Here is a 57,671-nt window from a genome sequence, read left to right as displayed (position 1 = left end):
ATGGAAAGCCGTATCGCTCTGGAATCCGAACTGTCGGACGAGAAGCAGATCTATATCTCTACCGGTTTGGGAGGAAAAGGGGAGAAGTTGCGTTTTTATGTGCTGATTCTGGCGAATGAACTGAAACCGTTCCTGGAGTATCAGAAGAAAGTGATCGAACGTGAATTTCCCTATTCGCTGGAAAAGGCGGATTGCGAAATCGAGCGGTTGACAATAGGTGAGAAACATATGGAGCTGGTTTTCCTGATCCCGGTCCGGGCAGATATCAAGCAGACGCTGGACAAGGTGATCAACGAATGTAACCAGTATGGGAACTTCCTTTCGCAGATTTTCACGATTACGAACGTGAAGGAGCTGTCGGCCGAGGAAGTGGAAGAGATTATAAATAAGAATGGAGGAAACAGTCAAGCAAGCCATTAAATATGGTATAGTAGGAGTGAGTAACACGGTGATAACCGCCGCCGTCATCTGGATCATGATGAAGTTGTTCGGATGTTCGGATGTCGTTTCGAATGTGGTCGGTTATGTGGCAGGCGTATTGAATAGTTTTATATGGAATAAGCAATGGACATTCCGAAGCTCTGCCGGATGGATCGGCAGTGCCGTCCGTTTCGGGGTCGTGTTCGGAGTGTGTTATCTGTTGCAATTGGGGCTTTTAGTGTATGTCCTGAATCCATGCCTGTCGATCGACCCCTATTATAACCAATTGATAGCAATGGCTTTTTACACGGTGATTAATTTTATCATGAATAAGTTTTATACGTTTAAGGCTTAATGCAGATGAAGAAACTTGCGGTCATAGTCCCTTGTTATAACGAGGAGTTGGTCATTGCCGAATCGTACCGGCGTACACGGGAGGCGTTGCAGAAGCTCCCTGTTTTAACGGAAATTATCTATATCAACGACGGCAGCCGGGATCGGACACGTCTGATGCTGGACGAGATCGCGGCTTCCGACCGGCAGGTGAAGGTGATCCATTTCTCCCGTAACTTCGGGCATCAGCCGGCTGTTACGGCAGGTATCAACAATTGCGATGCCGACCTGGCTGTCATCCTGGATGCAGATATGCAAGACCCTCCCGAACTCATCCCATCCATTCTCGAATTGCAGGAAAAGGAGCAGGCGAACGTGGTTTATTGCGTCCGCAAGTCCCGCGAAGGGGAAGGGCTTTTCAAGAAAGTGACGGCGAAAGCCTTTTACCGTATGCTGAACTATATGAGTGATGTGAATTTCCCGTTAGATACAGGCGATTTCCGTATGATAGACCGCAAGGTGATGGACCAGTTCGACCGTTTTCAGGAGCGGGGAAAATATATTCGCGGACTGATCAGCTGGGTCGGCTTCAAACAAGTTCCTTTCTATTATGAACGGGAGGCACGCATCGCCGGGGAAACGAAATACCCGTTCAGCAAAATGTGGAAGTTTGCCACCACCGCCATGCTTTATTTCTCCAAGAAACCGTTGCGCTTGGCGACAAGCTTGGGCTTTATCGCCGTATTGGTCGGCATCGTGCTGGCCGTCTGGTTTACCTTAGGCAAGATATACGGCTTCAGTAATGCCGAAACAGGCTGGACTTCCATCATGACTTCGGTCATTTTCTTTGGCGGCGTCCAATTGCTGACGGTCGGTGTGTTAGGACAATATGTCGGCATCTTGTTTGACGAGATCAAAGCACGTCCGGAATATATTATCGACGAGAAGAAGAATTTCTAAACGGACGGATTACCGAACAAATCTGAGTCACCAGCCTGCGGATATTTTCTGCGGCAAACTCCGGCTCCATCGCGTCCTTCAGGGAGACCGGGCCGGGTGTGATCGAGAATACCCCCTGGAAGCCGGCCCGGTTCATCCGATCCGTATCTTCTATGCTTCCAGCCAGTACGATGACGGGGACGTTCTGTTTCCGGGACTCTTCCAGGATGCCGAAAGGCACTTTTCCCATCGCTGTCTGCCGGTCGGCTCGTCCCTCACCGGTGAAGATCAGGTCGGCCCCCTTTATTTTCTTACCGAAGTCCAGCATGTCGAGCAGCAGGCGGATGCCCGGTTTTAACTCGGCGTTCAGGAACGCGAGGAAGCCGCCACCCATTCCTCCGGCTGCCCCGGCTCCGGGGACATCCGAAATGTCTTTGCCCGTAGCCGACCGGATAACCCGTGAAAGCGCCTGCATGGCGGTATCCAGCTCTTTGACCATCTCCGCATCGGCTCCCTTTTGCGGGGCGAAGACATAAGCCGCTCCCTCGGGTCCGCAGAAAGGATTATGTACATCGCAGGCGATCGTGAAACGGGCTTCCTTTAAAGCCGGATGCACGGCAGAGGTGTCGATGGAGGCAACCTGCGACAAAATCCTGCCGCCTGTCCCCAACAGATCCCCCCGTTTGTTTAGGAAGCGGAACCCTAAGGCTTGCAGCATCCCTAACCCGGCATCATTGGTGGCGCTGCCTCCGATACCTACTATAAAACGGCGGCAACCCTGTTCGAGGGCATCGAGAATCAGTTCCCCCGTCCCATAAGTTGTCGCCAGCATCGGATTCCTTTTTTCTTCGGGGACCAAAGGCAAGCCGCTGACGGCCGCCATCTCGACCAGAGCCGTTTGCCCGTCGCCCGAAATGCCGTACCGGCCCTGCATGGGTTCCATCAGGGGGCCGTGTGCCGGCAGGGTCCGGTATTTCCCCTTTGTCGCGGAGATAAGTATGTCCAACATACCTTCGCCTCCGTCGGCGATCGGAAACAGCAGGGTTTCGCAATTGGGAAAGATGGCTTTGATGCCTTTCATTACCGCAATCCCTGCCTCTTCTGAGGTCAGGCAGCCTTTAAAAGAGTCGATGGCTATTACAGCTTTATTCATTTATCCGTCTTATGATGCCTTAGATCATTTGTGGGTTCAAATGTATCTAAAGTTTACGAGATATGAATGATAAAAGATGATTTATCGCGGCAAAAGGTGAGGCCGGATCTACATGCGGTTTTGCGGGATCCTCTGTCACTCTATCACACATTGTCTTGTAAGCATTGATAAACATGTTGTGCATGGAGTGATACATGCCGGATTCCTGTATCACTCCTGTATCACACCTCTATCACACCCTATCGATGCTGAGGGGATAGAAATAGTCCTTTTATCCTTGTCAAGGATCTTAATTACAGGTAGTTGGTGTGGGGATACCCTGTACATCCGGGTGTAGCCGTCCCGAACATCCGGATGTACGAAGCGGCAACATCCGGGTGTAGAAAGCCGGAAGATGGGCGTGTTTCTAAACATTTCCTACTGTTGGTACATGATCTGATTTTATTCGTATCTTTGTCTCGTTAAACGTTTATCAGTATGAAAGCAAAAAAGAAAGATTCGTTAATGGATTACATCAAGGCGAACCGAAGAGGAAGTAGGGAAGCGGAGATTGAGAACCACGGTCATCCGGTCAGTTTCAACCGGGTGCATGTATCGAAAAAGGTGTATAACCGTAAAAGAGATAAGGCAGATGCCCAGAGGCATCTGCCTTATTTGTGCTTTGTGGTTGGCTCCAATTAGTGCTGGTGATTGTGTACCGGATATTTTTCCTTAAACCACTCGATCAGTTTTCCGTCTTTGAAACTTAATAAGTAATATCCTTCCGTGTTCTCAGTCATGGAAGCAGTCTTGTAACTGATGGTCTCGACCGACCCTTCGGAGGTCATGCGGGCGCCCGCCGATTCGAAATCTTTTCCCAATATGGAGATCACTTTCTTTTTGGTCATGCCTAATTCGATGTCTTTCATCTTGCTGTCCATTTGGTAGGGCTGCATAAGTGTTCCGCAGCTTGTCAGCAGGAATGTAGCCAGTAGTAGACACATCCATTTCATCTTTTTCATATATCCTTGTTTTTATAGTTAGTAAACACGTAGCTAAGGTAATATTATTTTGTACATGAAAAGAGGGAAGGATATAAAAAAAGAGGAAAACCTTTCGGTTTTCCTCTTCTTGAGAGCGGAAGACGGGGCTCAAACCCGCGACCCTCAGCTTGGAAGGCTAATGCTCTATCAACTGAGCTACTTCCGCAAATTAAAGAAAGTGGGCAGTGATGGATTCGAACCACCGAAGGCGAAAGCCAGCTGAGTTACAGTCAGCCCCATTTGGCCACTCTGGTAACTGCCCCCGTTATTTTCAATTGCAGTGCAAAGGTACGACTATTTTTGAAACCTGCAAGCGTTTAGGCAGAAAAATTTACCATTTTAAGAGCGGTTACTGCCGCTTCATCGCCTTTGTTTCCGTACTTGCCGCCTGCACGGTCTTCGGACTGCTGCATGGTGTCTGTCGTTAACAGACCGAAAATGAACGGAATATCGTACATCAGGTTCAATTCCGTAATCCCCTGCGTAACGCCGGAACATACATAATCGAAATGAGGAGTGTCCCCTCTCACGACGCAACCCAAAACGATGACGGCGTCCACTTCTTTTGTTTCAGCCATCCTTTTTGCACCGAAAGTCAGTTCGAAACTTCCCGGTACTCGTTTTACATATATGTTTTCGGCTTTGACGCCATGCTTTTCCAACGTGTTGCAGGCCCCTTCCAGTAGTTTTTCGGTGATGTGCTTGTTCCATTCCGCTACGACGATCCCGACAGTCACCTCCGATCCGTCAGGAACGCTGTTGAAGTCGTATTCCGATAAATTTTGATAAGCTGTTGCCATATTCTTGTTCTTAAAAGAAGAGGATGCCTTGTTTGACGAGACATCCTCTTATATGAATTATACTATTTATATACGTATTATTTGTTCAAAGCGGAAGCACGCGTGATATATTTGTCGATATCGGAAGCTTCCATCGAATTGAAATATTTTTCTTTGATAGTGGTGTATGCTTTAACTGCGTCGCCATACTGTTTCAGGCTTTCGTAAGCGATACCGGCTTTCTTCAGGTAAGTCGGGCTGATCACTTCGTTGCTTGCCTGCTTGGCTGCTTTTTCGAAATAGCTGATGCCTTCTTTTACATTGCCCATGTTTACATAGCAGTCACCGATCAGGCCTGTGATAGCCGGAGAGATCATATCGTCGCTGCCGCTGAAAGATTTCAACAGGTCCAATGCCTTTTCGTTTTCGCCCATCTTGAAATAGCAGATACCGGCGTAAGCTTTTGCCAGGTTACCGGCCGATGTGCTTCCGTATTGGTCGATGATCGCTTCGAATCCTTCATAGTCCGCACCGTTTCCGTTCAATGCCAGGTTGAAAGAGTCTTTGGCAAAATATTGTTCGCCTTTGAACATAGCTGCTGCGGCTTTCTTCTCCTGCGGAATCAGATATCCGTGCTTGATGCCCAAAACAGCCCCAACAACGAGAGCGAGTGCTATAATACCGTAAATGATTTTCTTTGAATTGTTTTCAATGAACTGTTCCGATTTCGAAACAATTTCTTCGACCTCTAACTCCTTGTTGGTGTCTTTTTCCTTAGTAGCCATAATGTTTTTATAGTTGTTATTATTTTATCACTGTTTTATGCCTGTGGCAATTCAAGTCGCAAAAGTAGTTTTTTTTACTGAGAAAATCTATACTTAGAAGTATATTTTTTAATTTTGTGCGACTAATATAGTGCGGATGATACTTAAAAAGCTTTCTATACTCAATTATAAAAACATTCTCCAGGCAGAAGTTTCTTTCTCTCCCGAGATAAATTGTTTTTTCGGGAATAACGGAATGGGGAAGACCAATCTGCTGGATGCCGTGCATTATCTCTCTTTTTGCAAGAGCCATATCAACACGCCCGATTCCCAGCTGATCAACAACGGCCAGGATATGTGCGTGTTGCAAGGTAACTATGACTATGAGGGACGTGAAGAGGAGATCTTTTGTGCCATCCGCCGCCGGCAGCGGAAACAGTTCAAGCGGAATAAGAAAGAGTATGACAAACTGTCGGAGCATATCGGCCTGTTGCCGTTGGTGATGGTTTCGCCTGCCGATTCTGAACTGATACAGGGCGGGAGCGAAGAACGCCGCCGTTTTCTCGATGTGATTATTTCGCAGCAGGACAAGCCCTACCTGCATGCGCTGATACAATATAATAAGGCCTTGCTCCAGCGGAATTCGTTGCTGAAGGACCAGTGTACCGACGCCTCCCTCTATGAAGTGCTGGAAATGCAATTGGACATGTACGGCCGGATGGTGTACGAGAAGCGGCAGATGCTGGTAAACGATTTCACTCCGATCTTCAACGAGTATTACCAGACGATCTGCCGTTCGACCGAGCAGGTCGGCCTGCGCTATATCTCCCAGCTGGAGAAGGGGAGCCTGGCGGATATGCTGGCTGCCAACCGGGAGCGCGACCGCATACTCGGTTATACCTCGACCGGCATTCACAAGGATGAACTGGAGATGACGCTGAACGACTACCTGATCCGCCGTGTCGGTTCGCAGGGACAGAACAAGACGTATCTGATTGCCCTCAAGCTGGCCCAGTACGTTTTCCTTTCCCGCAGGGGGCAGGCGCGTCCGATCCTTCTGTTGGACGATATTTTCGACAAGCTGGATGCCGACCGGGTGGAGCAGATCGTCAAGCTGGTGAGCGGCGACCAGTTCGGGCAGATCTTCATCACCGATACGAATCGGAAATACCTGGACGCCATCCTGCAATCGATCGATCACGGCTACGCTCTGTTCAGGGTCGAACAGGGCGAAGTCCAACCGATGGAGGAAGCAGGATGATGCACCGGAATGCACAGACGTTGGGCGATGCGATCCGGGAGTTTTTTGAAGACAATGCCGGGTTGCGTGCGAAGATACTGGAAATCCGTGTCCAGCGGGCTTGGGGGGAGATTTTGGGGCCGATGGTCGCACAGTACACGCGCAATATATATGTAAAGGACAAAGTGTTGTATGTTTCCCTCACTTCCTCCGTCCTGAGAAGTGAATTGGTATTGTGCCGGGAGCGGCTGGTGAAGAGCCTGAACGATTATGCCGGTTCGGCAGTTATACAAGATATAGTTATCAGATAAAAGAATTGACTCGTTATGGATACAAGAAAGATAGAAGAAGTTCCTTTTGAAGAGGTGTATGAGGTGGAGAAGTATGGCACGTACTATTCCGAGAATAAATTTTGGCAGAAAGTGCGGCGGATCGCGAAGAAGGTCGGTGCGACCGTGATGCGTCCTGTCTTCCAACTCTATTATCTGCTGCATGATAAGAACGTCCCCTTGCAACACAAGGCTTATATCATAGGTGCTTTAGGCTACTTTATCCTGCCGTTCGACTTGATTCCGGAAAGTATTCTTCCGGTGATCGGGTTTACCGACGATGTCGCCGTCATGGGCCTTGTCTTGAAAATCGTAAAGGATAGCATCACGCCGGAAATAAAAGCCAGGGCGGATGCCAAAGTCATGGAACTGTTGCAGACGGATAAGATCTGAATCAGAGTATTTCTTTTTCAGTTACGATCAGGTCCATTTTCCGGTCGAACGGCTCGACCGGTATCCAGTCTTTCAGCTGGAAATCGTAGCAGATTCCGACCTTGGGAACGTTCAGTGTGGAGAGCAGGCGGTCGTAAAAGCCTTTTCCCCGTCCGAGGCGGTTATGCTCGCGGTCGAAAGCCACGCCCGGAACAATGATCAGGTCTATTTCGCTTTCCGGTACGGCCACGCAATCTTCGGTCGGTTCCGGAATACCGAAAGCACCGGCCTTGAGTGATTCTTTTCCTGCGTACAAGAGCAGCCGGAGGTCGTCTCCTTCCACGAGAGGGAGCAATAATTTCTTTTCCCGATACCATTTTTCGATCAGGCCGGCCGTTTGCACCTCGCCCGCAATGGCGTGGTAAAGCGCTATGCAGGAAGCCTGCCGGAAGAGATCCGTCTCTTCCAACCGTTCCATTATCTTAGCAGAAAGATCCAGCAATGTAGTCTTCGTATATGATCTCTTTAAGGAGGCCATATCCTCTCGAAGCGTTTGTTTGGCTTTGTGCAATTCCATCGGATGTATTGTTTTTGTTCTCAGGTGTCGGGAATGATTTCCCTTCGTTCAGAACTTTGATGGCATGTTTCAGCGTGATGTCATCGTTCTGGAATATGGGATAGAAGCCCGCTTCGTCGAAGAAGTTACGGACGATATAGGCCTGGAGCTGTTTCTCGATCAGTTTGCCTGATATGCCGATCAGGTGCGGACGTTTCTTAATCCCTTTCGTTGCGGCATAGTTGGTGAAATCGGAAAGCAGCGGTTGCTGTTGCAGGTATTTGTACAAATCCTGATAGGTCTTGAAAGAAGACAGCTTGTCGTAATTGCGATCCGAGTATTCGAGTGCATATAGGTTCAGCGTACCGGAATTGACTACGTTGGAGAAGTAAGAAGTCACGCCGCTTGTGTCACGCGGAATGAAGATATCCGGCATGATACCGCCGCCGCCGTAAACGGGTCGTCCCATCACGGTCTCGTATTTATCGCTGTTGTTCAGCTTGATACTGTCGGCCGAGTCGAATTCGCCGTGCATGAAGCGCTGGTAGATGTCCTGCTCGTATTCGTTGTCTTTACCCAGTTCATACTTTTTCTGGATACAACGTCCGGACGGCGTGTAATAGCGTGCGATCGTCAGGCGGATTTCCGAGCCGTCGCTTAACTGGATCGGCGACTGGACCAGGCCTTTGCCGAAAGTACGGCGGCCGATGATCAGCCCGCGGTCGTTGTCCTGGATAGCCCCGGAGAAGATTTCACTGGCGGAGGCCGAGAATTCGTCTGTCAGGACTACTATCGGAGCATCCTGGCAAGTGCCTGTGCCGTTCGTATAGACGTCGTTGCGCGGGAACGCCTTCCCTTCCGTGTACACGATCAGGCGGCCTTCCGGCATGAATTCGTTCACCATATTGATGGCGGCATCCATATAACCGCCCGTGTTGCCGCGAAGGTCGATCACGAAGGAGGTACAGCCTGCCTGTTTCAGTTTGGCGATTGCCGTGATGAACTCGTTGTAAGTGGTACGGCCGAATTTGCTTACCTTGATGTAGCCGATCCCCTTGCTTACCTCGTAAGACACATCCACCGAGCTGACGGGGACATCGCCGCGCGTCACGTCGAAATACAACAGCTCCGGTTCGTTTTTACGTTTTACGCCCAACTTGACCGTACTGTTCTTCGCTCCGCGCAGGGTTTTCATGATGACTTCCTGGTCGCTTTTGTTGCCGGCATACAGGGAGTCGTTGATCGTGATGATGCGGTCGAAGGGCTTCAAGCCGGCCTTTTCGGACGGGCCGCCCGGAATGACGTTGATGACCAAGATGGTGTCGGTCTGCATGTTGAAGGAAACGCCGATTCCGCTGAACGATCCTTCCAGGTCTTCATTTGCCCTTTGGGCGTCTTTTGCCGGTATATACACGGAATGCGGGTCCAGTTCGCTGAAAACTTTAGGAATAGCATCTTCCACCAATTGTTTCATATTGACGGTATCGACATATTGTTCGTCGATAATGTCGAGGATGGCATTGATTTTGTTTCCACTGGAATAAATATGTCTCTTTCCCTGTGTCAGTCTAAGGTAATGATTCCCTACAAAGATCCCGAGAGCAACACTCAAAGCTATAATCACAGGCAACCATACGGCCAACCTTCTGTTCTTGTCCATAAAACGTATCTTTAATCGTTTATTTCTATATAATCTATAATAACACCTGCGCGACGCAATAGGTTGCAACCATCTTCCACCCTGTATTTTTCGGAGTACACCACCCGCTTGATGCCAGACTGGATGATGAGCTTGGCACATTCGATGCAAGGGGCGGAGGTGACGTAGATCGTCGCGTCTTTACTGCTGTTCGACGAAGCGGCCACTTTCGTGATGGCATTGGCTTCCGCATGCAGAACGTAAGGTTTGGTGACATTGTTTTCATCTTCGCAAACATTCTCGAAACCAGATGGCGTACCGTTATATCCGTCAGAGATAATCATATGATCCTTTACTATCAGTGCCCCAACCTGGCGTCTCTTGCAATACGAATTTTCCGCCCATACGGCCGCCATCCTGAGATAGCGCTTATCCAATTCGAGTTGCTTTTCCTTCTTATCGCACATCGTTTTCTGATTTTATATACCTTAATTATATAATAGCAGACAAAGGTACATATATTTGGGATATATGGAATAGGTTCGAAGTTTTTTTGTTCAAGCGTGTTTCACAAAATACCATGTAAGGGAACCTTGGCTCGATGTGCATGTAATTTGTTTTCGAGGTTGTCGTGTATATTCTTGTCGTTGTCGTGTATATTCTCGACATTGTCAAAAATATACACGACAACGGCGAAGACAAATTAGACTTGCATCCGGCTCTGAATGGATGCGGATGATCCGGCAGTTTTTATCCCGTTCCTTTCCAGCAATGCGTCGATTTTGGCATCTTTTCCCCGGAAACGCCTGTACAAGATATCCGGGTCTTCGGTGCCGCCTTTCGACAGGATGTTCTCACGGAAAGAACGGGCTGTCTCGCGGTTGAAGATTCCCGTCTCTTTGAAGACAGAGAAAGCATCGGCATCCAAGACTTCCGCCCATTTGTAGCCGTAATAACCGGCTGAATATCCGCCGGAGAAGATATGTCCGAAACTGCTGCTCATCAGGGTTCCGGTAACTTCCGGGACGATCACGGTCTGTCTCCAGGCCTCTTTCTCGAAAGCGATTACGTCTCCGTCGAATGGCTCCGTCCGGGTATGCCAGGCCATATCCAAGAAGCCGAAACTCAGTTGGCGGCAGCAGGCGTATCCTGCGTTGAAATTGGATGCGTCGATTAACTTTTGTACTAATTCTTGCGGGATTTTCTCTCCGGTTTGGTAGTGGATGGCGATCTGATCCAGGAACTCTTTCTCCGTCAGCCAGTTTTCCATCAGTTGGGAAGGAAGTTCCACAAAGTCGCGATAGACATTTGTACCGGAAAGGCTCGCGTATGATCCTTCGGCAAACATTCCGTGCAGGGCATGCCCGAATTCATGCAACAAAGTGTTGACCTCGTCGAAAGTCAATAAAGAAGGCTTCGTCTCGGTCGGGCGGGTGAAGTTCATCACGATAATGATTTGCGGCCGGCTGTCTTTTCCGTCTCGATCCCGGTATTGTTCCTTTATGCTGTTCATCCAGGCTCCCGACTGTTTCCCGTCGCGCGGATGGAAGTCCGTATATAATATGGAAAGGAATTTGCCGTCGGCATCGTAAACTTCGTATGCCTCTACTTCGGGATGGTAAACCGGTATTTCTTTATTCTCTTTGAAAGTGATGCCATATAATTGTGTAGCCAGACCGAACACGCCTTTCTTTACATGATTCAGTTCGAAATAGGGACGCGTCATTTCATCGTTTACGTTGAAACGGATGTCTTTCAGTTTTTCGGAATAATAACTCCAGTCCCAAGGCATGACAGTTATGTTTTCTTTTTCCGTTCCCGAAGCGAATCCTTGTACGGCCTCGTATTCACTCCGGGCGACCGGCTTGTAGGCATCCAATAGCTCGTTCAGCAGTTTATAGACGCGTACGGGAGTTTTGGCCATCGTATGTTTCAACTTGTAGTCGGCATAATTGGAATATCCCATCAGTTTTGCAATTTCCAGGCGGATATTGACGATTTTCCGTATGATTTCCTTATTGTCGTATTCATCGTCTTTGTTACCCACGCTCATATATTCCCGGTACATCTTTTCACGTAACTCGCGCAAAGCCGAGTAACGCATGAAGGGCACGTAGCTTGGGGCCGAGAGATTGAACAGCCATCCGGTTTTTCCTTTTTCTTTAGCCCTGAGCGCGGCCGCTTCGCGTATGCTTTCCGGTAGTCCTTCCAGTTCGCTCTCTTTTGTCAGCAATAGTTCGTAGCGGTTTTTGTCTTTCAATGCGTTCTGATCGAATGTGAGGGAAAGCAGGCTTAACTCGGAACTGAGTTTGCGGTATTTTTCTTTATCTTCGGGGCCGAGTGCGGCACCACGTATGGAAAAAGATTCGAATGTCTCTTCCAGCAGGCGTGCGTCTTCCGTCGGGAGGTGTAAATGCTCTTTCCGGTCGTAGACACTTTTTACCCGTGCGAATAGTTTTTCATTCAAATAGATATTGTTGGAACTTTCCGACAGTTTGGGTGATACCCGTTGCGAGATGTCCATCATCTCATCGTCCGCTTCCGCATTCAATACGTTGAAGAAGGCCGAACTGACTTTGTCCAGCAGCTTGCCGCTACGTTCGAGCGCTACGATTGTGTTTTCGAATGTAGGAAGTTCCGTATTGCCGGCAATGGCCCGGACTTCTTCGTCCAATTGCCGGATTCCTTCGTCGAAAGCCGGTTCGTAATGTCCTGTTTTGATCCGGTCGAACGGAGGAGTCCCGAACGGAGTCTGATAGATTCCGAAAAAGGGGTTTTCGCTATTTTGTTTCATGTCCTTTAGTGTTGATTTATTATATAACAAAGGTACGGAATAATCGGTAAATAAAAATACATTGATTTTGGGGCGATGCCAAACAACCGGAATTGGAAGTTTTTAACAGCTTGGCATGTGTTTGACAACACATATATGTACTCCTACATAATTGTAACCGGTTATCAATCAAACTGTTTTTAAATCGTAAAAAAAGAAATTTCTAAATAAATATGAAAGCAAATTTGTTTTTTTATTTTTTAAGTGATACTTTTGGTCAGGATACAAAAGCAATTTATTTGTTATCACGTTAAAGCATAAACTTAAAACCAAATATAAAAATATGAGTTATCTTAAATTTGACAAGACTCTTATGACGAACCTGGAAGAAGCGCTACCAAGAGAAATTCTTCGTACAAATCGTTCGGGAGCCTATCATTGTACAACTATCGTTGATTGCAACACAAGAAAATATCACGGATTACTTGTGATTCCGGTTCCGGGACTGGATGATGAGAATCATGTATTGTTGTCGTCATTGGATGAAACCGTCATACAACATGGAGCCGAATTTAATTTGGGGCTTCATAAGTATCAGGGGGATAATTACAGTCCGAGAGGTCATAAGTACATTCGTGAGTTCGAGTGCGAGAAAGTTCCTACGACGATTTATCGTGTAGGCGGTGTTGTTCTGAAAAAAGAGAAGTTGTTTGTCCATCATGAGAACCGAATCCTGATTCGTTATACGTTGTTGGATGCTCACTCAGCGACAACATTGCGTTTGCGTCCGTTTTTGGCGTTTCGCAGTGTCCGCGAATATACGCACGAGAACGCTCAGGCCAGTCGCGAATATCAGGTTGTGACGAATGGTATCAAAACTTGCATGTATCCGGGCTATCCCGAATTGTATATGCAATTGAACAAAAAGAATGAGTTCCATTACCAACCGGACTGGTATCGGGGGATCGAATATCCGAAAGAGCAGGAAAGAGGCTATGATTTTAACGAGGATCTGTATGTTCCCGGATATTTTGAAGTCGAGATAAAGAAAGGTGAAAGCATCGTCTTTTCCGGCGGGGTTTCCGAAATTGGAACTCGTTCGTTGAAAAAGACATTCGAAGATGAGGTTGAAGAACGTACGCCTCGCGATACTTTTCAACATTGTCTGATCAACGCTGCACACCAGTTTCTGAATAAGCAGGAAAACGAATCTTATATTTTGGCCGGTTATCCGTGGTTCAAATGTAGGGCGCGTGATTTGTTTATTTCCTTGCCGGGGCTGACCTTGGCCATCGATGAGGTCTCCAAGTTTGAAATGGTAATGGAAACCGCCCGTAAGGCGATTTATGATTTTATCCATAATGAACCGAGCCGGATCAAAATTTATGAAATGGAGCATCCCGATATCTTGCTTTGGGCCGTTTGGTGTATTCAACAATATGCTAAGATGGTTTCACGTGAGGCATGTCGCGAAAAATATGGTTTATTGTTGGAAGATATCATGACGTTCCTCTGCCAGGATAAACATCCGAATCTGGTTTTGCATGAAAACGGATTGCTTTATACGTATGGCATGAATAAGGCTGTTACATGGATGAACTCGACGGTTAACGGACATCCCGTTATTCCACGTACAGGATATATTGTTGAGATCAATACATTGTGGTATAATGCTTTGCGGTTTGTCGGAGAATTGTCGGGCGAGGCGGGCAATACTGCCTTGGCTGAATCATTGGGTGCCTTGGCCGAAAAAAGCGGGAAGTCGTTTGTCAATGTCTTCTTGAATGAATATGGCTATTTGCTCGATTACGTCGATGGTAACATGATGGAGTGGAGCGTACGTCCGAATATGATATTTGCTGTGGCATTTGATTATTCGCCTTTAAATTCCAGCCAGAAAAAAGGTGTGCTCGATATTGTGACGAAAGAGTTGCTTACTCCTAAGGGACTCCGTTCTTTGAGTCCGAAAAGCGGTGGCTATAATCCTAATTATGTAGGTCCTCAGATCCAGCGTGATTATGCTTATCATCAGGGAACGGTCTGGCCTTGGCTGGCAGGTTTCTATTTTGAGGCGTATCTTCGTATCTATAAGATGAGCGGCATAGGGTTTATCGAACGTTATCTGATCGGGTACGAAGATGAAATGTCGTCTCATTGTATTGGATCCATTCCAGAACTGTTTGATGGTAATCCTCCGTTCAGGGGGCGTGGAGCCGTTTCATTTGCAATGAATGTTGCAGAAATATTGAGAATATTATACTTATTAAGCAAATATAACTATTAAAAGGAGGAGCCTGTATGAAAGTATTAATGTTTGGATGGGAATTTCCTCCCAAAATATACGGTGGTCTTGCGGTGGCATCCTATGGTATTACTAAAGGTTTGAGTCTGCAGAATGATGTGGAGACAACTTTTTGCTTGCCGAAGCCGACCGGTGAAGAAGAAGGTTTCCTGAATATTATAGGTATGAACCAAGTACCTGTCGTATGGAGGGATGTTAATTATGATTATTTGAAGTCCAGGCTTCCCAATTATATGACGCCGGAACAATATTATGCTTTCCGTGACCATATCTATGCCGATTTCTCTTATCTGAATGTAAATGATTTGGGCTGTATGGAGTTTGCCGGAGGGTATCCTGCTAACCTGCATGACGAGATCAATAATTTTTCGATTATTGCGGGAGTTATTGCTCGTCAGCAGCAGTTCGATATTATTCATGCCCACGATTGGCTGACATATCCGGCCGGCGTGCATGCAAAGATGGTGAGTGGAAAGCCTCTTTGTATCCATGTCCATGCAACCGATTTCGACCGTTCACGCGGAAAGGTCAACCCGACCGTGTATGCAATGGAAAAGAACGGTATGGATTATGCGGATTGTATTATGTGCGTATCTGAATTGACGCGGCAGACGGTTATCCGGGAGTATCATCAGGACCCGCGGAAATGCTTTGCCATGCATAATGCGGTTTATCCGTTGTCGCAAGAACTTTTGGACATTCCTCGTCCGGAGCATAAAAAGGAGAAGGTCGTGACTTTCCTGGGACGTATCACGATGCAAAAAGGACCGGAATATTTTGTCGAGGCAGCGGCGCTTGTTTTGAAACGTACGCGTAATATCCGGTTTGTTATGGCAGGTTCGGGCGATATGCTGGATGCCATGATCAATCTGGCTGCCGAGCGTGGAATTGCCGATCGTTTCCATTTCCCCGGATTTCAACGTGGAAGGCAGGTATATGAAGCCTATAAGAACAGTGACGTCTTTGTGATGCCTTCTGTTTCCGAACCGTTCGGGATTGCCCCGTTGGAAGCCATGCAGTGCGGAACGCCTTCCATTATTTCCAAACAGTCCGGTTGCGGAGAAATTCTCGACAAGGTGATTAAGACGGATTATTGGGATATTTATGCAATGGCAGACGCTATCTATTCGATCTGTACGAATCCGTCTTTGTTCGAATATCTTCAGGTGGAAGGGAAGAAAGAGGTCGATGGCATCACATGGGAAAAAGTCGGCTTGCGGATTCGCGCTCTTTATGAGAATGTCTTAAAGAATTACGGTAAATAATAAAACACAATTAGATATGAAAACAATCTGTCTTTATTTTGAAATACATCAAATTATACATTTGAAACGCTATCGTTGCTTCGATATCGGTACGGATCATTACTATTATGATGATTATGAAAATGAACGCAGTATCACGGAGATTGCGGAGCGTTCTTATATTCCGGCATTGACTGCTTTGCTTGAAATGGCAAAGAGCAATGGGGGAGCTTTTAAAGTCGCTTTTTCTATTTCGGGCGTGGCTTTGGAACAGCTGGAGATCTATTCTCCTGCCGTGATTGACTTGTTGCATCAATTGAATGACACCGGCTGTTGTGAATTTTTGTGCGAACCTTATTCTCATGGGCTTTCCTCTTTGGCTAATGAAGAATGTTTCCGTGAAGAGGTTGCCAGGATGAGTGCAAAGATCAAACAGGTTTTTGGGAAAACTCCCAAGGTTTTCCGTAATTCCAGTCTGATTTATTCAAATGAGATCGGATCGGTTGTTGCAAGTATGGGATTTAAAGGGATTTTGACCGAAGGTGCCAAGCATGTGCTGGGATGGAAGAGTCCGCATTATGTGTATCATTGTGCCTATAATCCTAATTTGAAGATTTTGCTCCGTGATTTCAAATTGTCGGACGACATTAGCCTGCGTTTCTCAAATTCGGATTGGAGTGAGTATCCGTTATTTGCTGATAAATATATCGGTTGGATTGCGGGCTTGCCGGAAGAAGAACAGGTTATCAATATTTTTATGGAGCTTTCCGCTTTGGGCATTGCGCAACCGTTGTCTTCGAATATCCTGCAATTTATCAAGGCTTTGCCGGCTTGTGCGAAAGAAAAAGGTATATCATTCTCGACTCCGTCTGAAATCGTGACAAAGTTCAAGTCGGTCGATCAGGTCGATGTCCCTTATCCGATGTCATGGGTAGATGAGGAAAGAGATACAAGTTGTTGGCTGGGTAACGTGATGCAGCGCGAAGCGTTTAATAAATTGTATAGTGTGGCCGGCCGCGTTCATTTGTGTGATGATCGCCGTATCAAGCAGGACTGGGATTATTTGCAGGCAAGCAATAACTTCCGTTTTATGACGACCAAGAAAACCGGGATCTGGCTCAATCGTGGCATTTATGATTCTCCGTATGATGCATTTACCAATTATATGAATATATTAGGTGATTTTATCAGCCGTGTAGATGCCTTGTATCCTGTCGAGATAGAGAACGAAGAATTGAATTCTCTTCTTACGACGATTAAGAACCAGGGGGAAGAGATTGAACAGTTACAGAAAGAACTTGACAAGTATAAGAAAAAAGCAGCGAAGAAAGCGGCTGCCGAATAGAGAGGTAAAGTGATAAATGAAAACCGGGGCTCCCCAAAAGGAAGTCCCGGTTTTTTGTATCAGAGAATATAATAATCAGTCTGTTTATTTATATTCGATTGTTACGATACGCATTTCCATCGCGTCTTTGTCGATGCGCAATTTCACGCCGGAAGGTTTCAAATAGTTCTCGATGGCGACCGTATAATCGCTTGTCTGTCCGTAATAGTTGGTTGTCGTTCCTATTCTGCGTTGTACGGGAATGACGTTGATAACCAGATCTTCATCCGGAGAGTTCTCTATGTGGGTTTTAAGCAGCTTGGCTATGTTTCCGAACGAGTAGGTTCGGGTAGAAGCCACATATTCTCCTCGGAAGGAAGTGATGTTGTTTTCCACACTATTGTTTTTAAAGAACGTATCCATTGAATCTTTCGGAAGTATCAGAACGTTGTCCGGAGCTTCGAATGCAAATTTCCAGTCTTCTTGCGGAAGGGCTTTTAAAGAAAGATCCATGTTGCTGACAATACGTCCTTTGATGATCGGGGCAATGTCTTGTGCCGGAATTGTCAACTGAGTGTATACGCCTGCCGGACTTTTCAGATAAGCGATGCTGTCATTGGGTTCCAGCAGATGGCTGATGTCTGTATTCTTGAATCTGTTCAACTGGATGACTTCGGATGTCGCACTGAAAGTCTCCAGAGTCTGTACGATTGAATCCTGATCGGCGGAGCCTTTTACCGTGTACTTATAGTAAATGTTCATTCGGGTGCCTTCGATATTCAGGATGTTTCCTGTACCGTATGTATTTGTGACATAAATTCCGGGAAAGAACTGATTGAACGTATTCTGGTCGTTAAAAACTTCCGGAGTTTCGATTGTCGCGTCATAGAAACGTTGCCCTAATTCTTTAGGCATACGAATTGTGATATTAGGATCGTATGAATATACAGTTCGGCCATTGCTTGTTGTTGTCGCATTCCAGAGAGAATCCGAAACACTTAAATTACGTGCCGTATACGTCTGCATACCTAATGATTTCTGCATATTGCAGTATTGTTCCGGATCGATGTTCGTATAAAAATCCCTCGTTAGCGGAGTCGTTATTTCGTATAGTTGTACACGCATCGGAGTTAACGAATCACCTGTCCAGCTTCGGCTGTAATATATTTTAAATTCGACCGAATCTATTACGCCGTTGTAGGGCGTATTTCTGAACCGGTAATTATCCGGGCAGTAGAACTGGCACATAAAATCTGACTTCAGGTTTCCATATAGAGGATCGTATATTTCCCCTAATGAACCGTAAATTGTCCGGGCATAGACGGAATCCGTCTGTACTGTTTTTGCTTTCATGTAGAATGTGTCCGCATATACCAACGGCCTGTCATTCTCCGGTTGAATACCTGTTCCTACCTGCGTCAAATCATCATTACACCCGCTCAGAATCGAGATTCCGAGACTCAGGCCAAGTATAAAAAGCTTGATTTTCATTTCTCTAAATTTATTTTGTGCCTAATACGACATCGTAGAATTCGTTGAATTTATCCATATAAACGTCCGGCGACTGGTAAGGCAGGAACGGAGTGTGCTTTTTAGTGGCAATATAATCCAGCACATCCTGATTGATCGTTTCGCTGCCCTGTATCACACCGTCTGCGAAATCGATGGCGAGTTTGGTCAGTCCGGTGAAACTTGTATCGGCTTTGAGACCTTTCAAGTCGCTGTCCTTGGCTCCGTCCATCTTTAACTTACTTGCAAATTCTTTCCTGAACGGTGTTTTGAAGTCATCGTCATAAATAGAGTAAACGATCTTTGCATCTTTGAGGCAAGGATCGTCGGCATACATACGTTTGATGTACAGGGCGGTCAGCGCTGACATCCATCCATGACAGTGAATGACGTCCGGTATCCAACGGAGCTTTTTCACTGTTTCCAATACACCACGAACGTAGAAGATCGAACGGTCGTCGTTATCCTCGTATTCGTTTCCATCATCATCGCTAATAGTATGCTTTCTTTGGAAGAAATCTTCATTGTCAATGAAGTACACCTGCATGCGGGCTGCCTGAATGGATGCTACCTTAATGATCAGCGGGTGATCGGTATCATCAATGATGAGATTCATACCCGAAAGCCGGATTACTTCGTGCAATTGATTACGGCGCTCGTTAATGCTACCGAACTTGGGCATGAAAGTCCTAATTTCACGACCGCGCTCCTGTATGCCTTGCGGCAGGTTTCTGCATATCGTTGCAATCTCTGATTCGGGAAGGTAGGGTGTTATTTCTTGAGCTATAAACAAGATTTTTTTTGCATCCATTCTGTAAACTAGTTTTATAAAGACGCTACAAAGATACAAAATTTCTTTCATTTACCGCAATTATTTATTTGCTTTGCACCGTCAATAAGCATCTAAAGGATGAAAATAGTAAACAGTATTAAGGAATTGAAGAGTTATCTCGCTGAAGAAAAGCGTAATAACAAACAGATTGGCTTTGTTCCCACGATGGGCGCATTGCACAATGGGCACTTGAGCCTGGTTAAGCGTTGTGTGGAAGAAAACGACGTGTGTGTAGTCAGTGTTTTTGTCAACCCGACCCAGTTTAACGACAAGCACGACCTTGAAACGTATCCTCGTACGTTGGATAAAGATTGCGCTTTGTTGGAGCCGGCCGGTTGTGATTATGTATTCGCTCCGTCGGCAGAAGAAATGTATCCGGAGCCTGATACCCGCACATTCGATTTCGGCACTGTTTCGGCGGTAATGGAGGGGGCACGCCGTCCCGGACATTTCAACGGGGTCGCTCAGATCGTGAGTAAGCTTTTTTATGTGGTCGAACCGGATAACGCCTATTTCGGTGAAAAAGATTTCCAGCAGATAGCTGTGATCCGGGCTATGGTTGAACAGCTAAACATACCGGTGAAGATCAATGCCTGCCCGATTTTGCGCGAGGCGGACGGTCTGGCATTGAGCAGCCGTAATGTGCGTCTGACGCCCGAGCAACGTCAAAAAGCTCCGTTAATAGCTCGTACGTTAAAAGAAAGTACTAACTTTGCGCCCGGAAAAAGTGTGCAGGAGGTGATTGACTATGTAATCAATACGATAAACGCCGATCCTGTCATGCGTGTGGAATACTATGAGATCGTGGATGGAAATACGATGGAATCCATCAAGAACTGGTCCGATACGACTTATCCGGTTGGATGTATTACCGTCTATTGCGGGGAGGTTCGTCTGATAGATAATATCAAGTATAAGTAAAGGATAGATGATTTGTTTTGTTCCATAGGCATGAAACATAATTTCCATAGGCATGAAACTATGGTTTCATTATATTGAAACAAAAGAAATTTAAATATCTAATTCATATCGTATGCTAATAGAAGTAGTTAAATCAAAGATTCACCGGGTGACGGTAACGGAGGCCAACCTGAATTATATCGGGAGCATCACTGTCGACGAGGATTTGCTGGACGCCGCCAATCTGATTGCCAACGAAAAGGTCGCTATTGTGAATAATAATAACGGCGAACGTTTTGAGACGTATATCATTAAAGGCGAACGTGGATCGGGAGTGGTTTGCCTGAACGGGGCGGCTGCCCGCAAGGCGCAACCTGGCGATATCATCATTATTATGTCGTATGCCTTGATGGATTTTGAGGAAGCGAAAACATTTAAGCCGTCGGTCGTGTTTCCTGATACGGCAACCAATAAACTGATATGAAGCATCGGTAGCTGAAATAAATGCAATAGCATATAAAGAAGAAGCTCGCCTGATGTGGCGGGCTTTTTTTATGAGTATGGATTTCCTTCGTAAATAATAGTATATGTACACAAACAAGCAAATTTGGAATGTCAGTTATCCTATTTTTCTGAGCCTTCTGGCACAGAATGTCATTAATGTGACGGACACCGCGTTTTTGGGCCGGGTCGGCGAGGTTGAGCTGGGAGCTTCGGCAATGGGCGGCTTGTATTACATCTGTGCCTTTACGATCGCTTTCGGTTTTAGCACCGGATCGCAGATCATCATGGCCCGCCGTAACGGGGAGCGGAATTATAAGGAGGTCGGGCCGGTGATGATACAGGGCGTCTTCTTCCTGCTTATGCTGGCTGCCGTCATGTTCACTTTCTCCCGCTTGTTTGCCGGAGACATTATGCGGGTGCTGATTTCTTCCGATACGATTCTGAACGCCACGGAGGAGTTCTTGGACTGGCGTGTGTTCGGATTCTTTTTCTCTTTCGTGAATGTGATGTTCCGTGCTCTGTTTATCGGCATTACGCGGACGAAGGTGCTGACGCTGAATGCGATTGTGATGGCATTGACGAATGTGTTGCTGGACTACCTGCTGATCTTCGGCAATTGCGGTTTCCCGGAATTGGGAATAAAAGGGGCGGCTATCGCTTCGGTGATGGCGGAGGCGGTGTCTATCGTGTTTTATATGCTTTATACCCGGATGACGGTAGATATCAAGAAGTACGCGCTGAACCAGTTCCGGTCGTTCGACGTCAAACTGTTGAGGCGCGTGTTGGGCATCTCTATATTTACGATGTTGCAATATTTTATTTCGCTCAGCACTTACTTTATGTTGTTTGTCGCCGTGGAGCATTTAGGGCAGCGGGAACTGGCGGTTGCGAATATCGTCCGGAGCGTTTACATCGTTCTATTGATTCCCGTCAACTCTTTATCGACGGCAACGAACACGTTTGTCAGCAACAGCATCGGGGCGGGGCATAAGGACCAGGTCATTCCGATCATCCGTCATATCACGTGGATATCGTTGGGGATCATGGCTGTTTTTGTGTCTGTCACTTGTCTGATTCCTTCTGCGATATTGTCGGTTTATACCAATGACGTGACTTTGATACAAGCCTCGATCCCTTCCCTTTATGTGATTTCGGGCGCCCTGCTGATCGGAGCGGTTGCCAATATCGTGTTCAACGGGGTGACGGGCACGGGAAATACCCGTTCGGCTTTTGTGATGGAGTTGGTCACCCTCGTTTTCTATACCTTATTTATATATGTGGTCGGTATGCGCCTGCACATGCCGGTTGCGATCTGTTTCATGACCGAGGTGGTGTATTACACCGGTTTATTGGTCGCAAGTGTTATCTATTTGAGGAAAGCGTCTTGGCAGAACAAGAAAATCTGACTTTGTTTTGGCGGGATAGTAGTTTGTTTTGACCTGATAGGCTTGCGGAATGACCGGATAGTCCTGTTCGTGGTTGTTGCTGTTTTTGCGTAATGCCTTGAATTTGTTTTTTTGTATATACAAAAAAGGCGAATTATGAGGTGTACTAATTGCGGTTGGGAGAATTCCGGCGACAGGTCAAATTGTGAGAAGTGTAATTCTCCGTTATCAAATTATGCCATGCGTGAACATGCTGTAACGGATGTTTATGCTCGGCGTACAGTGAATGAAAATATAGGGGTAAATGTCGGTAGGCCTACAGTCTGCGAGCAAGGGGAAAGCGAAAATTGTCCGCAATGCGGTTATCCTCTTTTGCCGGATATGTCGGAATGCCCGAATTGTAGTTATTCCCGCCGGTCTCCGGCAGGAGCAGCATCCGATCCTTTGATTTGTCCCAAGTGTAATCATGAAAATCGAAAAGATGCATTCTATTGTTCGCATTGCGGGTATGAGCTACAGAAGAAAGAACCGGTAAGGCCACCCCGCTCCGGTTACGGGAGGAAAACGATCACGCCGTGGGAAATGCAGGCCCCGGCGTGCACATGCCGTCTTTCCATGATACCTAACGCGAATGAGGAAGTTGTTTCCTCTCCGCTTGTATTCTCCGGTGAAGAAATCATCCTTAACCGTGAAAATACGGATGAAGGCAATATGACGATAACTTCCAAAGAACAGGCAATCCTGACCTATGAGAATAAGAAGTGGTACCTTCAGGACAGGAGCGAACAAAAAACAACATTCGTATATACAACCGAAAAAATAGAGCTGAAGCCCGGAGATATTATCGTGTTGGGCAATAGGAGATTTGAGTTTGACGAATAACCTCAAATGAATAGCCATGTCCGGAGTTGTCGTTAACAGATGTGATTTTACGGTTGGCCAATATATCGGCGGGATCTATCGGGTGGACCTTGTTCTGGGGGAAGGTTCTTTCGGGAAAGTGTTCAAGGTGACGGGACCCGGTTCGCAGGTGTATGCTTTGAAGCTGCTGAAACTATGGGAAATAGTCCCCGAACTTCGTAAACCTTTGATGGATCGCTTTGTCATGGAATTTGAAACCGGATTGATAAAAAGCCGGTTCCTGGTTCATTCCGTGGCTCATGGGCTGGAGTGCGGCAATCCTTTTATCGTCATGGACTATTGCCCGAAAGGGAATCTTACCCAGTACATGGACCGTTCCCCCGTCGACCTGGTCAAGATCGGGCGGGAGATCCTTTGCGGGTTAAACGATTTGCACAAAAGCGGGAAGGTGCATCGGGACCTGAAGCCGGAAAACGTATTGATCAAAGAGGATGGAACAGCCGTCTTAACCGATTTCGGGATCAGTGGCGACCGGAACAAGCGAATGACGGAACGGAATATATTGGGGCGTCCCCAACAAATTTTCGGCACCTATGCTTATATGCCTCCGGAGCAGGTCAACCGCTTGCGGGGAGACGCAACGGTGCTCCCGACAACCGATGTTTTTTCTTTCGGCGTGATGATGTACCAATTGCTGACCGGTAAACTGCCTTTCGGCGAACTGAACGATCATAACGATTTGGTCGTCTATCAGCGGAACGGGAAAAACGGCAACTGGGACAAGCGGTTACTGGAACAGATCGAAAATGGCGTGGTCTGGCAGAGGGTGATCGAAGGTTGCCTGGTCCCGGATTTCAAACAACGTTTGCAATCGGCTGCCGCCGTGCTTGAGCGGTTGCCTCGGGGACAATTCGTGTCACATATCCCGCTGCCGGTCGAACGGAAACCGGGAGCCGGGAAGAAAGGATTGTCCATGCGCGTCATGCAAGGATCGGAACATGGTAAGGTCTACGATTTGAGCCGTTTGTTCAGGAATCGGAAAAGGCTGGTCACGATAGGAAGGGAGGAGTCGAATGTCGTATGCATCCCGGAGAACGAAAGTCCTTACATTTCGCGCCGGCATTGTACGATCGAAACGGACGGCAATACAGGACGCTGGTTTATCCGTGACGGGCAATGGATCGCCGAAAAGGGACGAACGGGCTATTGGAAAGAGTCGGTGAATGGAACCTATATAAACTCTACTCCGGTAACGTCGGAAGGAAGCGAACTTCACCCCGGAGATATCATAACGATCGGTGATGTCACCTTTCGGATTGAAGATTATTAATTCTAATTTATTAATGAAAAAAGTATAGACTTATGGTACAAAGACAAACAGAGCCATACAGACGGTCCTTTTCCGGATCGGTTGGCGCAGGAATGGGTGCACTGATGGGAGGTGCGCATAAGCAATATTACGTATTGGAGCATCGCATGTCTTCTAAATATCACCGTGCCGGTGAAACACAAAAGATCATTGTCGATCAGATAGAGATGGGGCGTGATCCGCGTTGCCAGGTTCGTTTCGACGATTCGTTTACCTCGGTGAGCCGTCGTCATGCGGCTATCGTCCGCGATGGAGCAGGCTGGAAACTGGTTCATTTGTCTAAAGTCAATACCACGCTTTTGAACGGCCGTCCGGTCACGGATGAATGGTATCTGCAGAACGGAGACGAGATACAGCTCTCTTCCAATGGACCCCGCATGGGATTTATCGTACCCCAGGGCGACAGAAGCATGATCAAGAATATAAACTTTACGGAACGGTTCAGCCTCTTCCGCCAACAGGCATTGAAACCTTATAAGCAGATGATGGTTTGGATGTCTGTCGTTTTCCTGCTGGTGATCGGAGGCTTTATCGGTTGGAGTATCCTGAACCAGCAGCAAAACCAGAAAGCGAATGAAATGTTGGCGGGAAGTATCGCGTCTGTAAGCGCTCGCCAGGATAGTGCCGGAGTGGAGGCGCAAAAACAACTCGCAGCCGTTTCCAACCAAGCCCAGACTGCCGCTCAGGCGGCGATACAGGCCAGCCAGGCCAGTCAAGCCAGCACTTCGCAGGGCATAAACCAGCTTCGTAGCGAATTGGTGGGCCTGAAAAGCGACTTGAAAACAGCCCGTGAAGAAAAAGCGGAAAACGAATCAGCCAAACAATCGGCTGTCGCCAGTGAACCGGTCGCTTCTCCCGCTTCTGCTTCCGTGGCTCCGGCTGCAAGCGGTATGACTTCATACGAGAGTTGTTTCCCCTACATCTATTATATCCAACTCGACAAGGTAGAACATACGAATAAAAAAGGCAAGACGGAAGTAATCGATATCATACATCGCTGGGCGGGAACCGGATTCCTGTTGAGTGACGGACGCTTTGTCACGTCCCGCCGCATCATTGAAAGATGGTATTTCCAGGTAAACGGCAACCTGATGGACGAAGACATGCGCCCGTTGAACAAGGCCGTCTGTAATCTGGAAAAGGTGGTGGCTTATTTTACAGCCTATTCTTCCACCGGTGATGCGTTGACTTTTACGAGCGACCAGTTCACTTGTGACCGCAGCGCCGATACCTATACGGTTCTCCGGGGGCCGTTAGGAGGCCTTGTCAAGGGAGCCCGTTTGCGTATAGCCCCGTCGAACGGTGGAAAAGACTGGGCTTATTTCCAGACAGCCAAGAAAGGCGGTCTGAAATTCGATCCCTCGAAATCGACCTCGCTGGGCCGGGGCATTCCTTTGACCATTTTAGGATTCCCGGCGGAAGTCGGCATCAACTCGGCTTCGGGACCGGTTTACGGCAGTGGCGTAACGGCTAACAGCGGATTGGATCGTGGCGATATCATGACAACGAATACAAGTTTTGAAATAGGCGGTTCGGGTGCACCTGTTTTCGCCGTTTCGGAAACCGGAGAGTATGAAGTGATCGGTCTGATTTCTTCTATGGCCGAAGGATTGCGGGGAGTGGTCGTGCCGATAGCAGCTGTCCGGTAATGAAAAATGAAAGAATATATGGGAGAAACGAATAATAATCCTTTTAAGTTCAAGCTCGGAGCACAAACGAATGTGGGATGTGTCCGTACGAATAACGAGGATAATTTTGTCGTGAGTGCGGATCTTGCTGCGGGGGAGTGGTTGCTTCCCCGCGATTGCCATACCCTTTTTACGTTAGGCGATAAAGGGGCGATGCTCGTCGTCGCAGACGGCATGGGAGGATTGGATGCCGGCGAAATAGCCTCCCGGATAGCCGTCGATACGATGAAAGAATTCTTTTCGGCAGATAAGATAACGGACGAGATCGTGAAAGACGATTCGACCATCCATAAATATATGCACGAGGCGGTGGTAGCGGCCGACAATGCCATAAAAAGAAGGAGCAAGGAGGAAAAAGGAGTCAAGTCGATGGGCACTACCCTTGTAGCGGCCTGGTTGTTCGACGGTTATGCCAACATCGTCTGGTGTGGCGATAGCCGGGGGTATCTGTTCAATCCCGTATCCGGGCTTACGCAGGTGACAAAAGACCATTCCTATGTGCAGGAATTGGTCGACAGCGGCCGTCTTCTTCCGGAATACGCCTTCGACCATCCCGACAGCAACATCATCACCCGTAGCTTGGGGAACCCCCAGAAAGCGGCGAATCCCGATTTTATCCGTTTGCCTTTGCTGGAGGGAGAGGTGCTTTTGCTTTGTTCGGACGGGCTCAATTCGATGCTTCGGGACGAGGAGATCGAGTCTGTCATGCAAGGAACTTCGGACGATATCGATGCGTGTGCGAAAGCGTTGATTCAAGGCGCATTGGACTTGGGAGGCCATGACAACGTCACGGTCGTCCTTTGTCAGGTGGTCCCGGAAGAGAACAAGGAGCCGATACCGGAAATGCAGCAAACCATCTCGACCTTTACGGAGAAAGACCGTAAAAGGCCGGTCCGGAAAGTCGCATACTGGACGACCGGCATCTTGTTCATCCTTCTTTTGGCGTGCCTGGCCTGGCTGTTTTGGGCAGAAAGGAACGGGCATCCCTGGAAAAACAAGATTATTCAATGGTATGAACAAACAGTAAAATAAACTATGCAGTTAGAAGAAAATATACTATTTGCAAACCGGTATAGATTGGAACGGCTCTTGGGACGGGGCGGCTTTTCAGAAGTGTGGTTGGCCGACGATACCCTGACTTCCCTGAAAGTCGCATTAAAAGTCTATGCTCCGGGAGGCGGTATGGATGAACACGGCGTACAACTCTTCTCGACCGAGTTCTCCCTTGTTTTCAATTTGAACCATAGCAATTTGCTTAAGCCGACTTATTACGACACGTTCGAGCGGATGCCTTATCTGGTTTTGCCTTATTGCCGGCAAGGTTCGGCAGCCAGGCTGATCGGACAGATGAGCGAAAGGGAGGCGTGGTCTTTTCTGCGGGACATTGCGAGCGGCCTGGAATATTTGCATGGACAGGAACCGCCGGTCATCCACCAGGACATTAAGCCGGACAATATCCTGATCGACACGTCGGGACGTTATCTGTTGACCGATTTCGGTATCAGCATAAAGGCGCGGAATACGTTGCGGAAGAGTATCATGAAGACGGAAGGCTCCGTCGGGACGTTGGCTTATATGGGACCGGAGCGGTTCAGCAAATATCCTTTGCCGATCAAAGCAAGCGATGTGTTTTCTCTGGGGGCGACGCTCTACGAACTGCTTACGGGCATGGTCCCTTTCGGCGAACATGGCGGATTGTTGTTGCAGCATGGCGCCGAGATTCCGGTGCTGGAAGGGGAGTGGTCCGGCGAATTGAAGGCCATAATCGATTTGTGTCTGCGAAAGGACACATGGGAACGCCCTTCCGCAACGGAAATACGGGTTTATAGCGAGCAATACCTGAACGGTGAAGTCCCGGTTCTGCCCGGCAAGCAGGCTGAAAAGTCTTCTCCCCAAAAAGAAGAAAAAGTTCCGGAAACTCCTTTGGAAGTAGCCGTAGAGAAGGTAATCCCCGAAAGCCGGGAACCGATGCCGGAGGACCCCCAGGTGCCGGGAGAGAAGAAAAGGCCGGAAGAGACGAAGGAGACGGAAGATGCGGAAGAATCCGAATCTTCGGAAGAGTTAGTTTGGGAGGCGAACCGTAATTATCGTGAAGAGCCGGAGATAGAAAAGATAGAAACACATGACCCTGAATCAGATAATATAGCAAACAAAGCTCTTCTGAATGGTTTGCTCCCCCGCATCCTGAAGTGGGGCCTCCCTGTGATCGCCCTTGCCGGAATCTTGTTTTTTGTTTTTCGTAGCTTGGAACAGAAACAAAAAGAAGAGGAGGCAGAGGCGAAAGCAATGGAAATCGAAGCCCGCTATAACGAATACCTCCAGTACGTCCATGCCGGTGACAGCCTGACCGACCTTGGCAATAAAAGCCAGGGAGGAGATTACGAGCTGTTCTACCTGGGGGCGATCGGGCGTTATGACGCTGCCTTGAGGCTGGAGGATGAATACCGGACCGAGTTTCCCGGTGTGGCAGGCGTTTCGGCCCGGAAAGACAGTGTGCAGAAGAAAATTGAAGAGATTTATGATTTATTCGTATCTATGGCGGCAGAGGCGGAACAAACCCAGGATTTCGATATGGCGGAAATCTTTTACCAACGGGCGTCCGGCGTTAAACCGGAATCGGCCATCCTGAAAGATTTCCGTGCCCGCAGGGAAGCCGTTCAGGACTCTATCGCCAGTCAAACTAATAATTGAAAAAGATGAAAACAACGATAAGCAAATTATATGTGAAAGGCATGTTCGGCCTTTTGTCCCTGTTCCTTTTTGCCGCATCCGCCTTTTCGCAGGATTGCAACGGGACGTACGAGAGCGGTTTGGCCCTGTTGAAGAAGCGGACGGAGGCATCCGTCAAAGAGGCAGCCCGCAAATTCGAATCGGCAAAGAGATGCTACAAGGTGAACCGCGACCAGCAAGGCGTGCAGAATTGCGACGAACAGATCGCCGCCTGCAACCAGGTCTTGAACTATTTCACGCAACAGACCGCCAAAGCGACTGCCGAAGAGAGCTACGAGTTCCCCGCAACGGGAGGCGAACAAACCATCCCGGTGAAAACGAAACGAAGCTGGAGCTTCTCCGATGTCCATGACTGGTGTACGGCCGCTAAGGAGAAAGAAGGACTGAAAGTCGTCGTCAATCCGAATCGGACGACTGTGCGCCGCTCACAAACCATCACCTTGAAATGGGCGGGCAGGAAACAACTCGTCAAAATCGTGCAGGAAGGAGCGGAGGAGAAATTGACGCTGAGTGAATCCGATCTCTTTTTCCGGGCCGACGATACGGAGAAAGCGATCGAAATAACTTCGAACTGCGACTGGGCGATTGAAAGCAACGATGCCCCCTGGTGTTCTTGGCGTAAAGACAGCCTGCACCTGTACATCGAACCTTCCATCAACGAAGGGGCGGCAAGGCGTACAGGGACGATCCGTATCAGTGCCGGTTCGCGTCATGCCGAAATCCATTTGATGCAAGAAATGGATAATTTCAAGATTTTCACTCCGAATGAAAACGATACGCTCGTCTTTATTCCGAAAGGCGGAACGGTGGACTTGCCCGTCGAATATACGGTCAGCCAAAATGAGACGCCTTGGGAAATTTACTCCTATCCGAACTGGTGCACGGCAACCCGCGAAGGAAACGCCTCTTTGTCCCTGAAATGCCTGTCCAATAAAATGAAAGAAGACCGTGACGGCACGATCTTCGTGAAAAAAGGGCGCAGGCTTATTCCGATAACGGTTATCCAACTGGCGAAAGGATCGAAATACACGACCTTTCAACCGATTCTCGGCAAAAAGAAAAACGTGAAGTCTCTCTACCAGCGGGCGGTTTTGTTCACTCCCAAAGAAGATTGACGTTTTCCTACAGCATCAGAAACTTCTCCTGCAGCTTCTTCAGATACAGTTTGGAGATCTGCAGGTCGCGGACATTGTCGAACGGCGGATAGAACACGCATTTCTTATCCTTGATCATGATCAGGTAATTGATGTTGATGATATAGGATTGATGAATCTGTATGAACGAGGGAGAACTTGCCAGTATCTGATCCGCCGCTATGTTTTTACGGATGGAGATGGGAGCGGCCGCATTGTTCAGGTACGCCTCCCATTGCTTCCTGTCCGAATTATATTTGAAGAAACCCACGTTTTCGGGCCTGAGAAACTGCAGGTCGTTTGTCGGCGACGGGATGATGATCGTCTGCTCCAACGGGGAGAGGCTCCTCAGCAGGATATGGAAAGGGACCGTCTGCAACTGTTGTTCCTCCACCTTCTCGATGAAACGTTTCATCATATTGGACAATTCGCTTTTGTCGATCGGCTTTAAAAGGTAGTCGAAAGCCGATTCGCGGATCGCGTCGAGCATATATTTATTATAAGCCGTGTAAAAGACGACTTGCATGTTCCAGGTGATCTCGTTGCGGATCAGGTTCAGCAGTTCGGGACCCTGCATGTCGGGCAGCTCGACATCGAGGAATACCAGATCCGGCATCGTTTTGAAAATCATCTTTTTCCCCATTGCCCCGTTTTTGGCGATTCCTTCCACATTAAATTGCTGGTAGGACTTCAATTCGAAGGTCAGGTTGTCTACGGCCAGTTCGTCGTCATCGATGATTACTATCTTGTAGTTATTTTTCATGTGTCCTCTCTTTTTTTACAAATTTAATAGTTGTCATCAAAGTGCTCCGGCTCTTTCTATGCGAAATTGTGGATATTCTCTCTTTTTGACCGGTTATCCGGTTGCAAAAAGGGGCTAAACGGATTACTTTCCTTCCGGCAGGGCGTACGAGTAGTCCTCCGGCAGGGTGAATTGCACGAGGCACCCCGGGTTTTCATCTGTCCCCCGGCTGCTTTTACTGATCCGGATCGTGATGGGGACAGGGTTTCCGGCATTCAGCAGTTCAATGGTCTGGTTCAGCACCTTCAACCCCGTTCCCGTGCTTTGCATGTCCGGCCGGCCGGTTTGCAGGCGGAAGCCGGCGCCATTGTCTTCTATGCCGATTATGATAGAACCGTTTTGCCGGCAGACGGTGACGGACAGCCATTTTTCACCTTCTTTCTCCCGGAGGCCATGCTTGATGGCGTTTTCGACCGGAATCTGGATCATCATGGAGGGAAGTTCGAACCGGTCGATGTCGATTTGCGGGTCGATCCGTATCTCGGTTTGAAGAGACGGGCCGAAACCTTCCTGTTCGAGGGCGAGGTAGGTACGGACGAAATCGATCTCCTCGGCAAGCGTGATGCACAGTTTTTCCGTCAGGCGCAGGTTGAGGCGCATGATTTTGATCAGGTTGTACAGCTCTTTGTAACTGCTGTCGCTCTGGTTGTAATGGCTGATCACCCGGTTGAGCGTGTTGAAGATGAAATGGGGCGACACGCGGTTGCGGATGTTTTCCATCCGGAGGCTGATGATCTTGTTGCGCGTTTCGGCCAGTAGGAGGGCCCGTTGTTTTTTCTGGTAGAAATAGATGAAGGCCGCGGCGGTCAGCAGTATCACGCAAATGAGGATCCAGATATAGACGCTCAGTTCCAGCGACCGCATGTCACTCTGTTGTCTTTGAATGAAAAGCCTTTGTTTCATCAACGTCGTATCCTGTTTATAGCGGAGGTCCGTTTCGGCCACCCGCATTCGAATGCGGTCGTTGCGGATGGAGTCGTCCATTCGCATGTTTTCCTTGAGATATTGGTAGGCTTTGCGGTAATCGCCTGTCTCCTCGTAATAATGCTGTAGGTATTTTTTCCGGATGTCGACCAGGGTCGGCTCCGCTTGCATGTTATCGGTCATGCCGTGGAGCAGCCTTGTCGCTTCGGCGATCTCCCCTTTCTTGAGTGCCAGTTCGAGTACCTGCGTCTGGGCATGGTAGAGCGCCGACGAGTTGCCGGTCTTTTCGAAATAGGAGTAGCAGCGATCCAGGTAGTATTGGGCCGAATCGAGTTGTCCCGTCAGCAGGTAGATCGCGCCGATATTCAACATGCAGACATTCTGGGCGTAGGCATATTCGGGCGACGGCTTGACCAGTTCGTATCCTTTTTTGAAGAGGTCGAGGGCTTCGGGATATTTCTTTTCAAAGAAGTAGACGTTCCCGTGGTTCGTGCAATAGACGAATTTCCGGTTGAGGTCCATTTGGTCGAAAAGGCGGTAAGCAAGGCCGAAGTAATAATGCGAAAGGTCGAAATCGCGCAACTCCGAATAGGTTTGTCCCAGCCCCATGTAGATATTGATAAGCTCCTGTTCGGGCAGGTCGAGCGAGTCGGCGATGTAGAGTATCTGCCGGTAGTACCAGGCCCCTTGGTCGTAGCGGCCGCTGCGGACGTAGACGTCTGCCAGGTTCGTGTAGCCCGTCAGCAGCACTTCGCTGTTGTGCGTCTGCCGGCTGTAGGCGAGCATTTGTTTGAAATATTTTAGGGCCGAATCGTTCATGCTGGCGATTGCATACCGGTTCCCGATGTTGTTGCTCGCATCTGCCAACAAGTAATAATGAGAAGGAGTCAGCGTCTTTTGGCGTGCACAAAACTGTTCGACTTTCCGGCAGAGCGGCAGGATCGAGTCGAACTCGGAAGTCGTCAGGAAGGTCTTGACATATAGGTTGTAGAGCATGTACCAGTCTACGCTGTCCTGCACCGGGCGCGTCTGCATCGCGTCTTTCAGTATCCGGCGTGCGAAGAGGGCATCCGAATAGATCGCTTTTTGGGCTTGTGCGAAAACCGTGTCTCCCTCAGGCGCGAAGTTGATCTCCTGTACCGCCGGCACCTGCTTTTTGCAGGAAAGGCTAAAGGAAAATAAAAAGATAGCAATGATGTAGAGGATGTGTTCTTTTTTCATATTAGCGATGTTCTTAGATGACAGATTGTATTGAATTCGTTCTAAAGTTTGTTCTGCGGCAAATGTAGCGGATATAATGACATGATCGAATAAAAAGCGGATTATTTTTCGGATTTTCTATTATTTGAAAGCGGTCGGCAACCGTTTTATCAGGTTCCTGTTTCATAAAGTATCGTTTTAAGGCTAAAAATTCCCTTATTAATAGCCATAATTTAGGAAGGTGTGTCAAAATATAAAATAGAGCGCAGATGACACAGATTCAACAGATAACCGCAGATTTTTATTTTATTGATTTGCAATAATCAATCTGTGTGAATCAGTCTCATCTGTGTCATCTGTGCTCTAATATACAGATTAATGACACACCCCCCTAAAAGATCGTGATAAGGGGGAGTGACACTCAAAGGATATCATCTTGGGTATCGTCGAGGAAAGTGACCTGGTGCAGGTGCCGTATATGGTCAAAATGATGCAAGACCCTGTTATGGCAAATGATGTAGAAGGCATCTCTTGTCTTTAATGTTCCATAGATCGTAGTCAGCGGTATGACAAGATCAGGGACTTCGTCCATCGGAAACGAGAGGCAACCATCAGAAAAAATAATGGTCCATTCGTCAAGGAGGGAGCGAAGGGATGTTTCAATCTCACATAAACTTTGTTTCGGAATGCGATTGGCGATGTCGCGAAGGGATTCCCGGCTTTTCTTTTTCATATCTTTATAAGTTTAAAATTAGATATGTTCCGCAACCGCATAAAAAAGGGGTACGTAACATATACACAAACCCCACTTGTAGGTACTGGAATACCTGAAAACCGAGAATATATAATATGCCCGTACCCCCGCTTATCGTAACTAAAAGTACATAAGCAGAGTACGAACATTTAAATATCGATTTTCTAAAATTTCCAGTTTTACAAGTGGATAATTAAATGTCCTATAACGACGTACCGGATTTCTCCCCGGTAACAGAAGCAAAGATAGTCTATTTGATGGAGTTTGCAAAAAAATGTTGCCTCAAGATTAATTATTTTCGGAGTTTAGTAAGGATTTTTATTTGTATTAATAAGTAGATGTTTGTGGTTAAATGCAGATTTATGATTCAAATTTGAGAAGAAGTGAACCTATTCCCAACGGATTTATATATGATAAAAAATACAAGAACCCCTTCAAAAACGGCGGATATCTGTATGTCGTTAATATTCAGCCTATAGGCAAATTTCTTGTTTGTTAAAAAAAGTTACCCGTGCGGGTAATTTGGAATATATGGGGTATAAAATCAAATTTCATGCGCTATTGTTTCAATCCAGACCAACGGGTATTTGGATAAATCGTACAATAAGTAAGAAATAACACTAAGTTCGCAATAGATAATCCGAAACATTTTTCCCGTTTCATCCTCCTGTTCATAAATAATGCATATATTTGTGGATTACATAACAAATAAAAAACAGTAACTATGAAAAAGGAAGAGTCGGATCTGAAAATCATGGAAGAGATGGAAAGAAAAGAGTTGCAGGACAGGTATATCCGTTTTGATTGGGCCATCAAGCGTCTGCTGCGCCAGAAGGCCAATTTCGATGTGCTCGACGGTTTCCTGACCGTCATGCTGAACGAAGAGATCAAGATCGTCGAGATCCTCGAAAGCGAGGGCAACCAGGAACGCGCCGACGACAAGTTCAACCGCGTCGACATCAAGGCGCTCAACAGCAAAGGCGAGATCATCATCGTCGAGATCCAGAACACCCGCGAGATAAACTACCTCGAACGCATCCTCTACGGCGTGGCCAAAGCCATCACCGAACACATCTCTTTGGGTGAAGACTACGACAAGATCAAGAAAGTCTACTCCATCAGCGTCCTCTATTTCGACATCGGTATCGGGACGGATTATATCTATCACGGCCAGAACCATTTCGTCGGCGTGCATACGGGCGACCAGTTGCGGGTCAACGAGCGCGAACGCAATGTCCTCGTCTCGCGCCTCCCCGCCGAAATCTTCCCCGAATATATCCTGATCCGCGTGAACGAGTTCGACAAAGTGGCCCTCACGCCATTGGACGAATGGATGGAATACCTGAAAGACGGCACGATCCGTCCGGATACGACCGTTCCCGGCCTGAAGGAAGCCCGCGAGAAATTGAAATTCTATTCCATGTCGCCCGCCGAACGCCTCGTCTACATCCGCCACCTCGAAGACATCAACATCCAGAACAACGCGATCTACACCTCCAGGCTGGAAGGAATCGCAGAAGGTGAGGCGAAAGGAAAAGCGGAAGGTCTTGCCGAAGGTGAGGCAAAAGGTTTTGCCGAAGGCATGCGCCAAGTCGCTGTCAGGATGAAAGAGACGGGGGTAGATATGGCTACCATCGCAAAGTGTACCGGCTTGAGCGAGGAAACGATCCGGTTTTTATAAGGAAGGCTATTTCCTTGTAAGGAAAAGGATCATTATAGTCACATCCGCTAATATTTGTATCGTAAATGCAGATTGATCCGTTTTGTTTTTCTTGTTTATTAGTGGTAAAACAGAGGACTTATTGTATAATACCGGTTTCTTGACAATAAAATACATTCTTTAATGATGGGCGTGAAATCCGGCTTTTTAAGGATAAGGAAGGGCTTCATCACTTGAGATGCGCAGTTTTTTGCCACAAAGACGGTCGCGATTGCCATGAAGTGTGCAGTATATATGGCATGACGACCGTCTTGATGGCGACGAAGACGGTCGTAAAGGTAACGAGGACGGTCGTCGTGGCAGGAAAGTCCCGGAATCGGTTTGAGATATACGGGAAATGTCCCGACTTTTTTTATTATAGGCGATTCTCCATGAGTTCAGGTTTTCCACAATATCCGTTCTTTCTCCCATCTGATTACAAAAAGACATCGTTTTCTTGTTTTCCGCCAACAACGTTTTTTTAATCGTTACCAATTCCGGCTAAAAGCCGGCAAAAAGTCAAATCAAATCGTTCCGGAATTTTACCCGAGATAGAATATAGGCTAATCTGGGGTTATTGTAATCTATAGTCGTTGTGTCGGCCAGTTATAGCTTCGTTTTCTTACCACTCAAATCTTTGCTACGTGATCCCGCTTTTTTAACGGGCATATCTTTACTTTTTCTTTGATAGCATACGCCGACGAGATAAAGAGTGCTGTGCTTATCGTGTATGGAGACAAGGCATATTCGCTTGATGATACCCCGTGTCTTTAATATCTGAACAATCTGTTTCGGGGAAGAATACGGTTTGGTGAAATGAGGACTAAAGACTTAACGGAGTATTTGAAAAATAGCGGTAACAATTTGGCAACCGTGCGATTTTCAGCTGTTTGCGGTATTATGCTATCAAATAACTCTTTCACAAATCTTTGAGAAAATAGCGAATACCAAACAAAATTGTGTACCTTTGCAATAAGTAATAAAGGTGACTGTTATGAACAAGATAAAAGAGATATTAGAAGTAAGAGGCATCAGCCAAACAGAATTGGCAGAGAGACTTGGTAAAAGCTTCAATATGGTAAATCTCTATGCGACTAATAAAATTCAACCTCCAATACCTGTTCTATATCAAATTGCAGAAATTCTGAATATTGATGTGAGAGAGTTACTTGTGCCTAATCAAATAAATACTAAGTGCTAGCATGGCGAGAAAAGTTAAAACAGTAATGGAAAATGGGATAGACAAACGTGAAGTTGGGTATTACTCAACACCCTCTTTTGTCGCTAAGTATTTAACACAAGAAATGCTATCTATTAATCCAAATGGCAATTTAGTATTAGATCCAGCTGTTGGCAGGGAAGAACTATTGGAAGAATTCTACAAATCTGGTAAAACCATCGATTCTTACGACATTATAAAGCATTGCGAATATAATATGTCGAAATTTTGTCAGAGAAACTTCATCGAGGTTTATGCGGACTTTGTGAATAATAATTTCTTTTCAGCGAATGCAACCCAATATGATTATATGATTGCCAATCCTCCATACAATTGCCATGAAATAAACTATATAAAGGAGAATAAAAAATGGCTGAACAGTTTATTCCCTGTTGGCGCATATAATATGTATTCCATTTTTTTGTCAGCGATGATTAGTATGGCAAAGGAAGGATGCTTGATTGGTGTTATTATATCTGATTCTTTTCTGACTTCTAATTACCATTCAAAGTTAAGAGAGCAAATATTGTCCACTTGTTCTATTCATCAGATAATTCTCTGCCCTACGGACTTATTTTGGAGTCAACATGCTGATGTTAGGACTTGTATCGTGATACTTCAAAAAGGGAAAAAATATCAGTCGAATGTACAAATATCAAATAGGTCTAATAGCATTTCGGAGTTTAAGAATGTATTGCTCAATCATTCCTTGAAGGAAGTATCTATCGATTCTTTGCTATTGAAATGTAACAAATTGTCCAATCAAATTCTAATTGGTGTCAACCAAGAAATTGTGGGACTATTTCATAAGTATCCGTCCTTAGGTGATTTGTATAAATGTGTTACGTGTATATCAACGGGTAACGATTCTCATTATTTATCCGTTAAAAAGAAAGATGGATATGGTATCCCTTTTTATAAGAATCCTGCAAGCCGCAAATTTGTAGCCAAAGAAGATGCCTTTCTTATCAATAACTATTTAGAAGTCCATGGTAGTGATAAAAATTTTATTGTACGCAATCGTAGTTTGTTGCTCAATGAAGGAATTGCTTGTTCATCAATGGGTTTGCCTTTTAGTGCTGTATATCTTCCTGCAGATGCCGTTACGGGTGTAAACCCTACCATATATCCTCCTAAAGAAGATATTAATTGGTTACTATCTTATTTGAATAGTTCATTGGTAACTTATCTTATCCGTGGAGTCTTGATTCGCTCTAATATGGTAACATCTGGATATGTAAGTTGTTTGCCTATACTAGATTTTGACGAAAATGAAAAGAACGTTCTTGCAAGAATTGCCCAACTTGTGAGAGATAATAAAATTGCTTCCGAACAAGCAATAGAAGGTATTGATAAATTAGTATTTCAGAAGACTCAATTAAATGATATAGTTATTGATAATGTGACTTATTTTAGTAAAAATTTAGGGAAGTGTGTTTGACTTCCCTAAATCATTTCTTCTTTTCTTGTTTCTTCTTTTCTGCTATTTGAATAGCATTATATAACAACGGAACGAATTGATTATTAGTCCTCTTTACTGCATCTCCTAAATCTTTATAATAGGCAGATTGCAAATTACCATTGTTGCTTGGATTTACATATATATCAGGAATCCACGCTATTGGAAACACAATTGCTTTCGTTATTTCTATACTCATATTGGCATTAAACTGAATAAAGAAAGTTGCAACAAAAAATTGTTTGTCTATATCGTCTGCATAAAAGGCTTTCAATCCATCAGCTTTAGATATATCATCTTTTTGCCGTTTACCACCCACTACCGCGGATTTAATGTTGATATAGGCATCCCAATTCCCATATACGCATTTCATATCATACACAGTCACTTCAGAATCAGAAGGGTGTATGTTGTCTAAATTAAAATCATTGTGATATTTTTCAAGATTTTGAGTTATTACCTCTTCCACGATTCTCCAAACGGTTCTTCCTTTAGCTGCTTTTCTCCAGCCATATGGGAATAAGTCTGGTGAGCCAATTTGAATTTGCCCTATTCTTCGAATTAATAAGTCGCAACTATTTTGCAATCTTTCCCGAAGTGTTTCTGTGTCTTTTAACGTCATATTTTTATTCCATTCGAATTATAATGATTTATCTTGATATTTGATTATCGCATTTATAACATCTCTTGTTGAAAACATCCTACTTCTGTCGTCATTTGCAAAAAAGACTTCTTCTACAGTTATCTCTAAAAAATCGCAAATTCTCAAGATTTGTTTAAGTGTATATTTGTGAGGTTGTTTACAACTATCAATATTGCCCATTTGTCCAGGACTAATATCTAACAACTTTGAAAATGTAAGCTGTGAAAATCCTTTGCTCTCTCGAATCAACTTGATTCTATTGATTACTTGCTGTTGATAATCAGTTTTCATTATTTATAATTTTGCAGCAAAGGTATGCCAGCACTCTCAAAATGAGTTTCTCATATTGAGAGTGTTGGCGTGTTAACGGCTGCTTTGAGAGGTCTTATAATTTTATATCACTATTCTATTTTAAGTATCTTTTAAATTAATTGTTCCATGATAACCTTTTTGTTTTACCGGATAACTGTTGAAAGTGACCGGATAACTTTGTAAGCCCCAGACGTAAGAATTGATATTCCTTCGGATGTTCTACTTTAGCCGATGTAAACATTAAATATATCTGTTATGGAATATAAGGGTAAAACACGGATGTATAGGGGAATCACTCCGTATCTGATTTTATTGTTTTTTATTTTAACTATTCCTGAGATCTCGAAGGCGCAAACCGATCAGGAATACTTACAGGGGTTAATTGATAATGCAAAAGTAAATCAAGAATTGGTTATTGACTTAAGAGGTAAAACATATACCGTATCTTCTTTAACTGTTTCGAATGAAAATGGTGATAGGTCTCACCACAAGTCTATTTTGTTGACAAATGGGCGTATCGTTCAGTCTAAGGGTAAAAATAATGGGTCTTTAATTATGATTAAAGATAACTCCACATTGTTACTGCGCAATATTACGATTTCAGGATCTGGAGATGAGGCTAAAAATTCATTGATTTATATAAATGAAGGGAACGGTAGTGCTGGTTTGTGCATATATGAAGGGACCATAATAGAGAAAGGTTTTGTCAGTAATGATGTGTATGCCAGTTGTATCCGGGTTGGGACTGGGTCATTGTTTATAGGGGGAGGTGAAATTCATGGTAATAAAGGAATTTATGGTGAAGTCTGTATTGATAGTGGTAGCCGTGTTCATCTTTGGGGAGGAAGTGTCGGAACAGTATATGATTTTAATGAATCTGATAAACTTTTCAATAATATATATATTGGAGATGATGCTCTTATAAGAGAATGTCTTTATTTATGTGGATCCAAATCCAAATTAATACTGTCTTCTGCATTAAAAAACGATTTAACAGTATCCAAATTCGGTGAAGCCGGGACAATCATAGCCACTTTGGATAGTTCTTTTTCTGATTATATCCCGACGTGGGGCGATGTCGCAAAATTTCATGATTATTCGGGGAAACACAGTTTTGCCCTAAGAGATGGGAATATTGTTTTTGCCGGTGAAGGCGAATCCGAACCTCCCATCGAAACCGAAGACGACCTCTCCGGAAAAATAGATGAACTGCCTGCCGGAACGGAAGAAACACCTTCTGAAGTCGTTGTTGAGCAGGAAGTCCCTTTGACAAAACCTGTCGATGTGGACGGCAAATACATCGGTTTGGGGGGAGGCGGGACATTGGTCTCGCAAAACAGCGATGCCGGTATTATCGTAAATAAGGGTGGCCTGGCTCTGAGCGATATCGTGATCAGAGGAGAATGGACAAACGCTTCTATCCTGTTGAGTGTGAAAAACGGTGGATATCTGAAAATCGGTTTGGCTACACAGATCGTGTCCATATCCGACTATCTTCGTACGATTCTTATAGATAAGTTGAGTTCGGTCGTAAGCGAAGGTGCGATAACTGGACATATCTCCAATTCCGGTTCACTTTTTGTGAAAGATGGAGCAATAACCGGACAGATCAGTTCTTTCTCGCCCTTCAAACTTTCAGGGAAAGTGCCGGTCAAAAACGGGATTTATCTGGGAGAGGGACAGACGGTGAAAGGTTTGATTAATCTTGTCGATCCGCTTCAGCACACTTTGAATGTCCTGGTCGACGAGAATATGGTTGCTGGCGCGGCTTCGTCTGTCCTGGTCGCACAGGGTACGGACGGTTATATGCCGACCGAATCCGATTTGGATAAACTGGTTTGTTTTACGGACGATTGCGAATTCTTTCTGCATGGTTACCAGATCTTGATGCGTAAAATCGACCATACCGCCAATGAGAAAATCGATCGCGCAAGTTTGCAATTGAGAACAAACGGTCGAGAAATCCATGTAGAAGGTAACCATACGGATTATATGACCTGGCAGGCGTTTTGCTTTCCGGTGGAGTCTCGAATGGAGGGACGATTTCTTTGTCTGTCAATTGCCCCGGAATCTATATTTTCCACATCTCAGGTATCGGAAAGAAGATACAAATATCCAAATAGCATCTTTTTTTAGCCGGATAACAATCGATAACGGCTTTTTATCTGATTGTGATGTTTTATCTGATTTTTTTGTTCATAAGCGAAATTTATCTTTGCCGGCGCAGAATTAAAGGAAATAAACATATTACTAATTTAAAAACAAACAGCGTATGAAAACAAAGTTTACTTATTTATTGATGATCGTCATGACAATGGCGATGTCGTTGGCGTTTACTTCTTGCGGGGATGACGATGATGACAAGGTTATAGATGAAAGTACAATCACCGGTCTGTGGTATGATACTACCGATGATACTGTATCATTCGATTTTAAGACCGACGGAACAGGTGTATTTACAACTAATTCAGGGACACAAAACTTTAAATATACTTATTCTTCGTCCGAAAAAACATTGAAACTCTGGTATGTGGATTCTACAAAAGTACAAAACTTCACTGTTCAGCGGACGGGTAATACGTTGATGTTGACACAGGGCTCAAGTGTTTATGTTTTGGAGAAAAAATAGACTTTTCCCTTATTATAATCGATAAATAGCTGTTACCGAAGGACGATCCGTTCTGAAGGAAACAGCTATTTTTAATTCGTATGAATATGAAAAAGCGAAAGTTTCCGGCTCATAAAAGTTTGTTGTCCTTGATCTTTGTTTGGACCTGTATTGCAACTTATGCCGTTTCGGCTTATCCGGGATTGGTCAGGAGCCGTTGTGCTGATGGCACTTATGTGTATTTGCGGCTAAAAGGCGATGAACGTGGCAAGTGGGCGATGACCGAAGACGGCTATACCCTTTTGCGCGACAGCCTGGGGGAATGGTGCTATGCCGCTGTGAATCCGCAGGGAGAAACTTGCGTTTCCCGGTGGAGGCTTTCGGCGGCACGTTCAGGAGAACTGACAGATTTTTTACGGAGGACACCTAAGCGGCTGCAGGTTCAAAAGAAATCCAACTTGTTGAAGTTGGCTCGGAATAGACCGGTGGAACCGCTTTCTCCTGTTGCCGGAGAATTGAAGGCGTTGGTCATATTGATGCAGTTTGAAGACTTGAAGTTCGAGAAATCTCAGGGGGATTTTAATGCGTTGTTCAACCAGGCGAACTACGGGGAAGATGGAGCGCGAGGAAGTGTAAAAGATTTTTATAGAGAGAATTCGTATGGAAAGTTAAATCTGACCTGTGATGTTTTTGGCCCCTACACTGCTTCCCGGAGTATGGGCTATTATGGTGGAAATGACAGATCCGATCAAGATGAACATCCTGAACAGCTGTTTATGGAAGCATTGGATTTAGTTTCTTCTCAAATAAATTTTGCCGACTACGATACGGATCATGACGGATATATTAATAATATCCATATCATCTTTGCCGGCTATGGGGAGGAGGCCGGCGGACCGGCAGATGCGGTCTGGTCTCATGAAGCCCTTTTTGCGGAACCGCTGAAAGTCGGCGACGTTAAGATTACGGGTTATTCTTGTGCTCCCGAATTGCGCGGAAACGAGGGGCATGGTATATCCCGGATCGGTGTCCATTGTCACGAAATGGGACATTCTTTCGGGGCTATGGATTTTTATGATACGGATTATGAGACGAACGGTGAATATTCCGGGACGGGACAATGGGATCTGATGGCGTCAGGAAGTTGGAATGCCGACGGGATATCTCCTGCACATTTTAATCCCTATGTGAAAACGGGGTTCGGCTGGACCAACTGTGTAATTTTGGAAGGGAGGGAAGAAGAGATCGTGTTACCACCTTCTCTTGAGAGTGATAAAATATATCGAATAGAGACCGATACGGAAAACGATTATTTTTTGTTGGAGAATCGTCGGAAAATAGGATTCGATGAAGCTCTGCCTGGTGAAGGTCTCGTTATTTATCATGTTCTGCCTCAGATAACACAGCGTTCTGTCAATAATACCATAAATGCTGCATTTCCTCAGACTTGCTATCCTGTCTGTGCAGGTTCTGATTATGCTGTTCCGGAAATAAATCCGCTTTCTTACGGTGATGTGAACAGTCGTAGATGCCCTTTCCCAGGCGGGTCTGTTTCGAAAGAATTTACTGCGTGGACAGTACCGGCTGCCCTTTCGTCTGGAGGTGGTTTTGCCGATGTCGGTTTGAAAAATATCGAGCAGGACGAGGAAGGCAATATTGTTTTTCGTGTTGTCGAGGAGAAATCTCCCGATGAGCAGACGATCGTTTTTTCGGAGGGTTTTGAAGGGAAAGAATTGGCATGGTCTGATGAACAGTTGCAAGGAGATTCTTTTTGGGAAATTCATAAACCGAGTTTGTTGACTCCTACAATGCCCGATGCAGCCGAGGGAATACAATATCTGATGATGAAAATGGAACGGAAGTTTATGCCTTTGGCTGTTGCACGTGTTGTATCTCCTGCCATTAAAAGTGGGGGAGGAGGGATGGCATTCCTGTTTTTTATGTATCAGAATCAATCCGTGTTTTCAAAGCAAGGAACTTTAAAAGTGTTGTATAAGCAGTTCGGGCAAGCTGATTGGCAATGCCTGGCTACGCTTTCCGATGTCAATAACAGTTGGAAACAGCATCGAATCGACCTGCCTGCTACCGGTACCGATTTCCAGATTGCCTTCGAAGGTGAAATGGAGGCCGGCTTGCTCCTGATCGATGACGTGAAAGTTTATTCGGATGCGGCTACTTCGATTACCTCTGTACCGGTGAAGTCGAATGCGCTGGTCTGCTATGGAATGAAAGGGAAGGTCTGTGTGGAAAGTGATGAATCCGTCCGTTTCAGAATTTATGATCTGACAGGAAAAGTCGTTTATTCCGGTACTTTGTGGGAAGGTCTGAATACGATAGAGATGGCCCCCAGAGTGTATATTGGTGTCAGTGAAAAGGCTGTGTCTAAGTTTTCTGTCTATTAGCTCTGCTTTATTCATCCCTTTTTCTTACCTTTGCCCCTCATTCAAAGAATAGGAAATAAAATAAATATACATACGAATTATGTTTGAGAATTTAAGCGAAAGGTTAGACAGATCGTTTAAACTGTTGAAAGGTGAAGGCAAGATCACGGAAATCAATGTGGCGGAAACATTGAAAGACGTGCGTAAAGCGTTGCTCGATGCCGACGTAAACTATAAAGTAGCCAAGAGTTTTACCGATACGGTAAAGACGAAAGCATTAGGACAGAACGTGCTTACTTCCGTTAAGCCCAGCCAGTTGATGGTCAAGATCGTGCATGACGAGTTGGCTGAACTGATGGGAGGAACGGCAACCGATCTGGATCTGCAAGGCAATCCGGCGATCATCCTGATGTCCGGTTTGCAAGGTTCCGGTAAAACGACTTTTTCGGGCAAGCTGGCGAATCTGCTGAAGACGAAGAAAAATAAAAAGCCGCTGTTGGCAGCCTGCGACGTGTATCGTCCGGCCGCTATCGAGCAGTTGCGCGTGGTCGGCGAACAGGTAGGAGTGCCTGTCTACATGGAGCTGGAAAACAAGAATCCGGTGGAGATCGCGATGAACGCGATCCGCGAAGCACGGGCGAAAGGCAACGATGTGGTGATTGTCGATACCGCCGGCCGTCTGGCTATCGACGAGCAGATGATGAAAGAGATCGCTGCAATCAAGAGTGCTATCCAACCGGATGAAACCTTGTTTGTGGTCGACTCCATGACCGGACAGGATGCCGTGAATACCGCTAAGGAATTTAACGAACGTCTGAACTTCGACGGCGTGGTGCTGACCAAGCTGGATGGTGATACCCGTGGCGGTGCCGCCCTTTCTATCCGTACGGTGGTAGACAAACCGATCAAATTCGTCGGAACGGGCGAAAAGATGGATGCTTTGGATATCTTCCATCCCGAACGTATGGCAGACCGTATCCTCGGTATGGGTGATATCGTTTCGCTGGTGGAACGTGCGCAGGAGCAGTATGACGAAGAAGAGGCCAAACGCCTGCAGAAGAAGATCGCCAAAAACCAGTTCGACTTCAACGACTTCATCTCGCAGATCCAGCAGATCAAGAAGATGGGTAACCTGAAAGAACTGGCCTCCATGATTCCGGGCGTAGGCAAGGCGTTGAAGGATGTCGATATCGACGACAATGCTTTCAAGAGCATCGAAGCGATCATCTATTCCATGACTCCCGAAGAACGCGTCAACCCGGCTATCCTGAACGGTTCGCGCCGCCAGCGCATCGCCAAAGGCAGCGGTACGTCGATTCAGGAAGTGAACAAGCTGATCAAGCAGTTCGATGAAACACGCAAGATGATGCGTATGCTGACAGCAGCCAAACCGGGAAGCAAGAAATTCCCTTCATTCAAAAGATAAACCCGAAAAGAGTATAAAGCATGGAAGAACAGCAGTATAAGCTATTGGACGGAAAAGCCGTTTCTGCCCGGATGAAGCAGGAAATGGCGGAAGAAGTGGCCCGCATCAAGGCTGCCGGTGGTAAGATCCCTCATTTGGCTGCCATATTGGTCGGCCATGACGGGGGAAGTGAAACGTATGTCGCCAGCAAGGTGAAGACCTGTAACGAGATCGGTTTCAAATCGTCTCTGATCCGTTATGAAGCCGATGTTACCGAAGAAGAACTTCTTCGCAAAGTGGACGAACTGAACAACGATCCGGATGTGGACGGCTTCATCGTACAGCTCCCGCTGCCGAAACACATCTCGGAACAGAAGATTATCGAGGCGATCGACTACCGCAAGGATGTGGACGGTTTCCATCCGATCAATGTCGGCCGTATGTCTATCGGCCTTCCTTGTTTCGTTTCGGCGACTCCGGCCGGTATCTTGGAACTGTTGAGACGTTACGAGATCCCGACTCGCGGTAAACATTGCGTAGTGTTGGGACGCAGCAATATCGTGGGCAAGCCGATGGCTACCCTGATGATGCAGAAAGCCTATCCGGGCGATTGCACGGTCACTGTTTGCCACAGCCGTTCTGAAAACCTGAAGGAAATGTGCCTGAGTGCCGATATTATCATTGTGGCGTTGGGCGTTCCCGAATTCCTGAAAGGCGATATGGTGAAAGAAGGGGCTGTGATCGTGGATGTGGGTACGACACGCGTGCCGGATGCAACTCGCAAAAGCGGCTTTAAGCTGACGGGCGATGTCAAGTTTGACGAGGTCGCTCCTAAGTGTTCTTATATCACGCCGGTTCCGGGTGGTGTAGGGCCGATGACCATCATCTCTTTGATGCGCAATACGCTTTTAGCCGGAAAGAAAGAGATTTATAAATGAAAATCCTCCTCTCCGGGTTTTGTCTTTTGAGCTTTCTGTCTTTATCCGCTCAGGACTCGCTGACAATCTTGTTTGCCGGTGATGCCATGATGCACCAGAGACAACTCGACAATACCCGGAGGGGAGATTCTTTTGATTTGGGCGGTTATTTTGCAAATATCGAGAAAGAAGTGAAAGCCGCCGATATTGCCGTTGTGAACTTCGAAGTCCCGTTGGGAGGGGAGCCGTATAGCGGTTATCCGGCTTTCAGCGCTCCGGAAGACTTCGCTTTGGCCTTGCAAAAAGCAGGCTTCGACTTTTTCCTGTTAGCCAACAACCATTGTTTGGACAGGCGTACCCGCGGACTTGTCCGTACCATGCAGACGCTGGACTCTCTCGGAATACGTCATACCGGAACCTTTCTCGACCGCGATCACCGCCACCGCACCTACCCGATGTTGCTCCGTAAGAAGGATTTCCGTATCATCATGCTCAATTATACCTATGACACCAACGGTCTGAAAGTCGATACGCCCCGGATTGTCAATCATATCGATAGGGCGATAATGGAGGCCGATATTGCCGAAGCCAAGCTCTTTAATCCGGATTTTATCATTGCCAATATGCATTGGGGGCTGGAATACGACCGGATGCCTTCCCGTAAACAGCGCGAACTGGCCGATTGGCTGATGCGGCAGGGGGTCGATCTGGTCATAGGCAGTCATCCGCATGTTGTCCAGCCGATGGAACTCCGCAGAGGGAAGGAGGGTACTCCCGACCGGCTGGTCGTTTATTCATTGGGCAATTTTATATCGAACATGAGCCGGGAGCATACCGATGGAGGCGTCATGGTGAAAGTCGTTTTAGGCCGGAAAGGCTTGCGCCGGTACATTGCTTCCGCACAATATTCGTTGATTTATTCCTCCCGGTATAAGAATAAACGGGGAAAAGAAGATATTCGGGTCGTCCCGGCGGCCTCTTGGTCGGAAAAGAAACAAAATTCCTCTTTTTCAGTCGATTCTGCATTAATTAGGTATGTTGATAAGACGCGTTTGTTTCTAAAAGGTAATAATAAGGAGGTCGGAGAGTATATTTTTGAATAAAAAAGTTTCCGAATTATTTGCAGTTTAAAATAAAACCTCTATCTTTGCACCGTCTTAAAGAAATAAACACTCGATAAGATAAACATGGTGAGAATAGCTCAGTTGGTTAGAGCATCGGATTGTGGTTCCGAGGGTCGTGGGTTCGAGTCCCATTTTTCACCCGTAAGGCTGTCTGTAAAGGCAGCCTTTTTTTGTTTGTCTTCCTTTGGAGTTGAGGCTGATCCTGGGCCGGGATCTTCCTGATCCGGTATGGATATTGAAACAACAAAGGCTGCCAACCTTTCGATCGACAGCCTTTGGAGCGGAAGCGGGGGGATTCGAACCCCCGGTACCCTAACGAGTACGTCAGTTTAGCAAACTGGTGGTTTCAGCCACTCACCCACACTTCCATGAGTTTCGCGCTTCATTTCCTTGAATTGCGCTGCAAAGATATGCTTAAGTTTTTAAATATACAAAGCATTTGGTGCATTATTTTTAAAGAAAAAAGGTTCCTTCTTGCACATAGTTGGCAATCAGAGGATTTCAACTTTGCAAAAGTGAGCGTTTTTTTCTCTTCCGGTTGTTGTGGCCGGAATAAGTCGGAAAGAGGTAGGGCATTCGGGAAAAAGATATTATTTTTGTGGCCGGTTCTGATATACAGCAGACTATATATAATATGGAGAAAAAGAAGATGCGAAAGCGTACTCTCATAGTTGGAATCCTCTCGTTAATAGTCCTCTTGCTGGCAGGTGCGGGATTCTGGGCATACCGTTTGATACTTGCTCCTGATTTCGAGCCGCGCAAGACCGTATATGTCTATATTGACGAGAAGAAAGATTTTGGCGATCTCTGCCGTCAGTTGGTCGACTCTGCCGGTTGCCGGCGTATCGGGAGTTTCAAGCTGCTTGCCGGAGTGCTGAAATATCCTGACAATATGCGTTCCGGACGTTATGCCGTGGAGCCGGGGATGAATAACCTGGCATTGCTCAACAACTTGCGTCGGGGACATCAGGAAGCCACTCGGATCACCTTTAATAATATACGTTTCAAGCAGGATCTGGCCCAAAGGCTTGCCGGGCAGTTGATGATCGGGGAGGATGATCTGCTCTCTTTGCTTGATGATTCCGTTTACTGCGCATCATTGGGCTTTACGACGGAGACGATCCTTACGCTGTTTATTCCCAATACCTATGAAGTATATTGGAATATTTCCGTCGGAAAACTGATGCAGCGTATGCAGCGCGAATATAAGAATTTCTGGAATGACACCCGTCTGGCGAAAGCGAAAGAAATCGGAATGACACCGGTCGAAGTCGCCATTCTTGCTTCTATCGTGGAAGAAGAAACGGCTGCAGCAGACGAATATCCCATTGTGGCAGGTTTGTATCTTAACCGTTTGCAGCGTGGCATTCCTCTTCAGGCGGATCCTACAGTGAAGTTTGCCGTGGGCGATTTCTCCCTTCAGCGCATCCTGTTCGAGCATCTGGAGATCGATTCTCCCTACAATACCTACAAACATGCCGGACTTCCTCCCGGACCGCTCCGCATCCCGACTATCAAGGGATTGGATGCCGTGCTGAACCACATGAAGCATAACTACCTTTATATGTGTGCGAAGGAGGATTTCTCAGGACGGCATAACTTTGCCGCCACTCTTGCCGAGCATAATCGTAATGCCAACCGTTACCGGGCGGAACTGAACAGGCGGAAGATCCGGTAAGCAATGCGGAAACAGTTTCTCGGCAAGAAACTTGGGTTCCATGCCAGTGAAACTTTAGTTCCATGCCTATGAAACTAAAATCCCATGCAGGGCGGTTGTTGCGTGTATGGGTAAAAGTCTTATCTTTGTGGAGAAATAATACGAAAATCAGTTAAAACAAAAATAAACATTACATGGAAAAACATCTATTTTTAGGGGATGAAGCCGTGGCACAAGCTGCTATCGATGCAGGTCTGTCCGGTGTGTATGCCTATCCGGGAACCCCTTCGACCGAGATAACCGAATTCGTACAGGGTTCGGCCGTCGCAAAGGAAAGGGGCATTCACTGCCGTTGGAGCGCGAATGAAAAAACTGCTATGGAAGCGGCGTTGGGGATGAGCTACGCAGGCAAGCGGGCTCTTTGCTGTATGAAGCATGTGGGGCTGAACGTTGCCGCCGACTGTTTCATGAATGCTGCCATGAGCGGCATCAATGGCGGTATGATCATCATTACGGCTGATGATCCTTCGATGCACTCTTCCCAGAATGAACAAGACAACCGTATGTATGGCAACTTCGCCATGATCCCGATGCTTGAGCCGTCCAGCCAGCAGGAGGCATACGACATGGTATATGACGGGTTCGAATTATCCGAAAAACTGGGTTATCCTGTCCTGGTACGCATCACCACCCGTATGGCTCACTCCCGTGCAGGTGTGGTCAGACGCGAACAGAAGATGGAAAACGAAATGCATACGCCCGAAGACGGACGTCAGCGTTTCATCCTTCTCCCGGCACTTGCCCGCAAACGCTTCAAGACGTTGATCGCGGCGCAGGATGCATTTACCGCTTCTTCCGAAGCCTCGTCTTATAATACTTATTTCGACGGACCGGACAAGGATCTCGGCATCATCACGACCGGTATTGCGTTCAACTATCTTTCCGAGAACTATCCCGACGGTTTCGAACATCCGGTATTGAAGATCAGCCAGTACCCGTTACCCCGCAAGATGGTCGAAAAGATCGTCAGCGAATGCAAGGAAATTCTCGTTCTCGAAGAAGGCTATCCGGTGGTCGAGGAACAACTGAAAGGTTTTCTCAGTATCGGTATCCGGGTGCACGGCCGTCTTGACGGCACATTGCAACGCGACGGCGAGCTGACTCCCGATGCTGTCGGTAAGGCGCTGGGCAAGCGGATCGAGAGCTATTATGCCACTCCGGAAGTGGTCGAACAACGTCCGCCTGCATTGTGTCAGGGTTGCGGACATCGCGATATGTATGAAGCGCTGAATGAAGTCCTGGCCGAGTACAAAGGCGCCAAAGTGTTCGGTGATATCGGTTGTTATACGCTGGGCGCTTTGCCTCCTTTCCGGGCAATCGACACTTGTATCGACATGGGAGCCTCTATCACAATGGCCAAAGGAGCTTCCGACGCGGGCGTTTACCCGGCTGTGTCGGTGATCGGCGACTCGACATTCACACACTCCGGTATGACCGGCTTGCTCGATTGCGTCAATGAGAACACGAATATTACGATCGTCATTTCCGATAACGAGACGACGGCCATGACCGGTGGACAAGACTCTGCCGGAACAGGCCGTCTCGAATCGATCTGTGCCGGTATCGGTGTCGATCCGGCCCATATCCGTGTCATGGTTCCTTTGAAGAAGAACTACGACGAGATGAAAGCGATCATCCGCGAAGAGATCGAATATAAAGGCGTATCCGTCCTGATCCCCCGCCGCGAATGTATCCAGACATTAACAAGAAAGAAAAAAGCAAGCAAGAAATGAAAGCAGACATCATATTATCCGGTGTGGGAGGACAGGGCATCCTCTCCATCGCTGCCGTTATCGGAGAAGCCGCATTAAAAGAAGGTTTGTACATGAAACAAGCCGAAGTTCACGGAATGAGCCAGCGTGGGGGCGACGTGCAGTCCAACCTCCGCCTGTCCGACCAACCGATTGCGTCCGACCTGATCCCGTTAGGACAGGCCGACCTTATCATCTCGCTCGAACCGATGGAAGCGCTCCGCTACCTGCCTTATCTGAAGAAGGACGGGTGGCTGGTGACCAATTCGCAGCCGTTCATCAATATCCCCAACTATCCGGAGGTGGAGAAAGTGAACAAAGAACTGGAGAAATTGCCGCACAAGGTCGTGCTGGATGTGGAAGCGATCGCCAAAGAGGTGGGGTCCGTACGTGCGGCCAACATCGTGATGTTGGGGGCCGCCGCACCCTTTATAGGGATCGAATATGACAAGATAGCCGATGGTATCCGACGCATCTTCGGGCGGAAAGGCGAGGAAATCGTTGAAATGAACCTCAAAGCGTTGAAAGCCGGCTATGATGTGGCCAATAATTTGAGATAAAGTATCAAAATGTCAGTGAGAGGGGCGATAGCCGAAACGCCTCTCCTGACAATATTGAACGAATCCGGTAGCCGGAACGCCTTTCTGAAAAAATATAAATAAGAAAAACATGAAGAAGTACTTATTCCTTACCTTTTTCGCGCTCGTAGCCTTCGCCTTGAAAGCGCAGGATGAGAGTGGTGATATCGTCAAAGTAGGCCAGCAGATGCCGGCTTTTACGATTGTGAACGACAATGGCACGGAGACGCCTTCCGCTTCGTTGAAGGGGAAAGTGATCCTGGTGAATTTCTTTGCGACCTGGTGTCCTCCCTGCCAGAAGGAACTTGCCGAGGTGCAGAAGACGCTTTGGCCGAAGTATAAGGACAACAAAGATTTCGCCTTGTTGGTGATCGGGCGCGAGCATACGGACGCCGAGTTGCAGAAGTATAACGAAAAGAAAGGTTTCACCTTCCCGCTCTATCCGGACAAGAACCGGGCGGTCTATGGCGCTTTTGCCAAGAACCTGATCCCTCGGAGCTATCTGGTGGATAAGACTGGTAAAGTGGTATATGCCACCAAAGGCTATAGCGACGAGGAATTTGCGGAACTGATGGATAAGATTGAAGCTGCTTTAAAATAAGGAAAATGGAATATAAAAACGTACATATCATTTATTTTTCCCCGACGCATACGTCAGCCAAGACTGCCTATGCGATTGCGGAGGGATTGGGGGGAAGCGTCCTGTTGGAGTCGGACATTACTTACGATGCCCCGACGGAAGAGCTTGAAATCCATGATGATGAACTGACCATTGTGGCCGCTCCCGTCTATGGCGGGCGTGTGGCGGAGACGGCGATGGAGCGACTTCGTGTTTTCCATGCCCATCAGGCTCCGGTAGTTCCGGTCGTGGTTTACGGTAACCGTGATTACGAGGATGCATTGAAGGAATTGTCCGACACGTTAGTCGATGCCGGCTTTGTCCTTGTTTCGGCAGCTGCTTTCATCGGGGAGCATTCTTTCAGCCGTAAGGATATGCCCATTGCTGCCGGGCGTCCCGATGATGCCGACCATGAAGCTGCGGTCAGCTTCGGACGGGCCATCAAGGAGAAACTCGAAAAGGTGGACGAACTTTCCTGTTTGAAGCCATTGGAGGTGAAAGGGAATTTACCCTACAAGGTGAAGGGGCCTTCCACGCCGCAGGCTCCTGTGACGGATGAGGATTTGTGTACGCAATGCGAATATTGCATCGACGTGTGCCCCGTATCGGCTATTTCGATTGTCGATGATCGCATGTTCAGTGATCCGGCGACTTGTATCAAGTGCTGTGCTTGTGTGAAGGAATGTCCCGAAGGCGCTCGCACGTTCGATACGCCTTATACGGCGATGTTGCATAAGAATTTTAGTGCCCGCCGCGAACCGGAGTTATTTGTATGAAGACACGTGTACTGATTTTCCTCTCTCTGCTTTGCAGCCTGTCGCTTGGCGCCCAGATCCGCTTGGAAGGTTACCGGCAAGCAGACATCAATCCCGAACTCCTTGCCGGACGCTGGAAAGCGCACTGGATTTCCATGCCTGGAGAGCCTGCCAATGTGTATGGCGTCTACCACATGCGCAAGACGTTCGAACTGGGTGAAGTCCCATCCCGCTTTATCGTCCATGTGACGGCTGACAACCGTTACAAGCTCTACCTGAACGGCCGTTTTGTTTCGCTCGGACCGGCACGTGGGGATATCTATAACTGGAATTTTGAAACGGTCGATCTGGCTCCTTTCCTGAAAAAGGGACAAAACGTGCTGGCGGCTATGGTCTGGAATTACGCCGAACAGAAGCCGGTTGCGCAGATCAGCTTTAATCAGACCGGATTTCTCCTGCAAGGGAATACGGAGGTAGAGGCTGTGGTCAATACGGATGCTTCCTGGCTGTGCATGAAGAACGAGGCCTATGCTCCCTGGCATAAGCCTGTCTTAGGCTACTATGTGGCGGGGCCAGGTGAATTACTCTCTGCATCGGAGTATCCTTGGGGATGGGAACAGCCTGCTTATGATGACAGCAAGTGGCTGCCTGCCCGTGCAGGTATCGAGGGGGGAGCGAAGGGATCGCGTGACTATCCCGGACGCCTGCTTGTGCCTCGTCCGATTCCTCCGATGGACTTGCTGCCCGAACGTTTTGAGGCTGTGCGTATCTCCGAAGGGGTGAAGGCGCCTGCCGGATTCTTGAAAACAAAAACTTCACTGACGGTTCCTGCGAATAGCAAGGTGCATCTCCTGCTTGACAACGGCAAGTTGACAACGGGCTATCTTTCTCTTTTGTTCAGCCGCGGCAAGGATGCTGAAATTGCGATTGCCTATGCCGAAGCTCTTTATGAAGGCAAAGAGCAGGGTACGACTAAATCTTATTCGCTTCCGGCAAAAGGAAACCGTGATGAGGTGGAGGGCAAAAGATTCATAGGATATGAAGACAAAGTAATTGCTGACGGGGGCGAGGGGCGCGATTTTACCACTCTTTGGTGGCGTACGTGGCGGTATGTGGATCTGACGATCTCGACCGCCGACGAACCGCTTGTGCTGGAAGATGTCTATGGTACGTTCTCCGCTTATCCTTTTCGGAGCGAGATTGCTTTTTCTGCACCCGGACACGACGAGTTGAACAAGATGCTTGAGATAGGCTGGCATACGGCACGCCTCTGTGCGAACGAGACTTATATGGATTGCCCTTATTACGAGCAGTTGCAGTATTTCGGTGATACCCGCATCCAGGCGATGATTACCTTATATAATACGCATGATGCTTATATGGTGAAGAATGCAATCGAGCAGGGACGGCAGTCGGTCGTGGCAGACGGGATTACGATGAGTCGTTATCCGTCGAGCCTGCACCAGTTCATTTCTTCCTTCTCGCTTTGGTGGATCTGTATGGGGCATGACTATTGGATGTACCGTGGGGATGAGGCATATATGAAGACTTTGCTGCCTGCTTATCGCGGGATACTTTCTTGGTACGAGCAGTGGTTGAAGCCGGATCATAGCCTGGGGTATGTGCCGCATTGGTTCTTTGCCGACTGGGCTGCCGGTTTTCAGTCGGGCGAACCTGTGCGTGAAAAGGAGGGCAATTCTGCTTTTCAGGACTTGATGTATATCCTGACGCTCGAATCGGCTGCCGGCATGGAACGGGCTTTCGGCATCCCGTCGATGGCGGATCATTATACGCAGATCGCTTCTGCGATCCGGGGAACGATCCGGGCGAAATACTGGGATGCTGCCCGCGGATTGTTTGCCGATACTTACGATCACCGTAGTTTTTCGCAGCATGTCAATTCGTTGGCTATACTGGCAGGTATCGTGACGGGCGGGGAGGCCATGGGGGTGATGGAGCGTACGTTGAACGATCCGTCGCTGATACAGGCGACAATCTATTTTCGTTATTATGTGCATCAGGCGTTGAAGGCTGCCGGTATGGGAGACCGCCTGCTTGACAATCTGCAGATTTGGCGGGACCAGATGGCATTGGGGCTGACGACTTGGGCGGAAATGCCCGAACCGACCCGTTCCGATTGTCATGCCTGGGGAGCCAGTCCGAACATTGAGTTTTTCCGTATCTTGTTAGGTATAGACAGCAATGCGCCGGGCTTCAAGTCTGTCCGCATCGCTCCGTCCTTGGGTGACCTGAAAGAGGTGTCAGGTACGATGCCGCACCCGGCGGGTAGCGTGACTGCTTCCTACAAACTCGATAAGAAGGGCAAGCTGACGGCACGTCTGGCATTGCCCGCGGGAACGGATGGTGTATTCGTTTGGAAAGGAAAAGAATATCAACTTAAGTCCGGTGAACAGGTCTTGACGGTAGAATAGCTTGCCGGGGTAAAGATGCTATTATGGAAAAGGAGGATGAATATGTAAAATGCCGAACAACTCTTCCGTCCGCTCGTTGTCGAAAATACGGAAGAGTTGCTCTTTGTCCGCGAATTGCAGGCTTTGATTGATCTGAAAGTGGAACAAATGCCTCCGCAGCGCCGGCTGATCTTTCGTATGAGCCGCGTCGATGGCCTTGATAACGAGAAGATTGCTGCAAGTCTGAACATTAGTAAACGGACGGTGGAAAACCACTCAAATGTCGGTGTATGAAGCGACGTTGGAGTGCCTCTCCGATTTTGTTTATGGACGTGGAAGTTGGACACAAATCGGCGAGTATAAGAAGTTAAATGATACGAATATAACGAGAGTCTCCGGCATATGGAAGAGCTTTTTTATCAGTATACGTTGTGCAAACCTTGTGATTCAGAATTCCCCGAAAGGAAATCCGGATATTGATGTTTTTGTTGCAGAGGCAAAATTTATGTGGGCATTCGTCTATTTTCATCTGGTTCGTAATTGGGGAGGAGTTCCTGAGACGGGTGGTTTTCCGTTTGGAGGAGCTTATGCAATATATGGCGATTTGACGAATCCTGTTTATAAGGAATGGGATGACAGGGATTTGAGGAAGCAGCTCTGGAGTCCCGTAGAGTTTGGTTTAGGTACAAACACTTTGGTCTGCACGAAGTTCATTGATAAAAATGCAATTAGCAAGGCTGGGGGAGCTAATGACGATCCTGTTTACGGATATTCGGATTTATTATTGATCTATGCAGAAGCCTTAGTGATGGAAAACGGGAAAGTTACGGCTGAGGCTTTGGAGGCAGTCAATCAAATTCGGCGTCGGGCCTATGGGCGGAATACGATGGTTGCCTCTGAATTTGATTACAAGCAGTCGGATTGTCCGTCTGTGAATGCCTTATTAGATTTGATTATGAAGGAGCGTGGATATGAATTCCAAGTGGAAGGTAAACGCTGGTTGGAGCTTAAAAGAACGGGCAAAGCTGCAGAAATCATAAAGGTAACGAAGGGGCTGGATATAGACGTTTAAAGGAAGAGGAAGTACAACCGGGTTCTTTAATCTTTGAGTTGGAAGGGTATGATTTATCATCTTTGGATTTTTCAGATCTTTCAAATAAATTTGATGATGCTTTAAAAGGAGGGGTGTTGCTAAAGACAGATGCATATGCAGGAGTAAAAGGACTTCTGACGGTCAAAGGAGGTTTGGCTACACAACATGTATTGAACGCGGATTCATCAACCTCGGAGTTACATACACGGGCCAATATTGAGGGGCGTACTTCCTTATTGAGAGCCCTTCGTTTTGTACGTACTTTGCCGGGATGTGAGAATGCACGAATAAAAAAAATGCAAGCTGAAACTGCGATTCGCGAAACTTACCGGATTGATGGCCTATACCAAATTTCTCACCGGGATTACATAGAAGGAAAGATTTTTGACGATTCTCTTTCCTATTCTTATTATCCTATAGATTTACATGTTACACATGGTGTCTCACCAAAGCATTTGGCTGAAGGAGTAGTTGCTACAGTTCCCTTGCGTGCACTAATACCAAAAGGTAGTCGTAATTTTTTGGTTGCAGGCCGCTGTGTTAGTAGTGATCGGTTAGCCAATTCTGCTTTGCGGGTACAGGCTTTTTGCATGGGAATGGGGCAGTCGGCAGGAGCAGCAGCGGTTTTGGCTTGTTCGAAGGGAAAATCTCCGGCGGATTTATCTGTTGAGGAACTAAAAGTATTGATTCGGAAATATGGAGGTATTGTCCCTTAAACTTACAGGGTATTTTTTTCAAAGGGATGGAGACGGTCGTTGTGGAAATGAAGTGCCTGATCTTCCCAAAAACAGCCCCTATTTTCTTGTCTGTTTCCGTACGGATCCCCTGTCTGGATTCAAATATTCGATTCTCCGGGGGTAAGGTTTATCGGAATGTGCAGGATAGAGGATGTCTACTTGACAAAATGTGTGTTTTTGGAGGCGGGGTCGCAGGTCCTTTACGCGTATGCTACAAAAAGAAGGATTTTAGCGGAGAAAAGTCAACTCAAAATCATCCGTTTTTGAGGATCAAAATAGAAAAACAGTGGGTTATTTTAAAAAATGTCGTTTTACTTCTCATACATGCGTACCATATAATACCTTTTCTTGTCCGTCAAAAAAGGCGAAAAAAAGAGTCTAAAATATTTGGATCGTATATTGTAAATCTCTACTTTTGCACCCGCATTCGAGCGAGAGTGGTTTAAGTCGACATGATGAAGAA

50 protein-coding genes, 4 tRNA genes and 2 pseudogenes (1 of these 56 running past the window's edge) are annotated in these 57,671 nt (G+C 46.9%); 38 read left to right on the top strand and 18 right to left on the bottom strand.

Features of this window, described 5'->3' with window-relative positions:
* The 3 genes in view from RDN79_RS02965 to RDN79_RS02955 are tightly spaced (at most 5 nt apart) and all read left to right on the top strand, a layout consistent with a single transcriptional unit that may run on beyond the window.
* Window positions 1–420, top strand: the 3' portion of a protein-coding gene (locus tag RDN79_RS02965; RefSeq protein WP_298551484.1) for a hypothetical protein. It extends 339 nt beyond the left edge of the window; the window shows 420 of its 759 coding nt (coding positions 340–759); its start codon lies beyond the left edge, outside the window; the stop codon is at window positions 418–420.
* Window positions 392–775: a GtrA family protein gene (locus RDN79_RS02960; RefSeq protein WP_298551483.1), complete on the top strand. Its 384-nt coding sequence runs from the start codon at window positions 392–394 to the stop codon at window positions 773–775. Before RDN79_RS02965 ends, RDN79_RS02960 begins: the two co-directional genes overlap by 29 nt.
* 5 nt (window positions 776–780) lie before the next feature.
* Complete coding sequence (locus RDN79_RS02955) at window positions 781–1,713, top strand: glycosyltransferase family 2 protein (protein WP_298551481.1); 933 nt, start codon at window positions 781–783, stop codon at window positions 1,711–1,713.
* Here RDN79_RS02955 and RDN79_RS02950 read toward each other — a convergent pair.
* A complete protein-coding gene (locus RDN79_RS02950) occupies window positions 1,688–2,845 on the bottom strand; it encodes a glycerate kinase (RefSeq protein WP_298551479.1) in 1,158 nt (385 codons plus the stop codon). The genes RDN79_RS02955 and RDN79_RS02950 overlap by 26 nt on opposite strands.
* Window positions 2,846–3,322: 477 nt before the next feature.
* Here RDN79_RS02950 and RDN79_RS02945 point away from each other — a divergent pair, with 477 nt between their 5' ends.
* Window positions 3,323–3,526, top strand: coding sequence for a hypothetical protein (locus RDN79_RS02945; RefSeq protein WP_298551477.1), 204 nt, complete (start codon window positions 3,323–3,325; stop codon window positions 3,524–3,526).
* On the opposite strand, the gene RDN79_RS02940 is transcribed toward RDN79_RS02945, so the two are convergent.
* From RDN79_RS02940 to RDN79_RS02920, 5 genes are all read right to left on the bottom strand, one after another.
* Entirely contained in the window at window positions 3,523–3,846 is a 324-nt protein-coding gene (locus RDN79_RS02940) for a hypothetical protein (RefSeq protein WP_298551475.1), read from the bottom strand. The genes RDN79_RS02945 and RDN79_RS02940 overlap by 4 nt on opposite strands.
* 114 nt (window positions 3,847–3,960) lie before the next feature.
* Window positions 3,961–4,033: transfer RNA gene (locus RDN79_RS02935), tRNA-Gly, on the bottom strand.
* A gap of 13 nt (window positions 4,034–4,046) precedes the next feature.
* Window positions 4,047–4,129 (bottom strand) — tRNA-Tyr (locus RDN79_RS02930).
* Window positions 4,130–4,184: 55 nt separating this feature from the next.
* Window positions 4,185–4,667, bottom strand: a complete 483-nt coding sequence (gene ribH, locus RDN79_RS02925; protein WP_008148823.1) for a 6,7-dimethyl-8-ribityllumazine synthase — start codon at window positions 4,665–4,667, stop codon at window positions 4,185–4,187.
* A 77-nt stretch (window positions 4,668–4,744) separates the two neighbouring features.
* Window positions 4,745–5,431: a hypothetical protein gene (locus RDN79_RS02920; protein ID WP_148478805.1), complete on the bottom strand. Its 687-nt coding sequence runs from the start codon at window positions 5,429–5,431 to the stop codon at window positions 4,745–4,747.
* 136 nt (window positions 5,432–5,567) lie between these two features.
* Here RDN79_RS02920 and recF point away from each other — a divergent pair, with 136 nt between their 5' ends.
* From recF to RDN79_RS02905, 3 genes are read left to right on the top strand one after another with little or no spacing between them, the layout of a single operon-like run.
* Window positions 5,568–6,671, top strand: a complete 1,104-nt coding sequence (recF, locus tag RDN79_RS02915) for a DNA replication/repair protein RecF (protein WP_298551470.1) — start codon at window positions 5,568–5,570, stop codon at window positions 6,669–6,671.
* Complete coding sequence (locus RDN79_RS02910) at window positions 6,668–6,961, top strand: DUF721 domain-containing protein (protein ID WP_298551468.1); 294 nt, start codon at window positions 6,668–6,670, stop codon at window positions 6,959–6,961. Before recF ends, RDN79_RS02910 begins: the two co-directional genes overlap by 4 nt.
* A 15-nt stretch (window positions 6,962–6,976) precedes the next feature.
* The gene (locus RDN79_RS02905; RefSeq protein WP_298551467.1) at window positions 6,977–7,372 is read left to right on the top strand and encodes a YkvA family protein; all 396 of its coding nucleotides are present in this window, start codon (window positions 6,977–6,979) and stop codon (window positions 7,370–7,372) included.
* A gap of 1 nt (window position 7,373) precedes the next feature.
* On the opposite strand, the gene RDN79_RS02900 is transcribed toward RDN79_RS02905, so the two are convergent.
* The 4 genes from RDN79_RS02900 to RDN79_RS02885 all read right to left on the bottom strand — a co-directional run bounded on the left by RDN79_RS02900 (window position 7,374) and on the right by RDN79_RS02885 (window position 12,340).
* On the bottom strand, window positions 7,374–7,889 hold the full coding sequence (locus tag RDN79_RS02900) for a 5-formyltetrahydrofolate cyclo-ligase (RefSeq protein ID WP_298551465.1): 516 nt from the start codon (window positions 7,887–7,889) through the stop codon (window positions 7,374–7,376).
* Window positions 7,834–9,567: a S41 family peptidase gene (locus RDN79_RS02895; protein ID WP_298551463.1), complete on the bottom strand. Its 1,734-nt coding sequence runs from the start codon at window positions 9,565–9,567 to the stop codon at window positions 7,834–7,836. The genes RDN79_RS02900 and RDN79_RS02895 overlap by 56 nt, the downstream gene beginning before the upstream one ends.
* Window positions 9,568–9,578: 11 nt before the next feature.
* Entirely contained in the window at window positions 9,579–10,013 is a 435-nt protein-coding gene (locus RDN79_RS02890) for a dCMP deaminase family protein (protein WP_298551461.1), read from the bottom strand.
* Between the two features lie 236 nt (window positions 10,014–10,249).
* Window positions 10,250–12,340 (bottom strand): M3 family metallopeptidase, encoded by a 2,091-nt coding sequence (locus RDN79_RS02885; RefSeq protein WP_298551459.1) that lies wholly within the window; start codon window positions 12,338–12,340, stop codon window positions 10,250–10,252.
* Between the two features lie 322 nt (window positions 12,341–12,662).
* Between RDN79_RS02885 and RDN79_RS02880 the strand changes: the two genes are divergently transcribed.
* The 3 genes from RDN79_RS02880 to RDN79_RS02870 are packed head-to-tail and all read left to right on the top strand — an operon-like array spanning window position 12,663 to window position 17,210.
* Window positions 12,663–14,603 carry a glycogen debranching enzyme N-terminal domain-containing protein gene (locus RDN79_RS02880; RefSeq protein ID WP_298551457.1) on the top strand — a complete coding sequence of 647 codons (1,941 nt, stop codon included), beginning with the start codon at window positions 12,663–12,665 and terminating at the stop codon, window positions 14,601–14,603.
* Between the two features lie 14 nt (window positions 14,604–14,617).
* The gene (locus RDN79_RS02875; RefSeq protein WP_298551455.1) at window positions 14,618–15,886 is read left to right on the top strand and encodes a glycosyltransferase; all 1,269 of its coding nucleotides are present in this window, start codon (window positions 14,618–14,620) and stop codon (window positions 15,884–15,886) included.
* A 16-nt stretch (window positions 15,887–15,902) separates the two neighbouring features.
* Window positions 15,903–17,210, top strand: a complete 1,308-nt coding sequence (locus RDN79_RS02870) for a glycoside hydrolase family 57 protein (RefSeq protein ID WP_298551453.1) — start codon at window positions 15,903–15,905, stop codon at window positions 17,208–17,210.
* 84 nt (window positions 17,211–17,294) lie between these two features.
* Here the strand turns inward: RDN79_RS02870 and RDN79_RS02865 are convergent, their stop codons facing one another.
* Window positions 17,295–18,680 (bottom strand): DUF4270 domain-containing protein, encoded by a 1,386-nt coding sequence (locus tag RDN79_RS02865; RefSeq protein WP_298551451.1) that lies wholly within the window; start codon window positions 18,678–18,680, stop codon window positions 17,295–17,297.
* A gap of 10 nt (window positions 18,681–18,690) precedes the next feature.
* The gene (locus RDN79_RS02860; protein WP_298551449.1) at window positions 18,691–19,509 is read right to left on the bottom strand and encodes a glycogen/starch synthase; all 819 of its coding nucleotides are present in this window, start codon (window positions 19,507–19,509) and stop codon (window positions 18,691–18,693) included.
* 99 nt (window positions 19,510–19,608) lie between these two features.
* On the opposite strand from RDN79_RS02860, the gene panC reads away from it, so the two are divergent.
* The 9 genes from panC (at window position 19,609) to RDN79_RS02815 (ending at window position 30,082) form a co-directional block, all read left to right on the top strand.
* Window positions 19,609–20,451, top strand: coding sequence for a pantoate--beta-alanine ligase (gene panC, locus RDN79_RS02855; protein ID WP_298551447.1), 843 nt, complete (start codon window positions 19,609–19,611; stop codon window positions 20,449–20,451).
* A 112-nt stretch (window positions 20,452–20,563) separates the two neighbouring features.
* Window positions 20,564–20,914, top strand: a complete 351-nt coding sequence (panD, locus tag RDN79_RS02850; RefSeq protein ID WP_298551446.1) for an aspartate 1-decarboxylase — start codon at window positions 20,564–20,566, stop codon at window positions 20,912–20,914.
* 103 nt (window positions 20,915–21,017) lie between these two features.
* The gene (locus RDN79_RS02845) at window positions 21,018–22,340 is read left to right on the top strand and encodes an MATE family efflux transporter (protein WP_298551444.1); all 1,323 of its coding nucleotides are present in this window, start codon (window positions 21,018–21,020) and stop codon (window positions 22,338–22,340) included.
* Window positions 22,341–22,475: 135 nt separating this feature from the next.
* Entirely contained in the window at window positions 22,476–23,201 is a 726-nt protein-coding gene (locus RDN79_RS02840) for a zinc-ribbon domain-containing protein (protein WP_298551442.1), read from the top strand.
* A 16-nt stretch (window positions 23,202–23,217) separates the two neighbouring features.
* The gene (locus RDN79_RS02835) at window positions 23,218–24,510 is read left to right on the top strand and encodes an FHA domain-containing serine/threonine-protein kinase (RefSeq protein ID WP_298551440.1); all 1,293 of its coding nucleotides are present in this window, start codon (window positions 23,218–23,220) and stop codon (window positions 24,508–24,510) included.
* 32 nt (window positions 24,511–24,542) lie between these two features.
* Window positions 24,543–26,198 (top strand): FHA domain-containing protein, encoded by a 1,656-nt coding sequence (locus RDN79_RS02830; RefSeq protein WP_298551438.1) that lies wholly within the window; start codon window positions 24,543–24,545, stop codon window positions 26,196–26,198.
* 18 nt (window positions 26,199–26,216) lie between these two features.
* Window positions 26,217–27,269 (top strand): PP2C family serine/threonine-protein phosphatase, encoded by a 1,053-nt coding sequence (locus RDN79_RS02825; RefSeq protein ID WP_298551436.1) that lies wholly within the window; start codon window positions 26,217–26,219, stop codon window positions 27,267–27,269.
* A 3-nt stretch (window positions 27,270–27,272) separates the two neighbouring features.
* On the top strand, window positions 27,273–28,928 hold the full coding sequence (locus RDN79_RS02820) for a serine/threonine-protein kinase (protein WP_298551435.1): 1,656 nt from the start codon (window positions 27,273–27,275) through the stop codon (window positions 28,926–28,928).
* Between the two features lie 5 nt (window positions 28,929–28,933).
* Complete coding sequence (locus RDN79_RS02815) at window positions 28,934–30,082, top strand: BACON domain-containing protein (RefSeq protein WP_298551433.1); 1,149 nt, start codon at window positions 28,934–28,936, stop codon at window positions 30,080–30,082.
* A gap of 7 nt (window positions 30,083–30,089) precedes the next feature.
* Here the strand turns inward: RDN79_RS02815 and RDN79_RS02810 are convergent, their stop codons facing one another.
* The 3 genes from RDN79_RS02810 to RDN79_RS02800 form a co-directional block, all read right to left on the bottom strand.
* On the bottom strand, window positions 30,090–30,863 hold the full coding sequence (locus RDN79_RS02810; protein WP_298551431.1) for a LytTR family DNA-binding domain-containing protein: 774 nt from the start codon (window positions 30,861–30,863) through the stop codon (window positions 30,090–30,092).
* A 123-nt stretch (window positions 30,864–30,986) separates the two neighbouring features.
* The gene (locus tag RDN79_RS02805) at window positions 30,987–33,047 is read right to left on the bottom strand and encodes a histidine kinase (protein ID WP_298551429.1); all 2,061 of its coding nucleotides are present in this window, start codon (window positions 33,045–33,047) and stop codon (window positions 30,987–30,989) included.
* 400 nt (window positions 33,048–33,447) lie between these two features.
* Window positions 33,448–33,759 carry a hypothetical protein gene (locus tag RDN79_RS02800; RefSeq protein WP_298551427.1) on the bottom strand — a complete coding sequence of 104 codons (312 nt, stop codon included), beginning with the start codon at window positions 33,757–33,759 and terminating at the stop codon, window positions 33,448–33,450.
* A gap of 745 nt (window positions 33,760–34,504) precedes the next feature.
* On the opposite strand from RDN79_RS02800, the gene RDN79_RS02795 reads away from it, so the two are divergent.
* The 3 genes from RDN79_RS02795 to RDN79_RS02785 all read left to right on the top strand — a co-directional run bounded on the left by RDN79_RS02795 (window position 34,505) and on the right by RDN79_RS02785 (window position 38,139).
* Window positions 34,505–35,461, top strand: coding sequence for an Rpn family recombination-promoting nuclease/putative transposase (locus tag RDN79_RS02795; RefSeq protein ID WP_308572853.1), 957 nt, complete (start codon window positions 34,505–34,507; stop codon window positions 35,459–35,461).
* 1,012 nt (window positions 35,462–36,473) lie between these two features.
* Complete coding sequence (locus tag RDN79_RS02790; protein ID WP_298551833.1) at window positions 36,474–36,680, top strand: helix-turn-helix domain-containing protein; 207 nt, start codon at window positions 36,474–36,476, stop codon at window positions 36,678–36,680.
* Window position 36,681: 1 nt separating this feature from the next.
* Window positions 36,682–38,139, top strand: a complete 1,458-nt coding sequence (locus tag RDN79_RS02785; RefSeq protein WP_298551834.1) for a class I SAM-dependent DNA methyltransferase — start codon at window positions 36,682–36,684, stop codon at window positions 38,137–38,139.
* 10 nt (window positions 38,140–38,149) lie between these two features.
* Here the strand turns inward: RDN79_RS02785 and RDN79_RS02780 are convergent, their stop codons facing one another.
* Together RDN79_RS02780 and RDN79_RS02775 are read right to left on the bottom strand one after the other, a co-directional pair.
* Entirely contained in the window at window positions 38,150–38,779 is a 630-nt protein-coding gene (locus tag RDN79_RS02780; protein WP_298551837.1) for a hypothetical protein, read from the bottom strand.
* Between the two features lie 18 nt (window positions 38,780–38,797).
* Window positions 38,798–39,091 (bottom strand): helix-turn-helix transcriptional regulator, encoded by a 294-nt coding sequence (locus tag RDN79_RS02775; protein WP_298551839.1) that lies wholly within the window; start codon window positions 39,089–39,091, stop codon window positions 38,798–38,800.
* Between the two features lie 276 nt (window positions 39,092–39,367).
* Between RDN79_RS02775 and RDN79_RS02770 the strand changes: the two genes are divergently transcribed.
* The 7 genes from RDN79_RS02770 (at window position 39,368) to RDN79_RS02740 (ending at window position 47,687) form a co-directional block, all read left to right on the top strand.
* Complete coding sequence (locus tag RDN79_RS02770) at window positions 39,368–41,248, top strand: hypothetical protein (RefSeq protein WP_298551841.1); 1,881 nt, start codon at window positions 39,368–39,370, stop codon at window positions 41,246–41,248.
* Window positions 41,249–41,384: 136 nt separating this feature from the next.
* Window positions 41,385–41,741, top strand: coding sequence for a DUF5640 domain-containing protein (locus RDN79_RS02765; protein WP_298551843.1), 357 nt, complete (start codon window positions 41,385–41,387; stop codon window positions 41,739–41,741).
* Between the two features lie 86 nt (window positions 41,742–41,827).
* Window positions 41,828–44,122 (top strand): M6 family metalloprotease domain-containing protein, encoded by a 2,295-nt coding sequence (locus tag RDN79_RS02760; RefSeq protein WP_298551844.1) that lies wholly within the window; start codon window positions 41,828–41,830, stop codon window positions 44,120–44,122.
* A gap of 79 nt (window positions 44,123–44,201) precedes the next feature.
* Window positions 44,202–45,527 (top strand): signal recognition particle protein, encoded by a 1,326-nt coding sequence (gene ffh / locus RDN79_RS02755; RefSeq protein WP_298551846.1) that lies wholly within the window; start codon window positions 44,202–44,204, stop codon window positions 45,525–45,527.
* 20 nt (window positions 45,528–45,547) lie between these two features.
* Entirely contained in the window at window positions 45,548–46,444 is an 897-nt protein-coding gene (gene folD, locus RDN79_RS02750) for a bifunctional methylenetetrahydrofolate dehydrogenase/methenyltetrahydrofolate cyclohydrolase FolD (protein WP_298551848.1), read from the top strand.
* Window positions 46,441–47,526, top strand: coding sequence for a CapA family protein (locus RDN79_RS02745; RefSeq protein ID WP_298551850.1), 1,086 nt, complete (start codon window positions 46,441–46,443; stop codon window positions 47,524–47,526). Before folD ends, RDN79_RS02745 begins: the two co-directional genes overlap by 4 nt.
* A gap of 87 nt (window positions 47,527–47,613) precedes the next feature.
* A tRNA-His gene (locus RDN79_RS02740) sits at window positions 47,614–47,687 on the top strand.
* Window positions 47,688–47,828: 141 nt separating this feature from the next.
* Here the strand turns inward: RDN79_RS02740 and RDN79_RS02735 are convergent.
* Window positions 47,829–47,915: transfer RNA gene (locus RDN79_RS02735), tRNA-Ser, on the bottom strand.
* Window positions 47,916–48,196: 281 nt separating this feature from the next.
* Here RDN79_RS02735 and mltG point away from each other — a divergent pair.
* From mltG to RDN79_RS02690, 9 genes and pseudogenes are all read left to right on the top strand, one after another.
* Complete coding sequence (gene mltG, locus RDN79_RS02730) at window positions 48,197–49,225, top strand: endolytic transglycosylase MltG (RefSeq protein WP_374044475.1); 1,029 nt, start codon at window positions 48,197–48,199, stop codon at window positions 49,223–49,225.
* A 173-nt stretch (window positions 49,226–49,398) separates the two neighbouring features.
* On the top strand, window positions 49,399–50,997 hold the full coding sequence (locus tag RDN79_RS02725; protein WP_298551853.1) for a thiamine pyrophosphate-dependent enzyme: 1,599 nt from the start codon (window positions 49,399–49,401) through the stop codon (window positions 50,995–50,997).
* Window positions 50,994–51,575, top strand: coding sequence for an indolepyruvate oxidoreductase subunit beta (locus RDN79_RS02720; RefSeq protein ID WP_298551855.1), 582 nt, complete (start codon window positions 50,994–50,996; stop codon window positions 51,573–51,575). The genes RDN79_RS02725 and RDN79_RS02720 overlap by 4 nt, the downstream gene beginning before the upstream one ends.
* 109 nt (window positions 51,576–51,684) lie before the next feature.
* Complete coding sequence (locus RDN79_RS02715; protein WP_298551857.1) at window positions 51,685–52,194, top strand: TlpA disulfide reductase family protein; 510 nt, start codon at window positions 51,685–51,687, stop codon at window positions 52,192–52,194.
* 5 nt (window positions 52,195–52,199) lie between these two features.
* The gene (locus RDN79_RS02710) at window positions 52,200–52,988 is read left to right on the top strand and encodes a 4Fe-4S binding protein (protein ID WP_298551859.1); all 789 of its coding nucleotides are present in this window, start codon (window positions 52,200–52,202) and stop codon (window positions 52,986–52,988) included.
* Complete coding sequence (locus RDN79_RS02705) at window positions 52,985–55,399, top strand: alpha-L-rhamnosidase C-terminal domain-containing protein (RefSeq protein WP_298551861.1); 2,415 nt, start codon at window positions 52,985–52,987, stop codon at window positions 55,397–55,399. Before RDN79_RS02710 ends, RDN79_RS02705 begins: the two co-directional genes overlap by 4 nt.
* A gap of 90 nt (window positions 55,400–55,489) precedes the next feature.
* Window positions 55,490–55,672: pseudogene (locus RDN79_RS02700) on the top strand (sigma factor-like helix-turn-helix DNA-binding protein); the annotation flags it as partial.
* Window positions 55,659–56,450, top strand: a complete 792-nt coding sequence (locus RDN79_RS02695; RefSeq protein WP_298551862.1) for a RagB/SusD family nutrient uptake outer membrane protein — start codon at window positions 55,659–55,661, stop codon at window positions 56,448–56,450. The pseudogene RDN79_RS02700 and the gene RDN79_RS02695, both read left to right, overlap by 14 nt.
* A gap of 23 nt (window positions 56,451–56,473) precedes the next feature.
* A pseudogene (locus RDN79_RS02690) lies at window positions 56,474–57,187 on the top strand (FAD-dependent oxidoreductase); the annotation flags it as partial.
* Window positions 57,188–57,671: the final 484 nt, after the last annotated feature.

This window comes from uncultured Parabacteroides sp., assembly GCF_902493135.1.
GTDB lineage: Bacteria > Bacteroidota > Bacteroidia > Bacteroidales > Tannerellaceae > Parabacteroides.
Note: the sequence above shows the minus strand (reverse complement) of the source record. Positions and strands in the feature narration are given on the sequence as shown.

Coding starts and splice junctions, on each gene's coding strand:
- RDN79_RS02765 (WP_298551843.1), top strand. CDS start 41,385: ATGAAAACAAAGTTTACTTATTTATTGATGATCGTCATGACAATGGCG.
- RDN79_RS02940 (WP_298551475.1), bottom strand. CDS start 3,846: ATGAAAAAGATGAAATGGATGTGTCTACTACTGGCTACATTCCTGCTG.
- panC (WP_298551447.1), top strand. CDS start 19,609: ATGAAAATAGTAAACAGTATTAAGGAATTGAAGAGTTATCTCGCTGAA.
- RDN79_RS02695 (WP_298551862.1), top strand. CDS start 55,659: ATGTCGGTGTATGAAGCGACGTTGGAGTGCCTCTCCGATTTTGTTTAT.
- RDN79_RS02955 (WP_298551481.1), top strand. CDS start 781: ATGAAGAAACTTGCGGTCATAGTCCCTTGTTATAACGAGGAGTTGGTC.
- RDN79_RS02805 (WP_298551429.1), bottom strand. CDS start 33,047: ATGAAAAAAGAACACATCCTCTACATCATTGCTATCTTTTTATTTTCC.
- RDN79_RS02745 (WP_298551850.1), top strand. CDS start 46,441: ATGAAAATCCTCCTCTCCGGGTTTTGTCTTTTGAGCTTTCTGTCTTTA.
- RDN79_RS02875 (WP_298551455.1), top strand. CDS start 14,618: ATGAAAGTATTAATGTTTGGATGGGAATTTCCTCCCAAAATATACGGT.
- RDN79_RS02860 (WP_298551449.1), bottom strand. CDS start 19,509: ATGGATGCAAAAAAAATCTTGTTTATAGCTCAAGAAATAACACCCTAC.
- folD (WP_298551848.1), top strand. CDS start 45,548: ATGGAAGAACAGCAGTATAAGCTATTGGACGGAAAAGCCGTTTCTGCC.
- recF (WP_298551470.1), top strand. CDS start 5,568: ATGATACTTAAAAAGCTTTCTATACTCAATTATAAAAACATTCTCCAG.
- RDN79_RS02810 (WP_298551431.1), bottom strand. CDS start 30,863: ATGAAAAATAACTACAAGATAGTAATCATCGATGACGACGAACTGGCC.
- RDN79_RS02800 (WP_298551427.1), bottom strand. CDS start 33,759: ATGAAAAAGAAAAGCCGGGAATCCCTTCGCGACATCGCCAATCGCATT.
- RDN79_RS02820 (WP_298551435.1), top strand. CDS start 27,273: ATGCAGTTAGAAGAAAATATACTATTTGCAAACCGGTATAGATTGGAA.
- RDN79_RS02835 (WP_298551440.1), top strand. CDS start 23,218: ATGTCCGGAGTTGTCGTTAACAGATGTGATTTTACGGTTGGCCAATAT.
- mltG (WP_374044475.1), top strand. CDS start 48,197: ATGCGAAAGCGTACTCTCATAGTTGGAATCCTCTCGTTAATAGTCCTC.
- ffh (WP_298551846.1), top strand. CDS start 44,202: ATGTTTGAGAATTTAAGCGAAAGGTTAGACAGATCGTTTAAACTGTTG.
- ribH (WP_008148823.1), bottom strand. CDS start 4,667: ATGGCAACAGCTTATCAAAATTTATCGGAATACGACTTCAACAGCGTT.
- RDN79_RS02880 (WP_298551457.1), top strand. CDS start 12,663: ATGAGTTATCTTAAATTTGACAAGACTCTTATGACGAACCTGGAAGAA.
- RDN79_RS02795 (WP_308572853.1), top strand. CDS start 34,505: ATGAAAAAGGAAGAGTCGGATCTGAAAATCATGGAAGAGATGGAAAGA.
- RDN79_RS02825 (WP_298551436.1), top strand. CDS start 26,217: ATGGGAGAAACGAATAATAATCCTTTTAAGTTCAAGCTCGGAGCACAA.
- RDN79_RS02775 (WP_298551839.1), bottom strand. CDS start 39,091: ATGAAAACTGATTATCAACAGCAAGTAATCAATAGAATCAAGTTGATT.
- RDN79_RS02830 (WP_298551438.1), top strand. CDS start 24,543: ATGGTACAAAGACAAACAGAGCCATACAGACGGTCCTTTTCCGGATCG.
- RDN79_RS02865 (WP_298551451.1), bottom strand. CDS start 18,680: ATGAAAATCAAGCTTTTTATACTTGGCCTGAGTCTCGGAATCTCGATT.
- RDN79_RS02900 (WP_298551465.1), bottom strand. CDS start 7,889: ATGGCCTCCTTAAAGAGATCATATACGAAGACTACATTGCTGGATCTT.
- RDN79_RS02725 (WP_298551853.1), top strand. CDS start 49,399: ATGGAAAAACATCTATTTTTAGGGGATGAAGCCGTGGCACAAGCTGCT.
- RDN79_RS02720 (WP_298551855.1), top strand. CDS start 50,994: ATGAAAGCAGACATCATATTATCCGGTGTGGGAGGACAGGGCATCCTC.
- RDN79_RS02945 (WP_298551477.1), top strand. CDS start 3,323: ATGAAAGCAAAAAAGAAAGATTCGTTAATGGATTACATCAAGGCGAAC.
- RDN79_RS02840 (WP_298551442.1), top strand. CDS start 22,476: ATGAGGTGTACTAATTGCGGTTGGGAGAATTCCGGCGACAGGTCAAAT.
- RDN79_RS02780 (WP_298551837.1), bottom strand. CDS start 38,779: ATGACGTTAAAAGACACAGAAACACTTCGGGAAAGATTGCAAAATAGT.
- RDN79_RS02710 (WP_298551859.1), top strand. CDS start 52,200: ATGGAATATAAAAACGTACATATCATTTATTTTTCCCCGACGCATACG.
- RDN79_RS02705 (WP_298551861.1), top strand. CDS start 52,985: ATGAAGACACGTGTACTGATTTTCCTCTCTCTGCTTTGCAGCCTGTCG.
- RDN79_RS02785 (WP_298551834.1), top strand. CDS start 36,682: ATGGCGAGAAAAGTTAAAACAGTAATGGAAAATGGGATAGACAAACGT.
- RDN79_RS02890 (WP_298551461.1), bottom strand. CDS start 10,013: ATGTGCGATAAGAAGGAAAAGCAACTCGAATTGGATAAGCGCTATCTC.
- RDN79_RS02760 (WP_298551844.1), top strand. CDS start 41,828: ATGAAAAAGCGAAAGTTTCCGGCTCATAAAAGTTTGTTGTCCTTGATC.
- RDN79_RS02910 (WP_298551468.1), top strand. CDS start 6,668: ATGATGCACCGGAATGCACAGACGTTGGGCGATGCGATCCGGGAGTTT.
- RDN79_RS02790 (WP_298551833.1), top strand. CDS start 36,474: ATGAACAAGATAAAAGAGATATTAGAAGTAAGAGGCATCAGCCAAACA.
- RDN79_RS02870 (WP_298551453.1), top strand. CDS start 15,903: ATGAAAACAATCTGTCTTTATTTTGAAATACATCAAATTATACATTTG.
- RDN79_RS02815 (WP_298551433.1), top strand. CDS start 28,934: ATGAAAACAACGATAAGCAAATTATATGTGAAAGGCATGTTCGGCCTT.
- RDN79_RS02885 (WP_298551459.1), bottom strand. CDS start 12,340: ATGAAACAAAATAGCGAAAACCCCTTTTTCGGAATCTATCAGACTCCG.
- RDN79_RS02950 (WP_298551479.1), bottom strand. CDS start 2,845: ATGAATAAAGCTGTAATAGCCATCGACTCTTTTAAAGGCTGCCTGACC.
- RDN79_RS02845 (WP_298551444.1), top strand. CDS start 21,018: ATGTACACAAACAAGCAAATTTGGAATGTCAGTTATCCTATTTTTCTG.
- RDN79_RS02905 (WP_298551467.1), top strand. CDS start 6,977: ATGGATACAAGAAAGATAGAAGAAGTTCCTTTTGAAGAGGTGTATGAG.
- RDN79_RS02715 (WP_298551857.1), top strand. CDS start 51,685: ATGAAGAAGTACTTATTCCTTACCTTTTTCGCGCTCGTAGCCTTCGCC.
- RDN79_RS02920 (WP_148478805.1), bottom strand. CDS start 5,431: ATGGCTACTAAGGAAAAAGACACCAACAAGGAGTTAGAGGTCGAAGAA.
- RDN79_RS02895 (WP_298551463.1), bottom strand. CDS start 9,567: ATGGACAAGAACAGAAGGTTGGCCGTATGGTTGCCTGTGATTATAGCT.
- RDN79_RS02960 (WP_298551483.1), top strand. CDS start 392: ATGGAGGAAACAGTCAAGCAAGCCATTAAATATGGTATAGTAGGAGTG.
- RDN79_RS02770 (WP_298551841.1), top strand. CDS start 39,368: ATGGAATATAAGGGTAAAACACGGATGTATAGGGGAATCACTCCGTAT.
- panD (WP_298551446.1), top strand. CDS start 20,564: ATGCTAATAGAAGTAGTTAAATCAAAGATTCACCGGGTGACGGTAACG.